Raw genomic sequence first — 57,671 nt, 5'->3', positions numbered from 1 at the left:
GCTGCGGGCGGTCGCCGTAGCCACCGGTGCGGGGGCGGTCGCCGTAGCCACCGCGCTGCGGGCGGTCGCCGAAGCGGCGCGGCCGGTCGCCACGCTCGCGCGGCTCGGGCTCGATCCGCACCGGGACACCGCTGGGCTCACGGGCACCGGTGACCTTGGCGAGCTGCTCGTCGCCCAGGCGCACGCGAAGCTCGGCCGGCGTGACGCCCGCCTTCAGCATCATCGAGGCCGTGGTGCGGCGCTGCTTCGGGAGCACCAGCGTCACGACCGCGCCGGACTCGCCCGCGCGGGCCGTACGGCCGGCGCGGTGCAGGTAGTCCTTCGGGTCCTTCGGCGGGTCGACGTGCATGACCAGCGAGATGCCGTCGACGTGGATGCCGCGGGCCGCGACGTCCGTGGCGACCAGCACGTTCGTCCGGCCTTCCTTGAACTCGGCGAGCGTGCGGGTGCGGACCCGCTGGGTCTTGCCGCCGTGCAGCGCGCCGGCCCGGACGCCGACCGCCGCGAGCTGGTCGACCAGCCGGTCGACGCCCATCTGGGTGCGGGCGAAGACGATCGTCTTGCCCTCCCGGTTGGCGATCGAGGCGGTGATCGGGAACTTGTCGTGCGGCGGGATCAGGAGCATGTGGTGCTCCATCGTGGACACGCTCGCCTCGGCCGGCGCGGTCGAGTGCGTGACCGGGTCGTTCATGAACCGCTTGACCAGCGCGTCGACGTCACCGTCGAGCGTGGCCGAGAAGAGCAGGCGCTGCGCGTCGGCCGGGGTCTTGGACAGCAGCTCGGTGACCTCGGGCAGGAAGCCCATGTCGGCCATCTGGTCGGCCTCGTCCAGGACGGTGACCTCGACGGCGTCCAGCTTGCAGGCGCCGCGCTCGATCAGGTCGCCGAGGCGGCCCGGGGTGGCCACGATGACCTCGACGCCGCGCCGCAGCGCGTCCATCTGCCGGTCGTAGGGCACGCCGCCGACGGCGGTCTTCAGGAAGACGCCGACGGAGCGACCGAGCGGCATCAGCGCGTCGGCGACCTGCATGGCCAGCTCGCGGGTCGGCACCAGGATCAGGGCCTTCGGCTGGTGCGGCAGCGCGCGGCCGCCCTGTGCGACCCGGGCGAGCAGCGGCAGGCCGAACGCCAGCGTCTTGCCGGAGCCGGTCTGGCCGCGGCCGAGCACGTCCCGGCCCGCGAGGGCGTCGGGCATGGTGGCGGCCTGGATCTCGAACGGGGTGTTGATGCCCTCGCGGCTGAGCACGCGGACGAGCTCGGCGGGGAGACCCAGCTCGGCGAAGGTCGGAACGACGGCCGTCTCGGCCAGCTCCACCTCGACGGCGGCGGGGGTCTCCTGCGCGGCCTCGATGGCGTCGGTGCGGGGGGTTTCGCCGGACTCGGCGGGGACTTCGAAGACGGACGGGAACGTGCTGGGGTCAGCGAAAGTGGTCAAGAGAACCTCTCTACGGGGGCGCATGCTCGCGAATGGCCCGCCGCGGCTACGAACAGCCGGCCGCTGAAATGACCGCAAGAACGCCCGTGGCGTGCCCCATGAGGGCACGCCAGGTCAATTACTTCCATCAGTGTACGGGCCAACGTGGTCGACATCGCCCGCATTCCGCGCCGGTAGTGGGCAGGCTCACCCTTCGGCGCAACCTCGCCAGCTTAGGGGGAGGTGCGGCTTCCGACAACCTAATCCTTGAAAACGCCACCGATCATGTCGCTGAAGGCGTCGCCGACGGTGAACAGGAAGGCCAGGCTCACGCCGACCAGGATGAGCAGCACGACGAGCATCGCGACGATCACCTTGACGTTGCTCTGCCGCTGCGTGTCGGGCCCGTCACGCCAGCCCTGGGCCAGGATGTGGCCGGTCAGCGAGCCGGAATTCTCGACCGGGTTGGTGCTCACGGGCATGGTCATGTCCGGCGGCGCGTAGTCGGCGAGGCCGCCGTAGACGGTGCCCTGCATCCGCTGCTGCGGCACGGCGGCCGGCTGCTGTCCGGATCCCGACCCATAGGTCGTCGGCCGCGTCGGCGCGCTACTGACCTGTGCGGCCGATCCGCCGAACGGCTGCCCGGCACCGCCCGATGCGCCTACCCCGTAGGGAGTCGAACCGCTGCGGGGCTGGTGGTCGTGCTGGGCCGCGCCGCCCACATTGATGGGTCCGCCCGCGGCGGCGGAACCGGACCAGGGCGGCATCGTGTACGCCGGCAGGCCGGCGCCGGCCGCGGGGATCACCGGCGGACCGGGGAACGGGGCCGGCGGCGGGCCGGGCACGGGCGAGGGGCCGGGCCCCGGCGGCACGGGGTCTGGACCCGGGCCGGGCGGCACGGGCGACGGGCCGGGTCCCGGCGGCACGGGACTGGGCCCGGGGCCGGGCGGCACGGGGCTGGGTCCGGGGCCCGGGGGCACGGGGCCGGGCCGGGCCGGGCTCGGCGCGGGTGTCGGCGGCGGGGTGGGAGTCGGTGTGGGCAGCGGCGCGGGCTCGGGCCGGGTCGGCTCGGGCTTGGCCGGCGCGGGCTTCGGCGGCTCCGGGGTCGAGGGCTCGGGCAGATCCGGTTCCGGTTCCGGCGAGGCGGCCGCGGCCTGGCCACGCTTCTCGGCGACGCTCATCCAGCTGACGGCGGCCGGCTTGTCGGCGTCCTTCGGCTTGGCCGGGGCCGCCGGCTTGTCCGCCTCGGCGGCCTTTTCGGCGGCCTTCTCGGCGCCTGCGGTCGCGACCGGCTTGTCATCGACGACGGCGGCCGGCTTGTCATCGGTGGCCGGCTTGTCGGCGGACCGGTCCGTGCTGCGGGCGCCGTAGACCTTGGCCTGGCCGCTGGGCCAGGTGGCGGCGCGGGCGCCGGCCGGATCGATCGAGCCGGGCACGGTGGCGCGGGCGGCGTTGGCGCCGGGCGGAACGGAGACCGGCCGGGCGGCGCCGCCGCTCGAGCCGGCGGACGCGGGAGGAGAGCTCACGGACGCCGAAGGCACGCTGACGCTCGCCGAGGCGGCGGGAGTGGCAGGAGATGCGGGCGGCGCGCTGACGCTGGCCGAGGCCTTGCCGGCCGGCGCCCACAGGGCACCCGGTGCGGGCGGCGGTGGCGGCTCGTATCCCTGATCGTTCTGAGGCCCGGCGCTGCTCGCGGGCGTCCGCGCAGCGTGCGGCGTCCCGCCGTCGCTGTCCGGTTTCGCCTGCTGCTCGTCCATGGATCCTCCCGATCGCCGCCACCCTCGTGACGACGCCAAATACCTGCCGCCGGGCACGTCGATTGCCGGGCGCTGGTGACTACGGTGCCATATCAGCGCTCATAAGCGCATCCGGCGTTAGGGCGTTTCCCCGCCTTGAAGATCGCGAAACCGGGTCAGTCGCCGTCGCTCGAAGCGGAGGCCGACGCCGAATTCGTTGCCGCGGACGAAGGCGCCGCGGCCGACTTCGAGGCCGCCGATGCCGACGCCGACGAAGACGAAGAGGTGTCCCCCGACTTCGACGGCGAACTGTCCGAGGACCCGGCCGTGGATCCGCTCGGCGAAGGCGCGGCCGATTGGGTCTCGGTCGGGTCCGGGTTCGTCGGCGGGGTGCTGGGGGTCGTCGGCTGCGTCGAGGGCGGCGTCGTCGTCGGCTTCGTGGTCGGCTTGGTGGTGGGCGGCGTCGTCGGCGGCTTCGTCGTCGGCTTGGTGGTCGGCGGGGTCGTCGGCGGCTTCGTCGTCGTCGGGTTGTCGCTCGGCGTCTCCGGGTCCGGGTTGCCGAGCACCGGGCCCTCGACCGTGCCCTCGACCGAGCCGTAGATGCGGGTCGCGCCGAAGAGCCGGGTCCAGCGGACCGGGGTCAGGCGGACGTTGAGGCCGGTGCGCGGCGCCTCGACCATCATGCCGTCGCCCGCGTACATCGCGACGTGGTGGATTCCCGTCCAGCTGCTTGTCGAGCTGAAGAAGAGCAGGTCGCCCGGGAGCAACGAGTAGCGGTCAACGACCTTGGCCCGGGTCTGGTAGTACTGGTCCTTCGACACCCGGGTCAGCGGGAAGTTGCCCGCGGCGTCCGAGCGGTAGGCCGCGTACATCAGGCCGGAGCAGTCGTACTGGTCCGGGCCCTCCTCGGACCAGACGTACGGGTCTCCGCGCTGGGCCAGGGCGAAGGTCAGCGCGGCGATGGCCCGCGGGTCGGCGCCGCGGCCGGCGTTCTCGCCGGACAGGTAGCCCGCGCCGGCCTGCGCGTCCCGGGCCGCGGCGGCCGCGTCGGCGGCGCGGACCTCGTCGGCGTGCTGCTGCTCGAGCTTCTGCTGGGCGGCCGACTTCTTGTTGACCTCGGCCTGGAGCTTGTCGCGATCGACGGTGACCAGGTCGAGGTGTGCCCGCACCGACTGCTGCTCGGAGAGCGCGGCCGTGTTGGCGTCCTGTGCGATCGCGAGCTGCCGGCCGGCGGCCTGCTCGGTCGCGGAGTCGCCGCGGTTGATCCGGGCGAGCGAGTCGAGGTCCTCCAGGCCGGAGCCGAGCGTGCCGGGCGGCATGGCGGCGGCGTCACGGACGGCCGCGGCCGCGGCGTCCGCGGCCTCCTCCCGGGCCGCCGCGAGCGAGACCGCGGTCTGCGCGACCTTCTGATCGGCGGTCGCCAGCTGCTGGGTGGCGAGGTCGAAGTCTTCCTTGGTCCGGGTCAGCTTCTCGCCGAGGGTGGCGAGCTCGTCCCGGCCCTTCTCGACCTTGGCGAGCAGCGGGGTCATCGCGACGCCGGTGGAAACGATCGGCGTCGTCGTGGCCGGGCCGGTGCTCGTCTGGCCCGGCATCGTGAGCGTGCCGAGCGGCAGCGGCCGGGAGCCGGCGTCGGGCACCGCGGGCGGTGCCACCGGGGCGGCGGAGGCCGGCAACGGGTTGAAGAGCATGGCGATGGCGGCTGCGGTCGCGGCGGAATACGCCAGCGGGCGCCACCATGGGCGCGGCCGCCGCGAGCCACCTCGGCCGTACTGCCAATTCGTCAACATGCGCTCCCCGGTCCGCGCTCGGTCGCCCTCCGACGCTTACGTCCTTCTAGGTTCTTACCCCAACCCGTGCACCGCTGTCGATCGATTCCAGTTGAGAGGAGCCTGAGAATCGTATGCCCGACTGCGTGATCCGCGCCGCCCCGAAGCCGCCGCGCTCCCATCGTCGCCGGTGGCAGGACGTAGGCTCGGCGGTGAGCGATGGGAAAGGGGCACACATGGACGTCGGACTGAAGCGTGAGCTGGAGGCCAAGGTCTACGCGGGCGAGCGGCTGACCCGTGCGGACGGTGTCGCCCTCTACGAGTCCGACGATCTCGCCTGGCTCGGCCGGCTGGCGCATCACAAGCGTACTGAGATGAACGCCGACCGGGTGATGTTCAACGTCAACCGGCACCTCAACCTCACCAACGTCTGCTCCGCAAGCTGTGCGTACTGCTCGTTCCAGCGCAAGCCGGGCGAGAAGGACGCATACACCATGCGCATCGACGAGGCCGTACGCAAGGCCAAGGAGATGGAAGATGAACAACTCACAGAATTGCACATCGTCAATGGACTGCACCCCACGCTGCCCTGGCGGTACTACCCCAAGGTGCTGCGCGAGCTGAAGGCGGCGCTGCCGAACGTCAAGCTCAAGTGCTTCACGGCGACCGAGGTCCAGTGGTTCGAGAAGATCAGCGGCCTGCCGGCCACCGAGATCCTCGACGAGCTGATGGACGCGGGGCTGGAGTCGCTGACCGGCGGCGGCGCGGAGATCTTCGACTGGGAGGTCCGCCAGCACATCGTCGACCACGCCTGCCACTGGGAAGACTGGTCCCGGATCCACCGGCTCGCGCACTCCAAGGGCATGAAGACCCCCGCCACCATGCTGTACGGCCACATCGAGGAGCCGCGGCACCGGGTCGACCACGTCATGCGCCTTCGCGAGTTGCAGGACGAGACGGGTGGTTTCGCGGTCTTCATCCCGCTTCGCTACCAGCACGACTTCGTCGACTCGGCGGACGGCAAGATCCGCAACCGGATCCAGGCCCGCACCACGATGGCGTCGCCGGCCGAGTCGCTGCGCACCTTCGCGGTCTCCCGGCTGATGTTCGACAACGTGCCGCACCTGAAGAACTTCTGGGTCATGCACGGGCTGTCGGTGGCTCAGCTCTCGCTGAACTTCGGCGCCGACGACCTGGACGGCTCGGTCGTCGAGTACAAGATCACCCACGACGCCGACGACTACGGCACGCCGACCACGATGCACCGCGACGACCTGCTCAACATCATCTGGGACGCGGGTTTCCAGCCCGTCGAGCGCAACACCCGCTACGAGGTCGTCCGGGAGTACGCGAAGCCGACACCGCTCGCGGAGCGCCGCAGCGAGCCGCAGCAGGTCTGGGCGTAGGGAGCGGGCGCCTCGGCGTACCCTCTCGTTGTTATGGCCGAGACCAGAAATGACCGTCGCCCCCGCCGCGACGCCGACGGACGGCTGGTGACCATCGGCGACCTGATCGGTGTCGCCCTCGCCGGCCTCGTCACCGGCGTCGTGGTCCTGCTCGTCTTCGAGGCGGTCATGTCGCTGGCCGAGGCGTTCGTATTCGGCGACTCCAGCGGCTGGCTCGCGTTGATCCTGCCGGTGTGGTTGTTCACCGAGGAGTTCCGCGCGGCCCGCCACGGCCACAACGCGTACCGGTTCGTGGTCGCCGCGCTGGGCGCGGGCTTCGGTGTCGCGGTCGGAATGACCCTCGCGGGCCTCGCCGCCACCGTCTTCCCGGCGCTTGTCAGCGGCGCGATCGGCGCGCTCGGCCTGACCGTCGTCTACTGCCTGATCTGGTTCTACGGCCTCCGGTGGCTCAGCCACCGGGTGGGCTGACAGGAGTTCGAAAAATGAGTCCCGCCGTCAAGTACACGCTCGGCCGCATCGGCCTCTTCGTCGTCGTGTTCGCGCTGCTGCTGCCGGTCCCGCTGAACTTCCTGGTCAAGGCGATGATCGCGCTGGTCGCCTCGGCGGCGTTCTCCTACTTCCTGCTGGCCAAGTGGCGCAACGAGATGGCCGAGCAGCTTGGCTCGGTCGCGGAGCGCCGCAAGGCGGAGAAGCAGCGGCTGCGCGCGGCCCTCGCCGGCGACGAGGCGGCGGCCGCCGCGGGTGACCGCGCCGCGGACGACCGCGTCGCCGGCACCGGCCACGCCGCCGCGGGGTCCGCCGAGAACGGCGAGGGAAAAAAGGCTTCCTGACCTGCGCTCGGCGGTCATCACGCCGAGGTAGGGGGCACTTTGGCATGGTCGGCCGAGGCCGAACTCATTGCCAAACGTCGATTCCGAGTGGTGCAGTGACGGGGCCCGAACCCCTCTGACACCCCCCGGAGGTCGTTCATGAGACGACGACGCCTCAATGCCCTGGTATCGGCCGCCGCCGTAGGTGCGGCCCTGATCGCCGCATCCGCCACCGCCGCGCCGCCCGCAACGGCGGTCGCGCGCGCGGACACCTCGGCGCAGTACGAGGTCTACGACGTGCGTACGCTCGCCCAGCGCAACGCGATCGCGAGCACCGGCGCGGCCATCGACGGCGCCGAGCACTCGGTCGTGGAGATCACCGCGACCGGCAGCGAGGTGAAGGCCCTGCGCGCGCTCGGCTTCACGGTCAACCCCGTGACGGTGCCGCTGCCGACCGAGGACGTGTCCACCCTGGACTTCCCCTCCCGGGACGCCGCCTACCACAACTACGCCGAGATGGTCGCCGAGGTCGACGCGATCGTGGCGCAGTATCCGGCGATCGCGAGCAAGCGGGTGCTCGGCCAGACCTACCAGGGCCGCAACATCGTCGCCGTGAAGATCTCCGACAACGTCGGCACGGACGAGAGCGAGCCCGAGGTCCTCTACGACGCCAACCACCACGCCCGTGAGCACCTCACCGTGGAGATGGCCGTCTACCTGCTGCACCTGTACGCCGACAACTACGCGACCGACACCCGGATCCGCAACGTGGTCAACAGCCGCGAGATCTGGATCATCCCGTCGGTGAACCCGGACGGCGCGGAGTACGACGTCGCGACCGGCAGCTACCGCTCGTGGCGCAAGAACCGCCAGCCCAACTCCGGCTCCTCGTACGTCGGCACGGACCTGAACCGCAATTACGGCTACAAGTGGGGCTGCTGCGGCGGCTCGTCCGGCACCACCTCGTCGGACACCTACCGGGGCCCCTCGGCGTTCTCGGCGCCGGAGACGCGGGTGATCCGTGACTTCGTCAACAGCCGGGTGGTCGGCGGCGTACAGCAGATCAAGGCCGCGATCGACTTCCACACCTACTCGGAGCTGGTGCTGTGGCCGCTCGGGTACACCAACGCCGACACGGCGACCGGCGTCATGACCGCCGACCAGAACAACACGTTCGCGACGCTCGGCCGGCAGATGGCGGCGACGAACCAGTACACGCCGGAGCAGGCCAGTGACCTCTACATCACCGACGGCGACTCGCTCGACTGGCTGTGGGGACAGCACAAGATCTTCGCGTACACGTTCGAGATGTACCCGACCAGTTCGTCGGCGGGCGGCTTCTACCCGCCGGCCAGCGTGATCACCCGGGAGACCGCCCGCAACAAGGAGGCGGCGCTGATCATCGCCGAGGTGGCGGACTGCCCCTACAAGGTCATCGGTAAGCAGTCGACCTACTGCTGATCATTATCCGCGTTCTCGGGCGCCCCGCCGGCTCTGCTGGTGGGGCGCCTTTCATGTCCCATGTGGCCGGACCGAGGTAACCGCAATGCTGCGGAGGGGGTTTACCATTCGTTCTCCCCAGGTGGGGGAGTTACGGCGAGAAGGAGTTCATGTCGTGGCGTCTCAGGTGATCGGTGAAGGTTCCAGTCTTGCCGCCGTGCTGACCGAGGTCGCGGCCGAGCGCCGGCGGCAGGACGAGCGCTGGGGCCCGCAGAACCACCCGGACGGCACCGGGCACTGGCACGCCGCGGACGCGGCGCTGGCCCGCAAGGAATGCGAGCAGGCGGCCGAGAACGGGAACCTGAGCTGGCGGCACATCCTGCTCGAGGAGGTCGCCGAGGCCGCCGCCGAGGCGGAGCCGGAGGACCTGCGGTCCGAGTTGATTCAGGTGGCCGCCGTGGCGGTCGCGTGGGCAGAGGCGATCGACCGCCGCGCCGCCCGGTAATTCAGCCGAGTGGTACTCCCCCGGCAATCCGCAAAGTTGAGTCGTAAACCTCACTCCTAGGCGAATAATGGCAGACGTGTCAGTCAATGGCGATTTGGCGCTCCAAGCTGAGCTCCCGGTTCTGATCCGTACGGCGGCCGAACTGGCCCGCCATTGCGATCGCGCCGAACACAATGAACAGGTCGACCGGGCGAAACTGCTCGGTGCCGCCGCCGATCTGCGCGCCATGGGGTGGCGACTCTCGGCGGGATTCGGCGCCGACCTCCGCCAGCGGTACGCCGACCGACTCGAGATGCTGGAGTCCCGGCACCCGCTGGCGGGCGGCGGCGCCTTCGACGGCGGCGAGGCCGTGCGGGTGAGCAAGACCCTGCTGGAGTTGCAGCGGGCGCAGATCCGGCACGACATGGTCTACCACCCGGACGTCGCCGGCATGCCCAAGTACGCCCAGCTTCGGCACTTCACCCTGCACCTGACCAAGCTGACGGCCCTGCTGCTCGACGCGATCGACGGCCACGACCGCGACGACTTCGTCAACCACCGGATCGCCGACATCTTCATCTTCGGCATCAAGATCTCGACCGTCGCCGGCGAGCGCCTGTCCGAAGAGGTCATCGGCGCTTAGGGCCGATCGCGTTCACAATCGACGGTCACGTCGTTGTCCAGCGGCTGGCAGATGTCGCCGATCGCGGTGTTGGCGCCGCCGTCCAGCCGGTCCGGCACGTCGTACCGGTAGCCGTCGGCACCGGTCATCGAGTCGTCGCCGGCCTCGCCGTACAGCTGGTCGCGGCCGTCGTCGCCCTCGAGTTCGTCGTTGCCCGCGCCGCCGCGCACGATGTCGTCGCCCTCGAGGCCGTAGATGAGGTTGTTCCCGGCGTTGCCGGTCAGCCGGTCGTTGCCGGCGCCGCCGTGGATGTCCTCGACGTCCGCGCCGACCGTGTCGTGCTCGCCGGACTGCCCGTCGTCACCGGCGACGCCGTCGAGATCGACAGTTACGGCCTTCGTGTAGCCGAGGTAGCTGACCCGATCCCGGCCGGCCCCGCCGAGCAGCACGTCCGCCGCCCGGGCGCCCCCGAAGCTGTCGTCGCCGAAGAGCGAATCGTCGCCCGCGCCGCCGTTCAGGTGGTCCTTGCCGGTGCCGCCATCGAGGGCGTCGTCCCCGCCGCCGCCGATCAGCGTGTCGTTGCCGCCCAGCCCGCGCAGGACGTTCCTGGCGGAGTTGCCGGTCAACCTGTCGTTGCCGTCGCCACCGTCGATGTTCTCGACGTCGGTGCCGATGCTGTCGTGCTCGTTCTTGGCGCCGTCGTCGCCCTTCGCGCCGTCGTTGTCGGCGATCACCGCCCTGGCGCGCGAGATGTAGGTGACGGTGTCCTCGCCGCTTCCGCCGGCGAACAGGTCGGCGTCCGGAAGCGACGGGTCGTAGGCCTGATCGAAGGTGTCGGGGCCGGCGCCGCCGTACTCCTTGTCGTTGCCGTCCATGCCAAGCAGCTGGTCGTGCCCGTTGCGGCCGACGAGGGTGTCGTTGCCGAAGCCGCCGTCCAGCGAGTCGTCGCCGTCCCCGCCGTCGAGCCGGTCGTTGCCGTCCGAGCCGGTCATCCAGTCCGTGCCGCCGAGGCCGTACAGCTTGTCCGCGCCTGAGCCGCCGCGCAGCGTGTCGCTGCGCGGGCCGCCGGTGAGCGTGTCGGCGCCGGTACCGCCGTCCGCGGTCATACCCAGGCCCGTCCGGTTGACCACCGAGTCGTTGCGGTCGAAGGTGTACACCCGGATCCGGGTCGGCGCCTTCTTCGTGGTGCACCGCACCCTGGTCTTGTCGCCCTTGACCGCCCTGCAGCCCTTGCCGGCCTTCACGGCGACCTTGTCGTCGACGGTGATGGTGTTGCCGGAGCGGGTGACGACGACCCTGTTCTGCTTGCCCTTGGCCGCCTTGTACCGCACCTTGGTCGACTCGACGACGGTGGCGACACCCGCCGTCGCGGCCTGCGCCGGTGCGGCGAGCACACCCGTGGAGAGCATGGTCAGCAGGGCGGCGCCGGCGCCGGCCAGCGAGACGAAACGCAGCACAGTGGACTCCCCGTGGATCCGCCGATCGGAGCATCGGGCTGATTCAAGATCTTAGATCAGTCGCGCCGGCCTGGCTTCGGACTTTCGGCGGACCGGGCACGTCGCATCACATGCATAACTGCCTGTCAATGTGTCGGGTCCGACAGAACTCCTGGGCCAACGGGTGCCGCGCGGGACAGCGAAATGTCTGAGCGTCGATATATCTTCAGCGCGCTTGATCATTCCTAGCACCTGACGGGGGCCTTCGTGCTGTCTGATCCTGAGCTTCGGCGTGCCATGCGCCGGGGCTCCATCTCTTTGGTACTCGCGGTCGGCCTTCTGGCGCCGTTGAATTTCGCCGGTCCCGTGCTCGCGGCACCGCCGGTCACGAAGGACGAGTCGGTGCCGCCGGCGCCATTGACGCCGGCCGAGCAGGCGAGCGCGCAGGCGCGGTCTTCCGGACAGCGGGTCGAAGTGGTTGCGGAGCGCACCGAGAACGAACTCGTGTTCGCGAATCCGAGCGGCACGTTCACGAGCGAGACAACGGTCGGTCCGCAGCGAGTCGAGCAGGCTGACGGGTCCTGGGTCGATGTCGATCCGACGCTGTACCGGCGCCCGGACGGGTCGATCGGCCCGAAGGCCTCGACCGTGGAACTGTCCTTCGCCGGTGCCGGATCGACGGATCTGGTCCGTTTCGGCGACGACGGAAAGTCGATGATCATCGGCTGGCCGCAGCCGTTGAAGGCGCCGACGCTTGACGGTCCGGTGGCGACCTACCCGGAGGTCCTGCCCGGCGTCGATCTGAAGATGCGTGCGACGACCGTCGGCTACTCGTACGTGATGGTGGTGAAGAACGGCGAGGCCGAGACGATCTCGAACCTGGCTCGCCTGAGGCTGACGGTGCGCGGCGAGGGCGTCGATGTTCGCGAGGGCGCCAATGGTGGCCTGGACGCGATCGACGCCACCGGCGCGACGATCTTCTCCGGCGCCGAGCCGACGATGTGGGACTCGACGCGGCCGGCGAGCCCGGCGCCAGCCAAGATCCAAGGCGGCCGGAGCGCCGCGCGCGAGGCGACGGACCCCGCCCAGCCGGCTCCGGTGCAGGGACCGACGTCGGGCGACATCACCGCCGCGCCGGCACCCTCCAGCAAGGTGGCGGAGGTCGGGTTGTCGTTGACCGGCGACGGCGCGCTGACCCTGGTGCCGGACGCCGAGATGCTGAAGAACCCCGAGACCACGTACCCGGTCTACATCGATCCGGACGCGTCGGCGACGATCAAGAAGTCCGACTGGACGTACGTGTCGAGCGACTTCCCGAGCACCGAGTACCACAATTTCGACGACGACAAAGGCATGGGCCGCTGCTCGAACTGGGGTGGCTATCTGTGCGACTCCAACCCTTACACCAACCGGATGTACTTCAAGTTCAAGCCGGTCGAGAAGGACTGGAACGAGCGGGTCGTCAAGGACGTGACGTTCCGCGCGTACGAGACGTGGTCGTTTTCCTGCACGGCGAGCTGGGTCAATCTGCGGCACGTGAACGCCGCCGAGGTGGATTCGGCAACGAACTGGAACAACCGCCCGGACAAGGGCAACAGTGCCGACCTGATGGTCGACCGCAAGGTCGCCTATGGGCGCGGCAGCTCGTGTGACCCCGATGCGCCGCCGTCGTTCGTCGAGTTCTCCGACAACAAGGAGGAGACGAACGAGAACCTCACGAACACGGTCAAGGCGAAGCTGGCGGCCGGTGCCGAGTTCGCGTTCTCACTGACCGCGGCGGACGAGACCGACGGCAACAGCTGGAAGCGGTTCAACGGCTCCAAGTCGACGCTGGTGGTCGAGTACAACACCCGGCCGGGCAAGCCGTACGGCGAGAAGACCATCGACCCGAACATGCCCTGCGTCGCCGGCGCGAACCGCCCGTTCCTGTGGAACGACCAGCCCACGCTTGTCGTCAACGCGAAGGACCCGGACAGCGAGAACATCAGCGTCAACTTCGCGCTGACCGACACGGCGACGGCGAAGACGTACGAGGCCAAGATCGGCCCGAAGGCGCACACCGACGGCAACGGCAAGGCGGTCGACTTCAAGGTGAACGCCGGAGCGCCCCTGGTGCACGGTCACACCTACAAGTGGCACGCCCGGAGCAACGACGGCAAGCTGGACAGCCTGTCGTTCTCGGACTGGTGTGAGTACTCCGCGGACGGCGAACGTCCCGACGCCGTGCCGGCCGTGTCGTCGACCGACTTCCCCACCGACGCCGCGAACAAGAAGCCGGGTGAGCTGGGCAAGGTCGTTTTCTCGGCCAACGGGAACTCGGACTCGGTGTACGGCAACGACGTCGCGTACTACGAGTGGGCGATCGGCAACGACAACCCGACGAACAAGGCCGTCCCGGCGACGCTCGGCGGCGACGCCGAGGCCACGAACGTGTCGGCCGTCGCGTTCGGCCCGAACGTGCTCTATGCCCGGAGCGTCGATCGCGCGGGCAACCGTAGCGAGCTGACCCGATACGTGTTCCGGGCGGTGCGCCCCTGCGAGGACCCGGCCGCCGACGCGTGCGCGGCCGCCGCCTACCCGCTCGACGAGACGGCCGGCACCACCGCGGCGGACGGCTCCGGCAAGGGGCGCACGCTGACCCTCACCGGTGTGGATCACGTCGCGGGTCAGCGCCAGGCGACCGAGCCGACCGACGGAGCGATCCGCTTCACCGGTGGCGCCGACTTCGCGACGGCGTCCTCGGTGGTGGACACGCGCAGTGGCTTCACCGTGATGGCGTGGGTGCGGCCGTCCGCGCTGGCCTCCGACATGACGGTTCTGTCCCAGGTCGGCACCTACGGGAGCGGCTTCGACCTGGGCTACTCGTCCGCGCTGAAGCGCTGGACGTTCGGCCGGCACAAGTCCGACAAGACCGGCCTGGCCGCGGGTGACCTCGTGCAGGCCGTCGACGGGGCCGTCGAGCCGCCGGTGGCGGGCGAGTGGACCCAGGTGGTCGGCATGTTCAACCCGGGCAACAACAAGATGTCCATCTATGTCGACGGCCAGGAGCGCGGCACCGCCGTTTACACCGGCTCGGTGTGGAACGCCGCCGGTGGTCTCCAGGTGGGCCGGACCCGGCTGAACGACAAGTGGGTCGGGTTCCTGAGCGGTGATGTCGACGACGTACGGGTGTTCCCCGGCACGTTGGACCCGGCGGACATCGACGACCTCTGGCGCAAGAGCCGCCCGTAACAGGCGAAAACAAACCTATGTGGAAGGACTCTGTGGTGCGAACTGCGCGGGGGAGAGGCCGATTCCGATCGAGCCTGGCGCTGGGACTCGCGACCGTCATGGTGGCGACGTTTGGATGGGCGGCGCCGTCACGGGCGGAAGGGCCGGTGGACGAGGAGGCGCGCGAGGCCCGGCGTCCGAAGACGGAACAGATGGCGTCCGTGCCGGTCGCCGCCGGAAAGATGGAGGCGAGCCTCCCGGATCCGGCCGACGGCCCGCCGGAGAAGGTGGACTGGCCGGACCCGGCGGTGGCCACGGTCAAGGCGCAGGCGCCCGGCGGTACCGCGGCCAAGGTCGCGCCCGCCGCGGCGACCGGGGAGCCGGGTGGCCTGCCGATCAAGGTCACCGCGCCGCAGACGCCGAGCACGATCCGCGTCGAGGTGCTGGACCGTGCGACGACCGAGAAGGCCGGCGTCGACGGCGTGTTGTTGTCGGTCACCCGCGCCGACAGCACGACGGCCGCCGTCGGCGTCGATCTTGAGCTCAACTACGCCGCCTTCGCGCACGCGTACGGCGGTGACTGGGCGAGCCGGTTGCGTGTCAACAGCCTGCCGGCGTGTGCCCTGACGACCCCGGACGTTCCGGAGTGCCGGACCGGCACCGCGCTGGACACCCGCAACGACCTCGAGGGTGAGAGCCTGGTCGCCCGGGTGTCCGCGCCTCCGGCGCCCGCGTTGAAGTCGAAGGCGTCCACCGCGTCGGCGCTGTCGGCGGCCGCGTCGGCCGGCACGGTGGGGCTGCTGTCGGTGTCGGCCGGGGCCAGCGGTGGCTCGGGCAGCTACGCCGCGACCTCGCTGGCGCCGTCCGGCAGCTGGCAGAACTCGGGTAACACCGGCGGCTTCTCCTGGAGCTATCCGCTGCGCGTGCCCCCGGCTCTCGCCGGACCGTCGCCGCAGCTGGCGTTCGGGTACTCGTCGGCGAGCGTCGACGGCCGGACCGGTTCGACGAACAACCAGCCGTCGATCGTCGGCGAGGGCTTCGACATGTCGGTCGGGTTCATCGAGCGGTCGTTCAAGTCGTGCAACGACGACGGCCACGACGAGGCCGGCGAGCAGAAGTACGACCTCTGCTATGTCTCGGACAACGCGACGATGTCGTTCGCGGGCCGCAGCGGCGAGCTGGTGAAGAAGTCGGGTAACGAGTGGCGGCTGAAGTCGGACGACGGTACCCGGATCACCAAGGAGACCGGCGGCTTCAACGACGACAACAACGACGAGTACTGGCTGGTCACCACGACGGAGGGCACCCGGTACTACTTCGGAAAGGGCAAGCGGAGCGCCGCCGACGCCGAGAACACGAACTCGTCGTGGGAGGTGCCGGTCTACGGCGATGACAAGGACGAGCCCTGCCACCAGGACACGTTCAAGGAATCGCGCTGCAAGCAGACCTGGCGCTGGAATCTCGACTACGTGGTCGACACGCACGGCAACTCCATGACCTATTACTGGGGCACGGAGACCAACCGTTACGGCGCGAACCGCGACGACGTCTCGGTGTCCTACGACCGTGGTGGATACCTCAAGCGCATCGAGTACGGCGAGCGCGCGGGCGCGGAGAACGACACGAAGGCCCCCGCGCAGGTCGTCTTCTCCGTCGCCGAGCGCTGCAAGGGCGCCGACGAGGACTGCGAGGCCGGCGACCTGAAGAAGGACACGGCGACCCGCTGGCCGGACGTGCCGTTCGACCAGATCTGCACCGACGACGAGTCGTGCGAGGAGCAGTGGTCGCCGACGTTCTTCACGCGCAAGCGGCTGAGCACGGTCACCACGCAGGTGCTCGGCAAGGACGGCGGCTACGACAACGTCGACGTCTGGTCCCTTGACCACTCGTACCCGGACCCGGCCGACGCGTCGACGGCGAGCCTGTGGCTGGACTCGATCACTCACATCGGCAAGGGCTCCGGCTCCTCGATCACGCTGCCGAAGACCGTGTTCCAGAGCATCGCGCTGGAGAACCGCGTCGACCGCGACGGTGACGACCGGCTGCCGTTCAAGAAGTTCCGGATCCGGGCCATTCAGTCCGAGTCGGGTGGCATCACGTCGGTGAACTACACGTCCGCCGAGTGCACGCCGGCCGAGGTGAAGACGCTGGACCCGGCCACGAACAGCCGCCCGTGCTACCCCTCCTTCTGGTCCAAGGAGGGCCAGATCGGCGAGAAGGAGGACTGGTTCCACAAGTACCTCGTCGAATCGGTGGTCGAGGACGACCGCACCGGCAACAGCGTCGACAAGGTCACCAGGTACGAGTATCTGGGCGGTGCGGCCTGGCACTACGACGACAGCGAGATCGCGAAGGCCAAGAGCAAGACGTGGGGTCAGTTCCGCGGATACAAGACGGTCCGGACCATCACCGGCGCGACCGGATCCGCGCAGCTGCGCACCGAGTCGACCTACCTGCGCGGCATGAACAACGACCGGGAGAGCAAGGACGGCGGCAAGAAGTCGGTCTCGGTGACCGCGACCGACGGCACCGAGGTCACCGATCACGATCGCTATCAGGGCTTCCTGCTGGAGCAGCGCACCTTCGACGGCGTCAGCGGACCCGAGGTCAACGGGCTGGTCAACACACCCTGGCTGTCCGAGCCGACCGCGACCGAGGGCTCCGACGAGGCGCTGCTGCTGAGCATCGGCAAGACCACCTCCCGTACGGCGTTGGACGGCGGCAGGGTGCGCCGGACGTCCGTCGCGCACGAGTACGACGGCTACGGGATGCTGAAGTGGTCGAGCGACGCCGGTGATCTGGATGTCGCCGACGACCAGGCGTGCACGCGGTACTGGTACAACCGCAACACCGACAAGACCATTCTGACCCTGGTCTCCCGGGTGCAGACGGTGGCGGTGGCGTGCGACAGAACGCCCGCCATGCCGGCGGATTCGATCTCCGACGTGCTGACGTACTACGACAAGGGCGCGTTCGAGGACACCCCGAGCAAGGGCGACGTCACCCGGACCGATCAGCTGGAGTCGTTCGCCGGGTCGTCGCCGCGATACCTCAAGGTCGCCGAGACCACCTATGACGCCTACGGGCGCCTGCGGTTCTCCTACGACGCCGACATGAACGAGACCGAGACCGCGTACACCCCGGCCTCGGGTGGCCCGGTGACCGGCATGAAGGTCACCGACCCGGCCGGGTTGTCCACCACGACCACGGTCGACCCCGCCTGGGGCCTGGTCACCCAGACCAAGGACGCCAACGGGCAGCGCACGCTGCTCAGGTACGACGCGCTGGGCCGCCTGAACAAGGTGTGGCTGGCCGGCCGCACCGACGCGGATGTGCCGGACATCGAGCACACGTACAACATCCGCGTCGACGGTCCGGTGGCGGTGACGACGAAGACGCTGACGCCGAACGACGGCGTGCGCACGACCCACCAGCTCTACGACGGGCTGTTGCGGTCGTTGCAGTCGCAGTCACCGACCCCCAACCTGGGCCGGATCATCAAGAGCACCACCTACGACTCGCGTGGTCTGGCGATCGCACAGGTCGGGCCGTTCTACAACAAGGACGCGCCGGACACGAACTTCGCGGACACGTCGAAGTCCGCCGAGGGTGTGCCGACGGCGACGGAGACGGAGTACGACGCGGTCGGCCGTACCCGGGCGGAGATCTTCAAGGTCGCGGGCACGGAGAAGTGGCGCACCTCGACGAGCTATCACGGCGACCACACCGACGTCATCCCGCCGAAGGGCGAGACGCCGTTCAGCAGCTACACCAATGCACAGGGCAAGACCACGAAGCTGCTGGAGTTCAAGGGCGCCACCCCGTCCGGTGACGCCGACACCACGCTGTACGCCTATGACAAGGCCGACCGGCTGTCACAGGTGACGGACGCCTCCGGCAACGTCTGGAAGTACGGTTACGACCTGCTCGGACGCAGGACGAGCACGCAGGACCCGGACGCGGGCGAGACGACCACCAAGTACAACAAGCTCGACCAGGTGGAGACCGCGACCGACGGGCGTGGCCGCACGCTGGGCTACAGCTACGACGTCCTGGGCCGCCCGACGCTGCTCGAAGAGGTGCCCGCCACCCCGGGAGCGGCCCGCATCAAGCTGGCGTCGTGGACGTACGACACGGCGATCATGGGCAAGGGCCAGGTCGCCACCTCCACCCGGCACGTCGGCACCAGCGAGTACAAGTCGGCGGTGAGCGAGTACGACGTCGCGGGCCGGCCGAAGAAGACCACGGTCACCATTCCCGCGGTCGAGAACAAGCTGGCCGGGACTTACACGTTCGGTTCGACCTACAACGTCGACGGCTCGCCGGACGAGGCGTCGGTTCCCGCCGCCGGTGACCTGCCCGCCGAGACGGTCCGCACCGGGTACAACGCGTTCGGGTTGCCGTCGTTCACGTCCGGGACCACCGGCTACGTGCGCTCGACGAGCTACTCCAACCTCGGCGAGCCGCTGCAACTGACGCTGGGCACCAGCAGTGCTAGCAAGCAGACCTGGCTGACGTACGGGTACGAGGCCGGCACCCGCCGGATGAACAACGTGATGGTCGACCGGGAGATCGTCACCGGCAACGACGCCAACGTGACGTACGCGTACGACTCGGCGGGCAACATCCTGTCCATCGCGGACAAGCCGACGACGTCCGGTGCGAAGGCGGACGTGCAGTGCTTCCAGTACGACTATCTGCGCCGCCTGAAGGAGGCCTGGGCACAGGGCACCGACTGCGCCGCGGCGCCCTCGGTCGCGGTGCTGGGCGGCGCGGCGCCGTACTGGCAGAGCTTCGCCTACAACGCGGCCGGCGACCGTACCGAGGAGGTCAACCACCGGACGACCGCCGCCGGCGTGGACGTGAAGAAGGTCTACAAGCCGTACGGCGCCGGTAAGAAGCCGGCCCACGCGGTGGAGCGCACCGAGACGACGACGTCGGGCTCCACGGCGACGGCCGTCGACACGTTCGGCTACGACCTCAGCGGTAACACCACCAAGCGGGCGCTGGCCGGCAAGGACGCCGAGGAATACCGATGGGATGCCGAGGGCCGCCTCTCCGAGGTGCTCAAGGCGGGCAAGACCACCGCGTCGTTCCTGTACGACGCGGCCGGGAGCCGGCTCATCCGCCGGGACCTGGTCAACAAGTCGGTCACGCTCTACCTCGACGGCACCGAGATCAAGCTCGACACCAGCAACGCGGACGTCACGAAGCAGACGACCACCGCGTGCCGCTACTACGGCCACAACGGCCAGGTCGTCGCGGTACGGACGAAGGCGGGCGTCACCTGGCTGGCCGGTGGCCAGAACGGCACCGCCGAGATCGCCGTCAACGCCGCGGACTCGAAGATCATCCAACGGCGCACGCTGCCGTTCGGCGGCGTCCGGGGCAGCGCCGGGACCTGGCCGGGTGAGAAGGGCTTCGTCGGCGGCACGCTGGACGCGGTCACCGGCCTCACCCACATCGGCGCCCGCGAGTACGACCCGGCGACGGGCCGATTCCTGTCGGTCGACCCGGTCATCGACTTCGGTGATCCTCAGCAGCTGAACGCGTACGCCTACGGCCGGAACAACCCGTTCGCCTACCCCGACCCGACCGGCATGTGGTGGGGCTGGAGCAACGTCGGTCACCTGGCGCTGGACGTCGTCGGCCTGGTGCCGGTCTTCGGTGAGGTCGCCGACGGCATCAACGGTTGCTGGTATCTGGCCGAGGGCAACTACGTCGACGCGGGTCTGTCGTTCGCCTCGATGATCCCGGTCGCCGGGTACGGGGCCTCTGCCGCCAAGGGCCTGAAGTACGCCGACGAGGCCGTCGACGCGATCGATGTCGCCGTGGACACGGTCAAGGCGGCCGACAAGGCGAAGGACGCGACGACGGCGGCGAAGAACATCGTCCCGCCGTCCACCCCGAAGCCGCGGCCGCCGCCGAAGCCCGCGCCGCCGGCCAAGCCGAAGGACCCGCCGAAGGCAGCCAAGGACACGTCACCCGGCAAGCCGGACGCCGGGAAGCCGGACAAGCCGAAGAAGGGCGACGAGGGCGACGACCCGGACTTCGTCGAGATCTACAAGGCGCCGGCCAAGGGCGCCACCAAAAAGATCAAGGACAACGGGTTCCAGCCCGCCGACTATCCGGGCACGCCGGGAGCGCCGCAGGGCATGCCGGACGGCAGCGCGTACTTCGGTATGGGCAACTACGGCAAGAAGATCGCGGAGAGCTACCGTGGCCGGGCCGGGTACGACGGATCCCTGATGCGCATCCGGATTCCCAAGGCGGAATTCGAGAAGTTCTTCCGGGAGAACGTGGGCAATTACGACGGTATCCTCGACGCCGAGGTCGCGATTCCGAAGACGAAGTTCGACATTCTCAACAGATACAAACCGGAATGGTTGTGATCATGTCCGAACCCGAGGAGCAGGCGCTCATCGGCACGCTGATGCACGGCACCGTGACCGCGGTGTTCCCGTGGGGGATCGTGGTGGATCTCGGCGCCGGCCGCGTCGGGCTGATCGACGTGCTCTACGTGGACGACGACGATGACTATCAGGTGGGCCAGCAGGTCTCGGCGTACCTGACAGTCATCAACCAGAAGCGGGAGTACCGGCTGCGGCCTCCGGGGCAGGTGCCCGTCGTCGACCGGTTGAGAGCCGCCGGACTCGACGTGTAGGGCAGGAACAGCGGGAGTGGCCGGTCGCGACGGGGAACGTCGCGGCCGGCCACTATGCGCTGCGCCCCCGTTCGGCTTCGGGCGGCCGGTCCCGCACCAGATGCGGGTGATCCGGGCTCAGCAGGATGCGGTTCACCGTGCTCAGCAGGCGGGCGACGAGCGGCTGCACCTCCCGTCGCCACTCCTCGTGCGTACGTTTGTAGTCCGTCTTGCTCTGCATCTTCGTCGCGAAGTCGACGTTGTGCTGATGCATCTGCTTCAGGCAGCTGATGATGACATCGACCCGGTCCTCGGTGCCGATGGCCTGCGAGACGTTCTCGATCACCTCGGCCAGGGCGCGCAGCCCGAACGTCGCGACCGGATCGCCGTCGACGGTCGCGGTGAGCCCGGGCTTCCAGTCGTTGACGACCGCGGACCACTGGTCGACGAACGCCTCGCGGCCGGGCAGATCGCGGGCGCAGACGGACAGCGCGAGCCGGACCAGTTCGCCGGGCTGCTCGTCCGCGACCTGGTCGATCCGCGGCACGGCGACCCTCGGCACCTTCTCCGCGACCACCGGCATCGCCGTCACGGTGGTGATCTCGCCGGGGACGTAGTGCGAGTCGAAGCCCCGCAGTTCCAGGAGCATCCGTTCCTGCAACATCGCCAGCTCGGCCACGTTTATCGCCCACCAGTAGTGCATCTCCTGCTTGCGGAAGTAGGCGACCACCCCGAGCTTCTCGCCGGTGACCACGAACTGCGCCAGGCAGAAGGCCGGGTAGCGATGGTCCTGCCCGTCGGCGTGGTCCCGCAACGGGTCGAGCAGGATCACGAGCGCCTTACCGCTGGCCGGGTCCCGGGACAGGGTCTCCGCCGCGGCGCTGAGCTGATCCCGTGTTCCGCCGAAGTTGTAGATGCGCGAGCCGTGGTTGAACGGCATGCCGCGGATCGGCGTCTGCCGCTGCCACAAGCCGGTCATCCGCTCGAACCAGTCGTCGTTGTCGTCGGCGCGGCCGAGCGGCAGGTGCGGGTAGGACGCCGGCCGGGTCAGCGCGGACTGGCCGTCGGTGAACCGGCAGATCAGCGGGGACCGGGGCGGGACGCGGCCCTTCACGTAAAGGTCGATGAGCTGTTCGTGCACGTCCTGGGCGGTGGTCCCGACGATCTCCCCGGTCTCGGACGGCTCGTCGTTGGCGATCCGGAACGACTGGCTGCGGAACGCGCCAACCTTGAGCGGGATGCCGCTGCGGGTCGCCGGCACGCTCTCCATCGTCACGCGGCGGGCCGCCCGGTGCGCGGCGTCGATGGTGAGCAGCTTCGCGACCTCGCCGCCGTGTGACTGGCCGAGCCCGATGGTGCCGGCCGAGCACACCAGCAGCTTGCGGATCTCGCTGTTGAGCCCCAGGAGGTTGGGGCGGTAGCGGTCGGCGTACATGTGCTCGACGTGCTTGTGGCCGTGCAGCAGCAGGTCGATGTCGTTGCCGGCCAGGAAGTCACGCACCTCGCCGAGGTTGGTGAGTGACTCGAACGGCTTCACCTCCTCGTCGGGGCTCAACGGCAGCAACTGGTGGTGCATGACGGCGATGCGCACGGCCCCGGGTGGCGCGTCCCTGCGCAGCGCGTCCGAGGCGTGCCGCTGCTGGTGCGGCCCGAGGCGAGCGACGTCGAAGCGGCCCCGCAGCCGCCAGTCGTCCAGGATGATCCGCAGCTGCGGGTCCATGTCGGCGCGGCCGGACAGCGCGTCGTACGCGGCCCGGACCTCGGGCGGTACCTCCATCTCGACGCCGCAGTGGTTGGCCGTGTTCAGCCCGACGAGGATGAAGCTCTCGTCGTCGGCGAGCACCGTCGGCGGTACCGGTGGCGGGTGGTGCATCTCGCCGTACTGGTCGAAGTCGACGCCCTCGAGCAGCGGGGTGCGGTAGCCGTGCTCTCGGAGGGTGAGGAACTGCTCGTAGCGCTCCTCGCTGGAGGGCGCGGTGTACCACCGGACGTCGTGGTTGCCCGGCACGATGAGGATCTTGTCGGGCTCGGGCAGGACGCGGCCCAGCTCGGCGAGGGTGCGGGGGAGCAGTCCGAAGCCGTCGGCGCGGCCCTGATAGGTGACGTCGCCGCTGACCACGACCGCGTCGAGCCGGCGGCGCCCGCTCTCGAGTGCGCGGCCGAGTTCACGCAGCGTCGTCCGGATCAGCTCGGTCCGGCGTACCCGATCGTGAAGTGGAATGACGTTGATCTTGTGGTCGCCGACCGTTTCGCGATCGTCGGGCGGAGATAGATGCAGGTCGGAGAGGTGAAGGATGAAGCTCATGTCACCCTCCGAGTTCGTCTATTCGCTTTCCGTGCAGACAATCGTAGAGTTTGCACAGAGTAGGCGCCAGTACACGGAAGGTTGCCTAAGACGCCTATCTTGTCACGGGTGAGGTTGACGTGAGTCAATCCCTGATGGGAAGGGGTGGTGCCGGATGGCGAACCGTCGCAAGCGGGATCTGCAACCCGGAGAAATGCCGGTGCCGACAGTGGATGAATGGCGGGACCCCGCGGCGACATTGGAACGGCTACGCGCCTGGGCCGAGGCGAACGCCGCCGAGGCGCGCGACTGGTACCTGCGGGACAAGGCGAGCAAGCGGGTCGGCTCCCGGGCGCTGCGGGCGCTCGCCATCCTCTTCGCGATCGTCGGCGGCGTCGCGCCGCTGCTGGCCGCCACCGAGGGCCGGAGCGCGAACTGGGGCTACGTCATGCTGGCGCTCGCCGCGGGGTGCGTGGCGTTCGATCACTTCTTCGGGTTGTCGTCGGGCTGGATGCGCGACATCACGACGGCCCGCGCGCTGGAACGCCGGCTGGGGAAGTTCCGCTTCGCCTGGACCACGGTGAACGCGGACGCCGCGTTCGGCGTGGACGTGATCACGGCCAAGGCCGGCCTGGACCTGATCGAGCAGTTCGTCTCCGACGTCGCCGACCTGATCGACGGCGAGACTGCCGAATGGCTCACCGAGTTCCGGGCCAACATCACCAACTTCGCGGCGCACGAGGCCCAGATCTCGGCCGGCGGGGACCGCTCGTGAGCAGGTGATCTTAGTATCTCTTCAGGCCTCGATCCGCTGTCCGCTGGGACCGTGAGCTAGTTTCGTCTCGACCGCGTCGCAGCGAAGCCGGTGTGATTCCGGCGCTGTCCCGCAACTGTGAGCCCCCGCGTGGCCGGGGGCGAAGCCAGGTCGCCTGGGCGCCGGTCGCGATTCAGCGCTCTCGGGGAGGGGCGCCTCGCGGGCCGGTTTCCCCCTCCGGTCGGCGAAGCACTTCAGCCTCGGCCGACAGGAGGACCAGAATGAAACGTATGTTGACGGCTGCCGTCGCGGCGACCGCCCTGCTGCTCGGCGGGTGCGCGGGCGGAACCGACGAACCCGCCGCCACCGCGCCCAGCGGTAGCGCGGCATACCCCGTGACCGCCGGCGGCGTCACCCTGGAGCGCCGGCCCGAGCGGATCGTGTCGCTGGCGCCCACGGCGACCGAGATGCTGTTCGCGATCGGCGCCGGGCCGCAGGTCACGGCCGTCGACGACCAGTCGACCTATCCGGCGGACGCGCCGAAGAGCGAGCTGTCCGGTTTCAAGCCGAACGCCGAGGCCATCGCGGCCAAGAACCCCGACCTGGTGGTCCTCTCGGACGACCTCAACAAGATCGTCGACCAGCTCACCAAGCTCAAGATCCCGGTGCTGCTGGCGCCCGCCGCCAAGACCCTCGACGACACCTACCGGCAGATCGACGAGCTGGGCGCGCTGACCGGCAACGGCGACGAGGCGGCGGCGCTCACGGAGCGCATGCGCACCCAGATCGACAAGATCGTCAAGTCGGTGCCGGCCAGGAGCGCGCCGCTCAGCTACTACTACGAGCTCGACCCGACGCTCTACTCGGTCACCTCGAGCACGTTCATCGGCTCGATCTTCTCGATGTTCGGGCTGAAGAACGTGGCGGACCCCGCCGACCCGGACGGCGCCAAGAGCGGCTATCCGCAGCTGTCCCCGGAGGCCCTGATCAAGGCGAATCCGGACCTGATCTTCCTGGCCGACACCAACTGCTGCAAGCAGTCGCCCGCGACGGTCAAGGCCCGCACGGGCTGGTCGGCGATCACGGCGGTGCAGAAGGACCAGATCGTGGCGCTGGACGACGACATCGCGTCGCGGTGGGGACCGCGCGTCGTGGATCTCGTGCAGTCGGTGGCCGATTCGGTGGCCAAGGTCCCGTCGTGACCGCAGGGCGGCCGGCCGCCCCATCGCTACCGGATACCGGCGGCCCGGCGCGGATGAGACCCGCCGGGCTGCGGGCCGGATGGTTCGCCGGCGGCGTCGTCGCCGTCCTGTTCGCGCTGGTGGCGGGCATCGCCTTCGGGCCGGTCAGCCTGCCGCCGGCCGGTGTCGCGGCCGAGCTGCTCAATCTCCTGCCCGGCGTGCGGATCGACAGCGGCCTCAACGCGCGCGAGGTCGCCATCATCACCGAGCTCCGCCTGCCGCGCGTCGTGCTCGGCCTGCTCGTCGGCGCGATGCTCGCCCTCGCCGGCGCCGCGTACCAGGGTGTCTTCCGCAACCCGCTTGCCGACCCGCACCTGCTTGGCGTCGCCGCCGGTGCCGGGCTCGGCGTGACGGCCGTGATCGCCTTCCGCTCGGGTACCGGCGACGCCACGGCGAACCTGCCGATGAGCGTGCCCCTTGCCGCGTTCGTCGGCGCGATCGCCGCCGTCGCCCTGACCTGGCTGCTCGGCGCCGCCGGCGGCCGGGCGCGGGGGCCGGCCACGCTGATCCTCGCCGGCGTCGCCGTCTCCGCCTTCCTCGCCGCGGCGCAGACCTACCTGATGCAGCAGCACGTCGACACGCTGCGCGAGGTGTACTCGTGGCTGCTCGGCCGGCTGGCCACCGCCGGCTGGCACGACGTGCTGCTGGTGCTCCCGTACGCGGCGGTGACGGGTGCGATCGTGCTCTCGCAGCGCCGCGAGCTCGACGTGCTGACCGTCGGCGACGAGGAGGCGGCCAGCCTCGGGCTGCATCCGCAGCGCAGCCGGTACCTGCTGATCGTCGCGGCCTCGCTGGGCACGGCCGCCGCGGTCTCCGTGTCGGGGCTGATCGGCTTTGTGGGCATCATCGTGCCGCACACCCTGCGGCTGCTGGCCGGGCCGAGCTACCGGTCGATCCTGCCGCTGTCGGTGCTGTTCGGCGCGGCCTTCCTCGCGCTGACCGACCTGGTGGCGCGCACGGTGGCGAGCCCGAACGAGCTACCCATCGGGGTGGTGACGGCGTTCTTCGGCGCACCGTTCTTCGCGGTCGTCCTCCGGAAGAGCAGGACGTCATGATCACCGTTCGCGGGCTGCGGGTGCTGCTCGGCGGCACCGTCATCGTCGACGGCCTCGATCTCGATGTCGCCGACGGGGAGTGGGTCACGATCATCGGGCCCAACGGGGCCGGCAAGTCCACCGCGCTGCGGGCCATCGGCGGCCTGCTGCCGTTCCACGGCGACATCAGCCTCGGCGGCACCGCCCTCGATCGGCTGCCGCGCCGGGAGCGGGCCCGCACGGTCGCCACCGTCGCGCAGTCGCCCGTCGTGCCGCCCGGGATGCTGGTCTTCGACTACGTGCTGCTCGGCCGCACCCCGTACGTGCCGGCGCTGGGCCGGGAGTCCGCCTCCGATCTCGCCGCGGTCGACGAGGCGCTGGTCGCGCTCGACCTGGTCGACATGCGGGCCCGGCGGCTCGACACGCTCTCCGGCGGCGAGCGGCAGCGCGTCTTCCTCGCCCGGGCGCTCGCGCAGGGCGCACGGACCCTGCTCCTCGACGAGCCGACCAGCGCCCTCGACATCGGCCACCAGCAGGAGGTGCTCGACCTGGTCGACCGGCTGCGTGGCGAGCGGGGCCTCACCGTACTGGCGACAATGCACGACCTGTCGATCGCCGGCGAGTACGCCGACCGCATGGTGCTGCTGGACGGCGGCCGGGTGGTCGCCGCCGGCACCGCCCGGGAGGTGCTGACCCAGGAACTGCTCGCCAAGCACTACCGCGTACGCGTCAAGGTGATCGACGGCGAGCAGGGACCCCTGGTGGTGCCGGTCCGCTAGGCGTTGGCGCCCTGCAGGATCGAGAAGGTGCCGCCCTGCGGGTCGGTCAGCACCGCGTAGCAGCCGATCGGCAGGCTGGTCGGCGGTTGCACGACGCTGCCGCCCAGCGCCTGCGCGTACGCCGCCGAGTCGGCGCAGTCGGCCACCGCGAAGTAGATCATCCAATGTGGTGGGAGATCGTCCGGCCACTCGTCGCCGTCCATCGGACGAATCCCGGCGATCGGCTGCCCGCCGAGCTCCCACACGATGTACGGCGTTCCGTCGCCCATCGCGCTCTCGCGGGCCACCCAGCCGAACACGTCGCCGTAGAACGCCGCCGAGCCCTCCACGTCGCGGGTCGTCAGCTCGTTCCAGGTCAGCGCACCGGGCGCGTCGAAGACGTCCGCGCCGCGCATCGTGCCGGACTGCCACACGCTGAACGGCGCGCCGGCCTGGTCCAGGAAGGCCGCCATCCGGCCCTGGTACATCACGTCGAACGGCGCGACGAGGACCTTGCCGCCGGCCGCCTCGACCCGGGCCGCGATCAGGTCCGCGTCGTCGGTCGCGATGTACGTGCTCCAGGCGGTCTGCTGGCCCTCGCCGTACAGCGGTCCGGCGCCGGCCGCGGCGCGGCCGTCGAGGCTGAACGTGGTGTAACCGCCGTACTCCTCGCCCGAGACCTCGGCCTCCCAGCCGAACAGCGCCGAGTAGAAGCGGATGGCGTCACTGAGGTCGGCGGTTCCCAGGTCGACCCAGCTAGGCACACCGGGCGTCGGTGGGTTCATGACCTGCTCCTCGGGGGACTGCGGCAGACGACAGATAGATCGTTGCACCGCAATGCGAGGTACGGCCCGACTGAGTCGGAAGTTCAACTGAAACACCGATCCGAAACAAGACTTAGCATCACGGGCGTGAGTGATCATCTTGTGCTGCGGGCCGCCGGGTCCCGCGAGTTGGCGGCGGTCATGGCGTTCTGGGCGGTCGCCGCCGAGAACGCGGGCCGGCCCGCGGATACCCCGGCGGCCGTCGCGGCGCTGCACCTGCGGGACGCGGACGCCCTGATCCTGGCCGTCGAGGGGGACAGGATCGTCGGCACGGTCATCGTCGGCTGGGACGGCTGGCGCTGCCACCTGTACCGCCTGGCCGTGCACCCGGACCGGCGCCGTGTGGGCATCGGCCGGGCCCTGATCGCGGCGGCGGAGGACCGCGCCCGGGCGCTGGGTGCCACCCGGATGGACGCGATGGTCCTCGACGACAACGAGCAGGCGCACCGCAGCTGGGCGGCCGCCGGGTATCGCCGTCAGGACGAGTGGTCCCGCTGGGTCAAGGCGCTGTAGGAGTCACGGCGCGAGCGGCCCCGGCAGCGGCGCGGCGTGCACGACGGACAGCCGGGACACCGCCCGGGTCAGCACCACGTACAGCCGGTGCAGGCCGCGCGGCTCGGCCGCCACGATCTCGGCCGGCTCCACGACGATGACGTGGTCGTACTCCAGGCCCTTGACGATCGTGGCGGGGACCACCGTCACGCGCGCCTCGGAGTCGACCTCGTCCGGCGTCGCGGCCTCCAGGCCCGCGGCCTCGAGGTGCGCGCGCAGCCGGCCCACCGCCGCGTCCGCCGCGATGACCGCGACCGACCCCTCGTGCTCCAGCGCCGCGGTCACCTCGACCAGCATCGCCGCGTCGACCTCGGATTCGCTGGCCGCGGGCACGATGGCGAGGGTGCCGTCGCGGCGCAGCGACACCGCCTCCGGCACGTCGACGCCGAGCGCCGGCAGCAGCCGGTTGGCGAGCTCCACCACGACCGCGGGCACCCGGAAGCCGACGGTCAGCGGCACCACGACCGCGTCGGGCTTGCCCAGGTGGCCGAGGGTGTCCCGCCAGTCGGCGGCGGCCCACGGCGCCGTGCCCTGCGCCAGGTCGCCGAGCAGGGTGATCGAGCCGTGTTCGCTGCGCCGGGCGATCGCCCGGGCCTGCATCGGGGACAGGTCCTGCGCCTCGTCGACGACCACGTGGCCGAAGCTCGCCTCGCGTTCGAGCAGGCCGGCCGCCTCGTCGATAAGCACCAGGTCGGCCTGGCTGAACTTCGCCGCCTTGACGGTGCGGGGCGCCTTGGCCCAGAGCAGGGCGGCCTGTTCCGCGTCGCTGAGTACGCCCGCCGCCGCCGAGGCCAGCAGCTCGGCGTCGGTGAGCAGCGCGACGACAAGCGCCTCCGGCGTCACGGCCGGCCACGAGGAGTCGAGGAAGTCGCGGACCGGTGCGATCCTGCTCATCCGGCGCAGCCAGGTCTCGCCGGGTGAGTTGCCGGTGCGGTATTCCGACTGCCGTTGCAGCAGGCCGACGACCCGGGCCCGGACCCGTTCGCGGCCGACCGAGTACGGCAGCCCCTCGCGGCGGGCCTCGTCGACGATCCGGCGCAGCGGCTCGGGGTCGATCCGCCAGCGGTACGAGCCGTCCGACACCATGATCGGCTCGACCGGCTTGCCGAGCCGGCCCCACAGCGCCCGGCGCAGCACCTCGGCCATCCGCGGGTCGTGCTTGAGCAGCACCGCGGCCTCGTCGTCGCCGCCGCGCACCGGTGCGCGGGCGATCAGGTCGTCGACCGTGGCCTGCTGCACCTCGACCTCGCCGAGCGCCGGCAGGACCGCCGAGATGTAGGAGAGGAACGCCGTGTTCGGCCCGACGATGAGCACGCCGGAGCGGCGCAGCCGCTCGCGGTGCAGGTAGAGCAGGTACGCGGCCCGGTGCAGCCCGACCGCGGTCTTTCCGGTGCCGGGCGCGCCCTGCACGCAGATCGAGTCCTCGAGCTCGGCGCGGACCAGCTCGTCCTGCTCGGGCTGGATGGTGGCGACGATGTCGCGCATCGGGCCGACGCGGGGCCGCTCGATCTCGGCGGTCAGGATCCGGCTGCTGGTGCCCAGCTCCTCGCCGCGGTCCAGGTGCTCGTCCTCGAAGCTGGTCAGCTCGCCCTTGACGAAGCCGAACCGCCGCCGGGTGGAGACGCCCTGCGGGTCGCGGACGCTGGCCCGGTAGAACGACTGGGAGAGCGGCGCCCGCCAGTCCAGCACCATCGGCTCGCCGGCGTCGTCGGTGACGTGCCGCCGTCCGATGTGGTATTTCGCCTCCTCGATGTCGAGCTTGCCGAAGAAGAGCGGGGTGGACGGGTCGTCGGCCAGTTCGGCGACCCGGCGGCTGAGCGTGCGGCCGAGCGCCTCCGCGCCGTACGGGTCGCCGGCGACGTCCGCGCCGGCGGCGAAGAGGGACTCGGCCCGTCCGCGCATCCGGCCCAGCGCGGCGCGGGACTCCTTGAGATGGGCGCGCTCGGCGTGCAGTTCGTGATCGAGATCGGGTTGGGCAGGCAGCGTCATCCGAGCGACCTTTCGGCATCGGTATCTTTGTTCGGCTGACCTGGGCCGCCCGACTCTCCGGCTGCGGAAGCGGTATCGGCTGTGCCCGGTTGAGGTGCGCGCGGTCCCCGCGGGCGAGCGTTCGATGATACGTGGGAGCCCCCGGCCACGCGAAGTATTTAGGGCGGGATCATGGGTGGCATGGCGGAAGAGCGCGGCAATACGAGGATCACTGACCCACAGGTGATGCGGGCGCTGGCGCATCCCGCCCGGATCGAGATCATGGAACATCTCGCCAGCACCGGCGCCGTGGTCACGGCGACCGAGTGCGCTCGGCTGGTCGGCCTCTCGCCCAGCGCCACCAGCTACCACCTGCGCGAACTGGCCAGGTACGGCCTGGTCGAGCAGGCGCCGAGCCGGGGCGACGGCCGCGAGCGGGTCTGGCGTAGCACGAACCCCGGCCTCAGTATCGAGGGCGACGTGGCCGAGCCGGAGACCCGGGCGGCCGAGAACGCCCTGGTCGACGCGTATCTGACCCGGGACCTGGCCCGGCAGCGGCAGTGGCGGGCTCGCATGCACGAGGAGCCGAGGCGGTGGCGGGAGGCCAGCACGCTGATGAATCAGATGCTGCTGCTCACGGCCGACGAGCTGAGCGAGGTGTCGGTGCGGATTCGCGAGCTCCTGGCGCCGTACGGGCGACGGGACCGGCTGGCGGATCCGCCCGAGGGCGCCCGCACGGTCGCCGTGCACTATGCCGCCTTCCCGGTGGACGCGGAGTGACCCTCCAGGGGTTGCGTGAGCAGATGTGAAGGAATACCTTCGAAATATGTCCTTCACATCTGCCGATTCGCGATGGGGCGACGTCTACCTGGCGGCGGGGGCGCGCGGCGTCTCCGTCTGCGGTGACTTCCTCGCGGCGACCGCGCTCGCGCTCGCCCTGCAATCGGCCGGCGCGGGTGGCCTGGCCGTCTCCGGGCTGCTGCTCGCCGCCGCGCTGCCCCTTGCGGTGCTGGCGCCGATCACCGGCCGGATCGCCGACCGGGTGGACAGCCGGCTGCTGCTGATCACCGCCGGGCTTGCCCAGGCCGGGATCTGCGTCGCGCTGGCCTTCGCGCACGGGACGGTGCTGATCATCGCGCTGGTCGCGTTGCTCGCCTGCGGGCTGGCGATCACCCAGCCGACCCTCGCCGCGCTGCTGCCCGCGATGGTCCGCCGGGAGGACCTGGCCCGGGCCGGCGGCATCAACCAGACCGCCGGCGTGGTCGGCATGCTGATCGCGCCGGCGCTGGCCGGCCTGCTGGTCGGCCAGTTCGGCACCCGCGTCCCGTTGCTTATCGACGCGGTCACCTACCTCGCGCTGGTCGCCGCCGGCCTGCTCATCCGCACGCGCAGGGCGCACGTGGCCCGGCCCGCGCGGGCCGCGACCGTCCCGTGGCGACTGCGCGACGACCGGCTCGTCGCCGTGATGGTCGCCGCGATCGCGGCGGTCGTCGCCGGGGTCGGCGCGATCAACGTCATCGAGGTCTTCTTCATCCGCGAGACGCTCGGCGGCTCGCCCCTGCTGTTCGGCGTGGTCGGCGCCGCCTGGGCGGCCGGAATGCTGGTCGGCTCCGGGCTCACCGCCCGGTTCGGCGGCCGGGTGACGGATCCCGCCCGGCAGGTCTACCTGTCGCTGCTGCTGGCGGCCGCCACCTGCCTGATGGTGCTGGCCGGCGCCGGCGCCTGGCACACCCTGGTGCTGGTGCCGCTCTGGCTGATCGGTGGCGTGGCCAACGGCGGCATCAACGTCTTCACCGGCGTGGTGCTTGCCGAACGGGTGCCCGAGGCGGCGCGCGGCCGGGCGTTCGCCGCCATGGGCGCGGCCGTGCAGGGCGCCGGGATGGTGGGCTACGTCGTCGGCGGTCCGCTCGTCGAACGCTTCGAGCCGCGGTCGCTGGTGGCCGCCGCGGGCCTCGCGGGCCTGGTCGCGGTGGTGTGCTGCCTGCCCGCGGTGCGGAGGGCCGGACGTGAGATAGGTCCCTTACCCCAGCAGGAAGCCCAACAGAAACCGCTCGCCCCGGATAGCGTTCCGGCATGAGCGACGTATTACGGCGGCCTCGGGTCGGGCATATCCAGTTTCTTAACTGCCTGCCGATCTACTGGGGGCTGATGCGCTCGGGTGCCCTGCTCGATGTCGACCTGCGCAAGGACACCCCGGACCGGCTCAACGCCGCCCTGGTCGCGGGCGACCTCGACATCGGCCCGATCTCGCTCGTCGAATACCTGCGCAACGCCGACGACCTGCTGCTGCTGCCGAACCTCGCGGTCGGCAGCGACGGCCCGGTGCTCTCGGTCAACCTGGTCTCGACCCGGCCCCTCGGCGAGCTTGACACGCGCCCGGTCGCGCTCGGCTCGACCTCGCGGACCGGCGTGCTGCTCGCACAGATGCTGCTCGCGGACCGCTACGGCGCCGAGCCCGAGTACTTCCGCTGCCCGCCGGACCTCACCCAGATGCTGCTCGAGGCCGACGCCGCCGTCCTGATCGGTGACCCGGCCCTGCGCGCCCTGTACGAGGCACCCGGGCTCGGCCTGCACGTCACCGACCTGGCGCAGGCCTGGAAGGAGTGGACCGGGCTGCCGATGGTCTTCGCCGTCTGGGCGGTGCGCAAGGAGTTCGCCGAGGCGAACCCCGGCGTGGTCAAGGACGTGCACGAGGCGTTCCAGCGCTCCCGCGACCTGTGCCTCGGCGAGCTGGACGCCGTCGCCGAGGCGGCCGCTCGCTGGGAGCCGTTCGACGCCGCGACGCTGGCCACCTACTTCCGGGCGCTCGACTTCTCGCTCGGCGAGCGGCAGATCGCGGGCATCCGCGAGTTCGCCCGCCGGGCCGCCGCGCGGGGCGAGGCACCCGCGCTGCCGGAGGACGGCCTGGCCTTCGCCCAGGTATAGACGGCTTTGGTCCCGGCAGGGTAGCGCCGGGCCGGGGTGTTTCCTACTCTCTGCGGACCTTCTCACCTCGGCATATCGAAGTGGTGACCAATGCGTCCGCACTCTCTCCTGGGCCGGCTCGCCCTGCCCGTCGCCATGATCGGCGTGACCGCACTCGGCACGGCCGGCCCCGCGCACGCCGAGCCGGTTCCCTCCGCACCGCAGCAGGTCGTCATCTCCGCGCCGGACCGCGTGGTCACCACCGACGGCCGGGTCAAGTTCGTGCCGGTCGTGGTCGCCAACCGCGGCCAGGCCAAGGCCGAGGGCCTGGTCATCGAGTACAACGGCGCCGGCTCGAAGGTCGACCCGAGCATCGGCTTCGTGCCCCCGGTGGCTTGCGGCGCCCACAGCTGCGCGGTCGGTGACCTCGCGCCGGGCGCCAGCCGGTCCTTCCGCTTCACGGTCGCCCCGACCGAGGAGCTGCCCGCGCTGGGCTCGAGCTTCGTGATCTCGGTGCGCGACGGCGCCGGCGTGTCCCTTTCGTCGGTCACGATCACGGTCGTGCGTGCCGAGCAGGGCGTCGATCTCGAGGTCGCGGGCATCGACGACATCAAGCTCGCGCCGGGCAGGTCCGCGCCGGTACCGGTGGCCGTGCGCAACAACGGCAACAAGGCCGTGGACAGCGTCATCATCGGATTCGGTGGCTACCCCTACGACGTGAACTTCCCGGTCAAGTACCGCAACTGCGCGCGGGTGCCGGAGATCTACGGCATGGTCTGCCTCTTCGAGCAGGCCATCGCGCCGGGCCAGGTGTTCACCGTCGACCCTTCTACGCCGCTGACCGTCGAGGCGACCATCGACGCACTCAGTCCGATCAGCCACGACCTCGCCATGTTCGCCCTGCACGGCGACGCGCTCGACCTCGGCGCCGCCGCGGTGGCGAAGAAGGCTGCGCGGAGCCGGTCCGGCGACCTGATGAAGCTGGCGCCGGCCGAGGGCGACCTGAACGAGTGGGACGACTACACCGCGTTCACCGTCGCCATCTCGGGGAACACCACGGACCTGGTCGCGCTCGGCGGCACGTTCACCGGCGAGGTCGGCGACACCAGCACGGTCAAGGTGGGCTTCCGCAACGACGGCCCGACGGTCACCCGTGATCCCCAGCCGGGCGACTTCTACCTGACGGCGAAGGTGCACACCCCGTCCGGCACGAAGTTGATCGATGTGGACGACAACTGCGTCGTCAACGCGGACGGCGAGCCGTCCTGGGGACAGGGCGGCCAGATCTCCGGCCACGACTACGTCTGCGTGCCACCCCGCCGCCTCGGCAGGGGCGAGGAGGTCCGCTTCTCCTTCACCGTGCAGATCGAGAACGGCCTCAACGAGGAGGAGGGTGTGCTGACCGTCAACGGCGGCCAGGACGACCCGAAGACCGGAAACAACACGGCGAAGATCCTGGTGAAGGTCCCCGGCGAGGGCGGGTCCGGCGGCGGCCTGCCCGTCACGGGTGCCCCGGCCGGCCTGCTGGCCGGCGGCGGCGCCCTGCTGCTGATCGGCGGGGTGACCGCCTTCGTGCTGGCCCGGCGCCGCCGGATCGTCACGGTCGCCGAATAGACCCCGACTCCGGTACGGGGCCACGCGGCCCCGTACCGGACTTCTCAGTGCTGGTCGGTGGCCGCGACCTCGCGCCGGCCGCCGGAGGACTGGCGCGGCACGGTGCGCACGAGCTTCTTGGGCAGCGGCGCCGGGCGCATGCCGCGCAGCGTGAGCAGGCTCGCGAAGAGCCCGGAGAAGACGCCGATCAGGCCGAGGGCGATGGCCGTCGCGGACGGCATCACCAGGCGGATCATGCCGCGCGGGTCGAGGGCGCCGAAGCCGGTCTGCCCCCAGTTGGTGAGCGCGACGATCGTGCCGGTCAGGCCGATCGCGACAAGCGACAGCCCGATCATGATGCAGCGCTCGAAGGTCAGCCAGCGCACCCAGCGGCTGGGTTTGTCGTCGCGGACCAGCCCCTCGAAGCGGCCGTACAGCTCGGCGAAGCCGCCGAAGAGCATCAGCTGCGCGCCGACCAGGACCGCGAGGCAGGCGTAGACCAGCGCGTTCACGTCGAACTCGATCCCGGCGATGTGCCGGGCGCCGGTGGCGAGCCGGGCGGTGCTGACCAGGCCGAGCAGGAACACCACCAGGCCGGGCCAGACCAGGGTCCGGCGCGGCGCGAAGACCAGCAGGAACCGCAGGTGGCGCCAGCCGTCGCGCCAGGTGCGCAGGTGCGGTGCCCGGCTGCGGCCGTCCGGCTGGAGCGTCGTCGGCACCTCGGCCATGTCGTAGCCGTTCAGCGAGGCCCGGACGACCAGCTCGGACGCGAACTCCATGCCGGGCATGCGCAGGTCGAGGTCGCGGATGCGGTTGCGGTCGAAGCCGCGGATGCCGCAGTGGAAGTCGCCGATGCCCTTGAGCCCGAAGAGCACCCGGCCCAGCCAGGAGAGCACCGGGTTGCCCAGGTAGCGGTGCAGGAACGGCATCGCGCCCTTGCTGATGCCGCCGCGGAACCGGTTGCCCATGACAACGTCGTGCCCGTCGCGCAGGCGCTCGATGAACGGCCCGAGCTTCGAGAGGTCGTAGGAGTCGTCGGCGTCGGCCATGATCACGTAGCGGCCGCGGGCCTCGGCGATGCCGGTGATCAGCGCGGCGCCGTAGCCCTTGCGGGGCGCGTGCACCACCCGGGCGCCGGCGCTGACGGCTATCTCCTGGGAGCCGTCGGTCGATCCGTTGTCGCTGACCAGCACCTCACCCCGGACACCCAGTTCGGCGAGCGAACGCAGCGCCTTGCGGACACAGGTTTCCAGGGTCTCCGCCTCGTTGAGGCAGGGCAGCAGGACGGTGACCTCGACGTCACTTGACATGTTCGGCGGCTGCTTTCGTTGTCTGGACGGGAATTCTGGCGATGAGGGCCGGAGTCGGCACGGTGTCCTCTGTGTCCTCTGTGTTCGGTGGTCGTTCCTTCTTCAGACGCGCGGCGGCAACGATCCGGGTGACAGCAAGCGCGATCCCCATCGGGATCAGCAGCACGGCCGGGTTCGAGTAGCGGTAATCGAACATGCTCGTGGCGACCGAGACGACGATCAGCCCGAGGCCGGCGCCGACGAAGAGCAGCGAATCGGCGGCGCCGCGCCAGCTGACGCGGCGCGGCCGGAAGACGGCCGCCAGCAGCGCGAACAGAACACCGGCGGCATACACCGGGCCGGGGGTCGTCATCGTCATCCCGTACCGGCGGAGCTGCTCGCCCTGCGGGTTCGGCACCTTGATGGTGGCCGCCGGCGCGCTGAGCGGCGAGAAGGTGTCGAGGTAGTAGGCGGCGTTGCAGGACTCGCCGGGCATCGCGGGCAGCAGCCACCGCTCCTGCGGGCACTGGTTGTAGTGCCACAGCGGCGCCTGCGGCATCAGGTGCCAGCCGGTCTCGGTCAGCACCATCTTGAGGTAGGCGCGCGGGTGTTGCTTGATCACCTCTTTGGCGAACCCGCCGATGAACTCGTCGTTGACCGTGCTGGGGTACAGCGAGTTGATCGGGCTGCTCGGATTCCAGATGTACTGGTCCGGGCGCTGCTTCCAGCGCCGCGGCGCGTTCGGCATGCAGAGGGTGCGTTGCAGGGGCGTGAGTTCGAGCCGGCGGCAGTCCGCGATCGGCATCACCCGGCCGTAGAGGAACCGGCCCTGGAACTGGCCGAACGCGTAGACCTTGTAGGTCATGTGGTACCAGACCAGGTAGCCGCCGAGGATCAGCACGACCGGCAGCAGGAACACCGCGAGCCGGGCCCAGCCGATCCGCCGCACCAGCAGGTAGAGCACGACGAGGCCGATCACGGGCAGCCCGACCGTGCGGGTGATCGCCGCGAAGCCCAGCAGCAGGCCCGCGATCGCGGCCGCGACCACGCCGATCCGATCCCGCCAGGCCAGCACGATCAGGGCGAGCGCGGTCAGCGCGAGGTAGGCGGTCTCGGCCAGCACGTAGTGCTCGAGCGTCAGCTCCCTGGCGTCCAGCGCGATCGGCACCATGGCCAGCGCGGCGAGCCACGGCTGGACGCGGCGGTGCACCAGGAACGCGTATCCGGCGAGGATCAGGCAGAGGCCGAGCACATGCTGCGCGACCGCGACGTGTTGCAGCGGGCCCGGCACGAACGGCTTGAGCAGCACCGAGTAGCCGAACGGGCGGATGTCGTAGGGCACGTTGTCGAACGCGCCGGCCACATAGGGCCGGCTGTCCGGAAAGAAGAATGCGTACGGGTACGCCCGCAGCATGAGCAGCCGCATGATGACGGCCGCGGCCAGCACCGCAAAGAGGAAGGAATGGCGCAGGAGGAAGCCGGTGGTCGTCTTAAAAGCCACATATGCCACTCGCTTGGCTGCCCAGATCAGATCTTTTCTGTCGGCGCGCAGAGCGCCGGCGATGATCGTCAAAGGTCATCCAGGACGGTGGGCTAGTAAGGCGGTCCAATTTTGGCAGGCGAACTGTTTCCGGCTGTCATCCGAAAAGATGACGGTTGATTGCAATTTGTGGACGGTGTGTGACCCGGCTCACCAATGTGTGGTCGATGTCCGCGAGCGCGGCAAGGCCCGCCTGAGCCATGGTCCGCGCCAGGTCCTCGCGGTAGAAGTCCAGGCAGTCGCGCACCCCGTCGGCGCCGCCGGTCGCCAGCGCCCACAGCAGCGGCCGGCCGATCAGCACGGCCCGCGCGCCGAGCGCCAGCGCGGTCAGCACGTCGGCGCCGTCCCGGATGCCGCCGTCGACAAGCACCGGCACCCGTCCGCCGACCGCCTCGGCGACCGGGCCGAGGGCGTGCGCGGTGGCGACCACCCGGTCCAGCTGGCGACCGCCGTGATTGGAGACGATCACGCCGGCCGCGCCGGCCGCCACGCACGCGACGGCGTCCTGCGGCCGCAGCACGCCCTTGACCAGCACGGGCCGGCCCGAGACGGCGGCGAGCCAGGAGATCGCGTCCGGGCCGAGCGCCGGATCCTGCTCGAGTTCGGGCGGCCGGCTCGCCGGCGCCAGCGGACCCGCCTCCGGTACGCCGCGCCGGGGCACGTACGGGGCGTCGGCGGTGAGCACGATCGCCCGCGCCCCGGCCGCCACCGCCCGGCGTACCTGTCGCTCGGTGACGCTGCGGTCCCGCAGCACGTAGGCCTGGTACCACCAGGGCCGGGTCAGCGGGATCTCCTCCAGCGGCCGTCCGGACCGGAAGCTGAGCACCAGCAGGGAGCCGGCCGCCTCGACGCCGCGGGCGGTCTCCGCCTCCCCCTCGGGCCGCGCGAGGGTGTGCAGGGCCGTCGGCCCGGCCAGCACCGGTCCGGCCAGGCGTGCGCCGAACAACTCGATCTCGGTGCCGACCCGCGAGACGTCCCGGAACAGCCGCGGCGCGAACCGCCAGTCACGCCACGCGGCCGCGGCCTCGTCCCGGCTGACCTGGTCGCCGATCCCGTCGCGGTAGTAGGCGAAGACGGCCGGGGGCAGGACGGTCCGGGCCGTCTCCTCGTGCATCGACGTGTCCCGTCAGTCGGCGAAGATCTGGTCGAGCGCCACCGCGTCCGCGCTGGTCAGCCGCCACGCGCCGGCCTCGGCGTTGGCGCGCACCTGCTCGGGCGTGGTGGCTCCGGCGATCACGGAGGCGACCGCGGGCTGGGCGAGCAGGCCGGCGATGGCGACGTCGAGCAGGCCGTGCCCCCGCTCCTGGCCGAACGCGGTGAGCGCCTCGATGGTGTCCCAGTCGGCGCCGTCGAGCCAGCGCTGGTAACGCTCCTGCGCGAGGCGGGTGCCCGCGGGCGGCGCCTGCCCACGGGAGTACTTGCCGCTGAGCAGTCCACTGTCCAGCGGGAAGAACGGCAGCAGGCCGAGCCCGAACCGTTCGCAGGCCGGCACGACCTCGTCCTCGACCTCGCGGTGCAGCAGGCTGTACTGGTTCTGCGCGCTGATGAACGGGGTGTGGCCCGCGGTCCGGGCCGTCCAGTCCGCGTCCGCGATCTGCCAGCCGGCGAAGTTCGAGTTGCCCAGGTAGCGGACCTTGCCGCTGCGGACCAGGTCGTCGAGCGCCGACAGCGTCTCCTCGATCGGCGTCGCCGCGTCGGGCTCGTGCATCTGGTACAGGTCGATGTAGTCGGTGCCGAGCCGGCGCAGGGAGGCCTCGACCGCGCGGACGATGTAGCCGCGGGAGCCGCGCGCGCCGCGGTCGGCGCCGTTGAGCCCCTCCATGTCCATGCCGAATTTCGTGGCCAGCACGATCTCGTCGCGGCGGCCCTTGAGGGCGGCGCCGAGGCACTCCTCGGAGGCGCCGTGCGGGGTGCCGTAGATGTCGGCGGTGTCGAAGAGGGTGATCCCCGCGTCGAACGCCGCGTCGACGACCGCCCGAGTGCCGTCGACGTCCAGCTTGCGGCCGAAGTTGTTGCAGCCGATGCCCACGACCGACACGACCAGTCCCGAGGTGCCGAGCCGGCGGAAACTCATCTCACTCATGATCCGACCCTAGCCCGGGCCTGTGTCGGAAATAATCTGGTAACACATCAGCCGGTTTCTATTGACACACCGAGTTAACTATTCGAGGCTGTGAGAGCGCTCTCTGGGCGCACCGCACCCCGTCTCCAACCCTGCGGCGAGTCTCCCCAGCACGCCGCGGGGCTTCCCCCGTACCCGCTGCGCCCCGAGGAGTCCTCGTGCGTACCAGATCCAAACTCCTGCATGTGCTGGCCGCGTTCGCGGTGGCAGTGCCGGTTGCGGCCGTGTCGGCCGCAGCGCCGGCCCAGGCCATCGGCCCGGCCGTGCTACCGGTCACCGTCACCAACAACACCGGCCGAGGCGACGCCGTCTACCTGTACGTCATCGGCATCAACCTCAACACCAACCGCCTCGGATACGTGAACCAGGGCGGCACCTTCACACCCTGGCCGGCCGGTGGGCTACCGCCGACGCCCGCACCCGACGTGGCGATCGGCGGACCCGGCAACGGCGGCGCGACGACCGTCAACTTCCCGCGTGGCTTCTCCGGCCGCGTCTACTTCTCGCTCGGCGAGAAGCTCAAGTTCTTCCTGACGCCGGACGGCCTGGTCCAGCCGGCGCCGTGGGCCAGCGGCGACGCCAACTACAACATTCTGTTCGACTGGAGCGAGTTCACATACAACGACGCCGGCCTGTGGCTCAACAGCTCGCAGGTCGACATGTTCTCCGTGCCGCACGCGGTCACCGTCACGGGCGCCTCCGGCGCGACGAAGAAGACCGGCGAGCCCGTGAACAACGGCCGTAACAACGTGATCAACGCGATCAAGGCGCAGTCGGGCTGGGCCAACACGGTCTACACCCGCTCCGACGGGACCGTGCTGCGTGCCCTGGCGCCGGGCAAGGCCGCGGGCGCGGGGCTGCTCAGCGCCAACTACCTGGACTCGTACATCACGTCGGCGTGGAACGCGTACACCACTAAGACGCTGACGGTCGTGCCGTTCGGGGACCAGCCGAACACCAAGTACTTCGGCCGCACGTCGGGCAACGTCATGAACTTCACGAACAGCGCCGGTACCCGGGTGGCGTCGTTCAACAAGCCGTCGTCGGCGAGCGTCTGGGGCTGCGACGGCGACCTGCCGGCCCCGAACGACCTGGTGGTCGGCCCGATCTCGCGGACGCTCTGCGCGGCGCTGAACCGCGGCACGCTGGGCACCATCGACACCCAGCCGAGCACGAACGCGGCGCAGTTCTACCAGAACAGCCCGACGAACCAGTACGCGAAGATCATCCACCAGAACATGGCGGACGGTAAGGCGTACGCGTTCGCCTTCGACGACGTCGGCGCGTTCGAGTCGCTGGTGCACGACGGCGACCCCCGCTCCGCGGGCCTGATCCTGACCCCGTTCGGCTCGGGCGGCACGACCACGCCGCCGCCTTCCACGGGCGGACCCGCGACACAGATCAACGGGCCGGGCGGCAAGTGCGTGGACGTGGCCGGAAACGACACGGGCGCCAATGGCGCGGCCGTTCAGCTGTGGGCGTGCCAAGGGCCTGCTGTTTCGAAGGACCAGCAGTGGAGCTGGGACGGCCAGACCCTGCGGACGTTGGGCCGGTGCCTCGACGTCAACGGCGCGGGTACGGCCAACGGCACGTTGGTGCAGCTCTGGGACTGCAACGGCAGCGGCGCACAGAACTGGGTCCAGGAGGGCAACCGGTTGCGCAACCCGAACTCCAACAGGTGCCTGGACTCCCCGTCAGGCTCGACAGCGGACGGCGCGCGACTGCAGATCTGGGACTGCAACGGATCGGCCGCACAGTACTTCGTGAAGGCCGCGTGACAGCCGGCCGAGGGGCACGCTGACGGTCAGGGCGCGGGAGCGGACAGGCTCCCGCGCCCTTTCCGCGCGTTCCGGGATACGCGGCCAGCGCCCGCTACCAGGAGGGCGAGACGCCGCAGTCGTCGACCGGCCTTCAGGCGCACCTCTGGGACTGCGTCGGCGCGGCGAACCAGAAGTGGCACAGGTGACCGGAACGAACTGAGGAGGCGGCGGGCCACCGGGCCCGCCGCCTCCTGCCGTCAGGCGTTCCGGCGGATCAGGAAGCGGGCGCCGGCGCCGGTCACGAGCAGGGCCAGGCCGATGAGCGCGAGCGTGGTGGTCGACGGGCCGGTGATCGGCAGCGACGGCTCGCCGCCCCCGGTGCCGCCGGTCGGTGTCGGCGTGGGCGAGGGCTTCAGGTCGGCCCGGTAGGCCGCGTCGTTGTTGCTCTTGTCGGTGTCCGGCGCCACCGGGAGGACGGTCGAGAGGATCTCCAGGCCACCGGCGTCGTATTTGGTGACCTTGAAGTGCGCGGTGAACTCGACGGTCGCGCCGGCCTCGATCATGGCGAAGTCGCAGCTCATCGTGCCCCGGATCGGCTTGCACTCGGTGGGCCAGCTGCTGTGGGTGACGCTGGACGGGCTGTACCTCACGTACAGCTGCGCGGGCGAGCCGTAGCGGCTGTCGTTGCGCACCGTGAACTTCGCGTCGAACTCGGCGCCGACCGGCCAGGGGCCCGGCGGCGCGCTGATGGCGGCGGACATGTCGCCCGGCCCCGGCACGAAGAACTTCCAGGTGCCGACGTTGTTCGACAGGTCGGGGTCCGGGATCTCCGTGTTGATCGTGGTCTTGACGGTGATGTACTCGCCGGCCGGCAGGTCGTCGGCGAGGTCCGCGGTCACGAACCAGGTGGCGTTGAGCGCCGGCCGCTCGTCGACCGGGTCCTGGGTAGTGCACGTCACGACCCTCTTGGAGGCGTCCGGCACGCACGGGCCGGCGGCGTAGTCGTTCTCCGCGCTGCGGAACGTGACGCCCCCCGGAAGCTCCAGCACGACCGTCCGGTGCTGTGCGACGGTCGACGGGTAGTACGACGCCGCCATCACCAGGTTGATGTGGCCGCCCGGCGCGAGGTCGCCCTGGCGGTCCTCCTCGACGAACAGGGTCTCGTCGTGGCTCGCCGGCGGCGCCGCCGCGACCGGGCTGATCAGAAGGACGCCGAGGACGGCGCCCAGGGCCGCCGCCGCACCGAGCCTGGTCATGTCCGTACCTCCGCATCGGGTGGACGGACGTTAGCGCACTTACGACCCGGCGGCGAGGTCCCGGTACGCCGGGCGGAGCACGTCGACAAGCGGGATGTGCCGGACCCGGACCTGCGGTGAGTCCAGCACCCGCAGCAGCAGCTCCGGCGGGACGCTGACCCGGCCGGGGCGCTCCCGGAGGCGGCCGAGCGAGATGGCCGGCGTGTAGAAGTCGCCGAGCCGGGACTCCAGCGGCGCCTCCTCGACCGAGAGGGGGTCGAGGGTCTCGACGGGCTCGGGCAGGCCGCGCAGCGCCGCCAGCAGCTCCGCGCGGTCGCGGCCACGCCAGGCCAGCACCAGGAACGGGTCGTCGTCGAACGCCTCCGCCAGCACGTACAGCACGGCGGAGGCGTGCTTGCAGGGCTTGCCCCAGTCCGGGCACGAGCAGTCCATGTCCAGCCTGGCCGGGAAGAGCGGCAGCCCCAGCTCGTCGAAGAGGTCGACGAGCTCGTGCGGCATGTCGCCGGCGAGCAGCGCGGCGCGGTACAGGGCCTGCGAGCCGAGCGCGGCGAGGATCCGCGTCCACTGTGGCTCGTCGAACGCCGGAATGCCGATGGTGACCCGGTAGGGCTCCGGCCGCGAACCCTGCACGCGCCCGGCGACCCGGCCCGGTGTCAGCTCGAAGTCGACGACCTGGCCCTTGCGGGCGTACGCCCGGCCGCGCGCCAGCCGGCCGCCGTCGCAGGTGCGTTCGAGGATGTCGACGAAGCGGCGCGACCACCACTGCTCGCCGATCTTGCCGCGCTTGGCGCGCACGGCGATGCCCCCGTCCACGCGGATCGGCCCGCTGGTCTCGAACCAGCGGCCATCGGGATCGACGGGCATGTCAGCTCACCGCCGCGGTGTCGAGCGAGAAGAGCTCCCGCAGCTGGTCGGTGTCGAGGTCGGTCACCCAGTCCTCGCCGGTGCCGACGGCCGCGGACGCCAGCGCCTTCTTGCGCTCGATCATCGCGTCGATCTTCTCCTCGAGGGTGCCGGTGCAGATGAACTTGCGCACCTGCACATTGCGCGACTGCCCGATGCGGAACGCGCGGTCGGTGGCCTGGTCCTCGACCGCGGGGTTCCACCAGCGGTCGACGTGGATTACGTGGTTGGCGGCCGTCAGGTTGAGGCCCGTGCCGGCCGCCTTGAGGGACAGCAGGAAGAGCAGCGGCTCGGTGTCGTTCTGGAAGCGGTCGACCAGTTCGTCGCGCCGGGCCTTGTTGAGTCCACCGTGGAGCCACAGCACCGGCCGGTCGAGGTGTGCCGCCAGGTAGGGCTGCAACATGGTGCCGAACTCCGCGTACTGGGTGAAGATCAGCGCCTTGTCGCCGTCCTCGATGATCTCCTCGGTCAGCTCCTCGAGCCGGGCCAGCTTGCCGGACCGGCCCGGCAGCCGGGAGCCGTCCTTGAGCAGGTGGGCGGGGTGGTTGCAGACCTGCTTGAGCTTGGTCATCGCGGCGATCACGTTGCCGCGCCGCTGGATGCCCTCGCTGTTGTCGATGACGGCCATCATGTCCTCGACCACGGCCTGGTAGAGCGTCGCCTGCTCGGCGGTGAGCGTGCACCAGACCTTCATCTCGTTCTTCTCCGGCAGGTCCGAGATGATCGACTTGTCGGTCTTGAGGCGGCGCAGCACGAACGGGCCGGTGGCGCGCTTGAGGGCGGCCGTCGCGTCGGCGTCGCCGCGCACCTCGATCGGCTCCTGGAACCGGCGCCGGAACCGCTTCGCCGGCCCGAGCAGGCCCGGATTGCAGAACTCCATGATGGACCACAGCTCGGCGAGGTGGTTCTCCACGGGCGTGCCGGTCAGCGCGAGCCGGGTGCGCGCCGGGATGGCCCGGACGGCCTGCGCCTGCCGGGTGCCGCTGTTCTTGATCGCCTGCGCCTCGTCGCACGCGATCCGTCCCCAATGGACCTCGCGCAGGGCGTCGAGGTCGCGCAGCGCCGTGCCGTAGGTGGTGATGACCAGGTCGGAGGCGGCGACCGCTTCGCGGAAGTCGTCCTCGCGCTTGCGGGCGCCGCCGTGATGGACGTGCACCCGCAGGGCGGGCGCGAAGCGGGCCGCCTCCTTCTGCCAGTTGCTGACCAGCGACATCGGGCAGACCAGCAGGGTCGGCGCGACGGCGGCACCGGGGTCCGAGCGCTCGGCGAGCAGCAGCGACAATGTCTGCGCCGTCTTGCCGAGGCCCATGTCGTCGGCCAGGATGCCGCCCAGCCCGAGCCGCGCCAGGAAGTGCAGCCAGGACAGACCCCGCTCCTGGTACGGCCGCAGCGTGCCCTGGAAGCCGGCCGGCGTCGGCACCGGCGTCAGCCGCTCCGCTGCCTGGCCCGAGATCAGGTCGCCGAGCGCGCCGTCCGCGTCCACCTCGACGAGCGGCAGGTCCTCCTCGCCGCCGTCGACCACCTGCTGGAGCACCTCGGCCGCGGTGAGCTCGCCCTCGCGGCGCCGGCCGACGGCCTTCAGCGCGGCCTTGAGCTGGCGGTCGTCCAGCTCGACCCATTGGCCGCGCACCCGGACCAGCGGCACCTTGAGGCGGGCCAGCTCGGCCAGCTCCTCGGCGCTGACCGTGCCCTCGCCGATCACCAGGTCGATGCGGAAGTCGACGAGCTGGTCGAGGCCGAATCCGGAGTCGGCGGCGGCCTTGCCGGACGGGGTCTTGGCGCGGGTCCGGGTGGTCAGCTTCAGCCCGACCGCCTTGCGCCCCGCCCAGGCCGGCAGCTGGACCCCGAAGCCGGCCGCCTGCAACAGGGGAGCGGAGGTGCGGAGGAACTCGTGCGCCTCGCCCGTGCTCAGCGACATCCCCTCGGGCTGCGCCTGCAACAGGGCCTCGTGCAGCGCGGGGAACAACCGGACCGCGCGGCCCAGCCCGGCGAGCAGGGTCTCGTCGGGCCTGGCCGGCAGGCCGGGCATCCGGGTGCCGGACCAGAGGTCGGCGGCGGGCAGGTAGAGGCTGGGGTCGTCGGCGGACTGGAGGGCGAAGTCCAGCGCCCAGTCGTCCTCGCCGACCGGCGGCTCGGCCAGCCGGAAGCTGACCCGGATCGGGCCGTTTGCCTCGTGCGCCGCCCGCAGCCAGCCGAGCAGCGGCGTGGCGAGGGCGGCGACGTCGGCGGGCCGGGACTGGGGCAGCGCGGGGTCGGCGGCGGTGAGCGCGGCGATCCAGCGGTCGGGCAGGGGAGCCTTCGGGCCGGGCCGCATGCCGACCATCAGCCGCTCGGGCAGCAGCGCCCGCGCGGCGGCGTCGACGAGCACCTCGACCGCGTCCCGCAGCGTCCGCCCGACCCCGGCGCCCCCCGATGCCTCCTGGTCCGCGGCGCCGCCGGTCGACGCCGCGCGGCAGACCGGCGGCATCGCGGTGGCGAAGTCCCGGTAGGACGCGGCGTCGGCGCCGGTGAGCACCGGCCGCCAGCGCGCGGCCGGTACGCCAGACTCCGTCACCAGCTGGGGCAGCATCCGCCCGCGGCGGGCGAGGTCGCAGGCGTGCCCGGCCAGCACGCACAGGTAGCGCAGCGACGCCGCCGCGCTCCACGGACCCTCCGGATCCGGCTCGGCGAGCGCGCCCAGCGCCGCCAGCGCGCTCTCGGCGGGCAGGACCAGCGCCGGCGTCTCCCAGGTGCCGAGCCGGGCGCCCCGGCCCGGCACCTCGCTGCCCGTCTCCGGCGACGGGAGCGGGCCCTTCGCGGTGCCCGGCAGGTGCAGGGTCACCGCGGCGCCGGCCGCCTTGGCCAGGGCGTCGCGAAGCTCGTCCGACGAGCCGGTCAGGGCGGCGATCAGCGCCTCGGCCGGCACGGCGAAGGGGTGCGGGCGGCGACGGGCCCGCGAGGAGGTGGTCAGCGGGAGCGCGGGATCCTCGGCCCAGAGGGCGAGCCGCCCGGGCGCGGCCTCACCGGCGATCCACACGCCATGCACTACGAGCACTGGCACTCCGATTTCCGATCGACCTGTCGAGGTTAACGATGTGGCGCCTGGGGCGGGACCAGTGACCCGCGCCGCTGACGCCCGGACCAGGTGGCACGTAGGCTTCGGGGCGTGACGGCGAATCAGGAGATCGACAGCATCCTGCAGCGCGGTGCCGACGGCGGGCGGATCACGCCCGAGGAGGCGCTGCTGCTCTACACCGACGCGCCCTTCCACGCCCTCGGCGAGGCGGCGGACGCGGTCCGGCGCCGGCGTCACCCGGACGGGATCGTCACCTACCTGATCGACCGCAACATCAACTACACGAACGTGTGCGTCACGGCCTGCAAGTTCTGCGCCTTCTACCGGGCGCCGAAGCACGCCGAGGGCTGGTCGCACCCGATGGAGGAGATCCTGCACCGCTGCGCCGAGGCGGTCGATCTCGGCGCGACGCAGGTGATGCTCCAGGGCGGTCACCACCCCGACTACGGCGTGGAGTACTACGAGAACCTCTTCTCCTCGGTCAAGCAGGCCTACCCGCAGCTGATGATCCACTCGATCGGCCCGAGCGAGATCCTGCACATGGCGAAGGTCTCCGGCGTCTCGATCGAGGAGGCGGTCCTCCGGATCAAGGCGGCCGGCCTCGACTCCATCGCCGGCGCGGGCGCCGAGATGCTGCCGGACCGGCCGCGCAAGGCGATCGCCCCGCTCAAGGAGTCGGGCGCGCGCTGGCTCGAGGTCATGGCCGTCGCGCACCGCAACGGCCTGAGCTCCACCGCCACCATGATGATGGGCACCGGCGAGACCAACGCCGAGCGCATCGAGCACATCCGGATGATCCGCGAGGTGCAGGATCTGGCCGTGGCGAACGGCTACGTCGACTCGGCCGTCGAGGCCGAGGGCAGCGTCGGCGGCTTCCGGGCGTTCATCCCGTGGACCTACCAGCCGGAGAACAACCACCTCAAGGGCCGCACCCAGGCGACGACCCTGGAATACCTGCGCTTCATCGCGGTCTCCCGGCTGTTCTTCGACAACGTCGCGCACCTTCAGGCGTCGTGGCTGACCACCGGCAAGGACGTCGGCCAGCTCGCCCTGCACCTTGGTGTCGACGACCTCGGCTCGATCATGCTCGAGGAGAACGTGATCTCCTCCGCGGGCGCGCGGCACCGGTCGAACCTGCACGAGCTGATCTGGATGATCCGCACGGCGGGCCGCATCCCGGCGCAGCGCGACACCCTCTACCGGCACCTCGCGGTGCACGCGACCGAGGCCGACGACCCGACGGATGAGCGCGTGGTCTCGCACTTCTCGTCGATCGCGCTGCCCGGCGGCGGCGCCACGCGCACCCAGCTTCCGCTCGTGGACGCCTCCTAGCCCGTACCTCCCGGAACTGAGGGGTGTCGATGGGCCGTACGACCGTCCGGATCGGCCGATCGGTCAGGTGAGGCTCAGCGGAGCGTGCAGGTGAGGATTGCTCCTCGGTAACGAGCTGCGCGTGTCCCTGGCCAGGCGTGTTTGCGCTGTTACGTTGCCTGCGTAACACCGCAACTCTGAAGCGTCGCCACGACTCATGACCGTCGGCGGCGGGGTCGGACCCGACCGATGGCGGTCGTATATATAACGCACCAAGGCGCGGGCGGGATGGGTGACCATCCCGCCCGCTCTGCGTGTGTGACCGGCCGCAATCCGGTACCGGGTGGCGGGCCGGGCGCCCGGATGGGGCAGAGTAGGCAGCCGTGACGCGCGCAGACCTGGACAAGCAACCGCACGAGGTCGCCGAGATGTTCGACGGCGTGGCCGAGCGGTACGACCTGACCAACACGGTGCTCTCCTTCGGGCAGGACCGCGGCTGGCGCCGGGCCACCCGGGCGGCGCTGGCGCTGCGGCCGGGCGAGCGGGTCCTCGACGTCGGCGCGGGCACCGGGGTGTCGACCGAGGAGCTGCGCCGCTCGGGCGCCTTCGCGGTCGGCGCGGACCTGTCGACCGGGATGCTCCGGGCGGGCCGGCGCAGCGGCCGGGACGTGCCGCTGGTCGCCGGCGACGCGCTCAGGCTGCCGTTCCCCGACGAGACGTTCGACGCGGTGACGATCTCCTTCGCCCTGCGCAACGTCGTCGACACCCCCGCGGCGCTGCGCGAGCTCGCCCGGGTGACCCGGCCGGGCGGGCGCCTGGTGGTGTGCGAGTTCAGCCACCCGACCGCCGCGGCGTTCCGGAAGGTCTACCTGTCCTATCTGATGCGCAGCCTGCCGGCGGTGGCGCGCGGCGTCTCGAGCAACCCCGAGGCGTACGTCTATCTCGCCGAGTCGATCCGCGCCTGGCCGGACCAGCGGGGGCTGGCCGACCGCATCGCCGCGGCGGGCCCGTGGTCGCGGGTCGGCTGGCGCAACCTGACCGGCGGCATCGTCGCCCTGCACCGGGCCACGAAGAGCTGAAAAAAGGAGTTTGCCCGATTCTCTCCGGTGCAGACTGTTTAGCTCGGACGTATGACGACAATCGACTGTCTTGTCGACGACTCTGACATCGACGACTCCGATATCGACGTTCCGATCGACGACCGGGACCAGGGCGAACGCCGTGCGCAGGAGCTGGCGCATCGTATCCGGACGGTGGCCTTCGTGGATCCGGAACAGGCACAACGGCTGGTGGATGAGCTGATCGTCCGGCTTGACGTCGCGTTGGGCGGTACATTTTCGGAGCACTTGGACGGAGCCGCCCGCGAGGCCGCGGAGCGGGTGATCCGGAAGAGCAGGAACGGCCACGGAGCGGGTGTTTCACCGCCCGGAAACAGTTAGGGTTGCCTAACCCCTATTCGCTTCAATGGCCGTCTTAGACTCCGGACTGGGCTAGCTTGTGAACTGTTTCACGAGCCTGCGCTTGACGGAGGTGAGCCGTGAACGACCTCGCTTACACAGGAGGAAACGTCGCCGACGAGGCCGACGTGATCGTGGTCGGGGCAGGGCCGGGCGGCTCAGCCGCGGCGTACCACATGGCGCGGCACGGCCTGCGGGTTCTGCTGCTGGAGAAGACCGAGTTCCCGCGCGAGAAGGTCTGCGGTGACGGCCTCACTCCACGTGCGACCCGGCAGCTCATCCGGATGGGTGTGGACACCTCCGAGAAGGCCGGCTGGCTCCACAATCGTGGGCTGCGGGTCATCGGCGGCGGCGTGCGTCTCGAACTGGACTGGCCCGAGCTGGCCAGCTTCCCCGACTACGGTCTGGTGCGCACCCGCCTCGACTTCGACGACCTGCTTGCCAAGCGCGCGGTGGAAGCCGGCGCGCTGCTGCGGACCGGGGTCAACGTGACCGGTCCCGTGCTCGACGCGGACGGCTACGCGATCGGGGTGGAGGCCAAGGTCGGCCCCGGTAAGGAACCCACCCAGTATCGCGCGCCGCTGATCGTCGCGGCGGACGGCGTGTCCGGCAAGCTGCCGCTCGCCATGGGGCTCGCCAAGCGCGACGACCGGCCGATCGGCGTCGCCGTCCGGCGCTACTATCACTCGCCGTCGCGCACCGACGACGACTACCTGGAGTCCTGGCTGGAGCTGCGCAGCGCGCAGGACCGCGACCGGCTGCTGCCCGGGTACGGCTGGATCTTCGGCCTCGGCGACGGCCGGGTGAACGTCGGCCTCGGCATCCTCAACTCGTCGAGCGCCTTCGGTAAGACCAATTACCGCGCGATGCTCACCGACTGGCTCAACACGACGCCGGCCGACTGGGGCATGCGCGGCGAGGACAATGCGGACGGCCCGATCCTCGGCGCCGCGCTGCCGATGGGCTTCAACCGGGTTCCGCACTACACACGGGGCATGATGCTCGTCGGCGACTCCGGCGGCATGGTCAACCCGATGAACGGCGAGGGCATCGCGTACGCGATGGAGTCGGGCGAACTGGCCGCTGAGGTGGCCGTACAGGCGCTCGCCCGGCCCGCCGGGGCCGACCGCGAGCGCGCGCTGAGCGCGTACCCGGCGGAGTTGAAGAATCGATTCGGTGGGTACTACCGGCTCGGTGGCGTGTTCGTGAAGCTCATCGGCAATCCGCAGATCATGCGGATCGCCACCCGGCACGGCATGCCGCACCCGACGCTGATGCGCTTCGTGCTCAAGCTCCTGGCCAACCTGACGGATCCACGGGATGGAGACGCCATGGACCGAATCATCAACGGTTTGACGAAGGTCGCACCTGCGGTATGAAAACCAGCCCACCCCGGTCGGGGCCTTGCAAAACCGGATTAATAGTGTGAAGCGGCTAACAGTCGAGCAGGAGACGGCATGACGCTCAATCCTTACGTACCGATCGTCGGTCTGCTGATCCTCGGTGCGCTCTTTGCATTGTTCTCGGTGTCGATCGCGCCCATCGTGGGCCCCAAGCGGTACAACCGCGCCAAGCTCGAGGCCTACGAGTGCGGCATCGAGCCGGCACCCCAGCCGATCGGTGGCGGCCGCTTCCCGGTCAAGTTCTACCTGACCGCGATGCTCTTCATCATCTTCGACATCGAGACCATCTTCCTGTACCCGTGGGCGGTGTCCTTCGAGGCGCTCGGCCTGTTCGGCTTCGTCGAGATGGTCCTCTTCATCGTCACCGTCTTCATCGCCTACACCTACGTGTGGCGGCGCGGCGGACTCAACTGGGACTGAGAGGGGGCGGCTATGGGAATCGAAGAAAAGCTGCCGGCCGGCGTTCTGCTGACGTCTGTAGAGAAGCTCTCCAACTGGGCCCGCAAGTCGTCGTTCTGGGGCGCCACCTTCGGGCTCGCCTGCTGCGCCATCGAGATGATGGCCTCCGGCGGTCCGCACTATGACCTCGGCCGCTGGGGCATGGAGGTCTTCCGGGCCTCGCCCCGCCAGGCCGACCTGATGATCGTCGCCGGCCGGGTGAGCCAGAAGATGGCGCCGGTCGTGCGGCAGATCTACGACCAGATGCCCGAGCCGCGTTCGGTCATCTCGATGGGCGTCTGCGCCTCGTCGGGCGGCATGTTCAACAACTACGCGATCGTGCAGGGCGTCGACCACATCGTGCCGGTCGACATCTACCTGCCGGGCTGCCCGCCGCGGCCCGAGATGCTGATCGACGCGATCCTCAAGATGCGCGAGAAGGTCATGGCCGCGCCGCTCGGCCCGAACGGCCGCAAGATGCTCGAGGCCCGCCGGGCCGAGGGCAAGCTGCCGATCGTCGCGCCCGGCGCGATGCCGTCCTCGTACCGCGCGGACAAGGTCCGCCGGGCCGAGTGGACGCAGGCCGTCAAGGAGGGCCGCGAGGAGCAGCTCCGCATCGAGAACTGGATGAAGCTGCAGCCGCACCTTCGGGAGGGTGGCAAGTGAGCATCTCGCACAATCCTGAGGGCGCTCAGCTGGGTTCGCCGGCGGAGATTCCGGACAACCCGCAGAAGGGCATGTTCGGCATCGAGGGCACCGGCGACGTGTCCGGCTTCGGCGGCCTGGCCCGCCCGCACCCGGCCGTCGCGGGCAGCTCGCGGCCGTACGGCGGCTACTTCGACGAGGTGCACGACGCACTCGAGGAGGCGTACCCCGCCTTCGCCGACGCGATCGAGAAGGTCGTGGTCGACCGGGGTGAGCTGACCCTGCACATCGCGCCGGAGCGGATCGCCGAGGTCGCCCAGATCATGCGCGACGACGAGTCGCTGCGCTTCGAGCTCTGCTCGTCGGTGTCGGGCGTGGACTATCTCGCCTCCGACGCGCGCCGCCTGCACGTCTGCTACGAGCTGCTGTCGATGACCTACCGCCGCCGGGTCCGTCTCGAGACCGCCATCCCGGCCGGCGGCAGCCTGCCGAGCGTGACCGGCGTCTACCCGACCGCCGACTGGCAGGAGCGGGAGGCCTACGACATGTTCGGGGTCATCTTCACCGGCCACCCCAACCTCACCCGGATCCTCATGCCGGATGACTGGGAGGGCCACCCGCAGCGCAAGGACTACCCCCTCGGCGGCGTGCCCGTCGAGTACAAGGGCGCCGAAATTCCGCCGCCGGACCAGCGGAGGGTCTACCAATGACGACATCGGGATACGCGACCGAGCGGGAGACCACCGAGGGGCGCGTCTTCAACGTCACCGGTGGTGACTGGGACACCGTCACCGCCGGCGTCGATCCGCTCAGCAACGAGAAGATCGTCGTCAACATGGGTCCCCAGCACCCGTCGACGCACGGCGTGCTGCGTCTCGTCCTGGAGCTCGAAGGCGAGACGGTGACCGAGGTGCGCCCGGTCGTCGGTTACCTGCACACCGGCATCGAGAAGAGCACGGAGTACCGCAACTGGGTGCAGGGCACGACGTTCGTGACCCGCGCCGACTATCTCGCGCCGATGTTCAACGAGGCCGCGTACTGCCTGGCGGTCGAGAAGCTGCTCGGCATCACCGACGACATCACCGAGCGGGCCAACACGATCCGCGTGCTCATGATGGAGCTCAACCGGATCTCGTCCCACCTGGTCTGGATCGCCACCACGGGCATGGAGCTCGGCGCGATCTCGATGATGCTGTACGGCTTCCGCGAGCGTGAGTACATCCTCGACATCTTCGAGGAGACCTCGGGCCTGCGGATGAACGCGGCGTACATCCGACCGGGCGGCGTCGCGCAGGACATCCCCGACTCGGCGATCAAAAAGATCCGCGACTTCATCAAGTACCTGCCGAAGAAGCTCAAGGAGTACGAGGCGCTGCTCTCCGGCCAGGTCATCTGGCACGAGCGCACCAAGGGCGTCGCCGTGCTCGACGTGACGGGCTGCCTGGCGCTCGGCGTCACCGGCCCGGTGCTGCGCTCGGCCGGCCTGGCCTGGGACCTGCGCAAGACGATGCCGTACTGCGGCTACGAGACGTACAAGTTCGACGTGCCGACCGCGCAGACCGGCGACGTTTGGGGCCGCTACCTGGTCCGGATGGCGGAGATCCGCGAGTCGCTGAAGATCGTCGAGCAGGCGATCGACCGGCTCAAGCCCGGCCCGATCATGATCGCGGACAAGAAGATCGCGTGGCCGGCCCAGCTCGCCCTCGGCGTGGACGGCCTGGGCAACTCGCTCGAGCACGTCGCCAACATCATGGGTCAGTCGATGGAGTCGCTGATCCACCACTTCAAGCTCGTGACCGAGGGCTTCCGGGTGCCGGCGGGCCAGGTCTACGTCGGCATCGAGCACCCGCGTGGCGAGCTCGGCGTGCACGCCGTCTCCGACGGTGGCACGCACCCCTACCGCGTGCACATGCGCGACCCGAGCTTCGTGAACCTCCAGGCCATCCCCGCGATGGCGGAAGGTGCGCTGCTGGCCGACGTCATCGCCGGCGGCGCGTCCCTGGACCCCGTGATGGGTGGGTGTGACCGCTAAATGTCAGAAACCACGGTGGACTTCTCCCCGGCCGCCGCGCCGCTCGCCGAGAAGCTCCTGGAACAGGCCCTAGAGATCATCGGGCGCTACCCGGTGGGGCGCGAGCGCTCGGCGCTGCTGCCGCTGCTGCACCTGGTGCAGACCGAGGAGGGGCACGTCAGCCCCCGCGGCGTCGCGTTCTGCGCCGAGGTCCTGGGCATCAACAAGGCCCAGGTCGGCGCGGTGGCGACGTTCTACACCATGTACAAGCGCCGGCCGACCGGCGAATACCTGGTCAGCGTCTGCACCAACACCCTGTGCAACGTCATGGGCGGCCAGGAGGTCTACGACGGGCTCGTCGAGCACCTCGGCGTCGGCCACGACGAGACCACGGCCGACGGCAAGATCACGCTGGAGCACGCCGAGTGCCTCGCGGCCTGCGACTACGCGCCGGTCGTGACCGTCAACTACGACTTCGCGATCGACAACACCACGCCGCAGGCGGCGGTCGACCTGGTCGAGCAGCTGCGCAAGGACGAGCGGCCGGCGCCGATCCGCGGCGCGCGGATCTGCTCGCTCAAGGAGATGCAGCACCAGCTGGCCGGCTTCGGCGACGAGCGGGACGGCGCGGTCGCCGACGGCCCGGCCGGCGCGCCGACGCTGCGCGGCGTCAGCCTCGCCCGGGAACACGGCATCGCGGTCGCGAACTTCAACATCGACGCCCCGATCACGACGACCAAGCCGGCCCGCGACGAGTCCGCAAAGGCCGTCAAGGACCCGGGACCGGTCCGGGAGAAGCCCGCGCAGACCGGCAAGCTCGCCGCCGCCGGGCGTAAGGCGGCCGGTGCGGTCAAGGCCGCGGTCGGCGCGGTGACCGACAAGGTGGAGCACCGGGCCGCGGGCACGAGCACCGGCGGCGGGGACGTCAAGGACCCGCAGGTGCGCACCGCCCAGCAGCGCAACCCCGACGCGTCGACGCCGACGCCGGACGCGACGAAGACGGACGCCACCGCGGTCCCGTCGAACCCCGCCGAGGCCGCCGGCGTCGCCGACAACCCGCCCGCCGGCGACGGCAAGCCCGCCGGTGACAGCGTCGGTAACGAGGAGAAGAAGTGACCCAGCCACGGCGCGAGGTTCTCGAGAAGCTCACTCCGGTCCTCACCAAGCGCTGGCTCTCGCCGGACGCCTGGCAGATCGACACGTATGAGCGGCTCGACGGGTACGCGGCGGTCCGCAAGGCCCTCGCTGTGCACCCCGACGACCTGATCCAGCTCATCAAGGACTCGGGGCTGCGCGGCCGCGGCGGCGCGGGCTTCCCGACCGGCCTCAAGTGGGGCTTCATCCCGCAGGGCGACGGCAAGCCGCACTACCTGGTCATCAACGCCGACGAGGGCGAGCCGGGCACCTGCAAGGACCTGCCCCTGATGACCTACGACCCGCACTCGCTGATCGAGGGCGCGATCATCGCGTCCTACGCGATCCGGGCCAGCCGGGCGTTCATCTACATCCGCGGCGAGGCCGTGCACGCCGCGCGCCGGCTGCGCAACGCCGTCAAGGAGGCCTACGCCAAGGGCTACCTCGGCGAGAACGTCCTCGGCTCCGGGTTCGACCTGGATCTCGTCGTGCACAGCGGCGCTGGCGCGTACATCTGCGGCGAGGAGACGGCGCTGCTCGACTCGCTGGAGGGCTTCCGCGGCCAGCCCCGGCTGCGCCCGCCGTTCCCCGCGGTCGCCGGCCTGTACGCGAGCCCGACGGTGGTCAACAACGTCGGCACGATCGCGAGCGTGCCGTACATCGTGCTGGGCGGCGCGGACTGGTGGAAGAGCATGGGCACGGAGAAGTCGTCCGGCCCGATGATCTACTCGCTCTCCGGCCGGATCGCCAACCCGGGCCAGTACGAGTGCGGCCTCGGCATCACCCTGCGCGAGCTGATCGAGCTCGCGGGCGGCATGAAGCCGGGCCACAACCTGAAGTTCTGGACGCCGGGCGGATCGTCGACGCCGTTGCTGACCGCCGAGCACATCGACACCGCGATGGACTTCGAGGGTGTCGCCGCGGCCGGCTCGATCCTGGGCACGACGGCGATGCAGATCTTCTCCGACCAGGACTGCCCGGTCTACGCGACCTGGCGCTGGCTGGAGTTCTACCACCACGAGTCCTGCGGCAAGTGCACTCCGTGCCGCGAGGGCAACTACTGGATGGTGCGCACCTACCGCCGGATCCTCTCCGGCCAGGGCACCATCCAGGATCTGGACACCCTCCAGGACACCGCCGACAACATCTTCGGCCGCTCGTTCTGTGGCCTCGGTGACGGTGCCGCGACGCCGGTCATGTCGACGCTGAAGTTCTTCCGCCAGGACTACCTGGACTACATCGAGGGCCGGACCGCTCCGCGGCTGTCCGAGAAGGCCCTGGTAGGAGCGCACTGATATGACGGACGTCGCCAAGAAGACCGACCTGGTCACGCTCACCGTCGACGGTGTAGAGGTGACCGCCGCCAAGGGCGAGCTGGTCATCCGGGTCGCCGAGCGGATGGGCATCGCGATCCCGCGGTTCTGCGACCACCCGCTGCTGGCCCCGGCCGGCGCCTGCCGCCAGTGTCTGGTCGAGGTGGAGGGCCAGCGCAAGCCGGTCGCCTCCTGCACACAGACGGTGGCACCCGGCATGGTGGTCAAGACCCAGCTCAGCTCGCCGGTCGCCGCCAAGGCGCAGGCCGGCGTGATGGAGCTGCTGCTCGCCAACCACCCGCTGGACTGCCCGACCTGCGACAAGGGCGGCGAGTGCCCGCTACAGAACCAGGCGATGTCCAACGGCCGCGCGGAGTCGCGGTTCCACGAGCACAAGCGCGAGTACGAGAAGCCGATCCACATCTCCAGCCAGGTGCTGCTGGACCGCGAGCGCTGCATCCTCTGCCAGCGCTGCACCCGCTTCTCCGAGGAGATCGCCGGCGACAAGTTCATCGACCTGATGGACCGCTCGTCCGGCGAGCAGATCAACGTCTACCGCGACGACTTCTTCGGCGGCGAGGGCTTCGGCGACGGTGACGCCGGCGAGGACCCGGGCGACGTGCCGTTCAACTCGTACTTCTCCGGCAACACCATCCAGATCTGCCCGGTCGGTGCGCTGACCGGCGAGCAGTACCGGTTCCGCGCCCGGCCGTTCGACCTGGTCTCCTCGCCGACGTCGTGCGAGCACTGCGCGGCCGGCTGCGCGCAGCGCGCCGACCACCGCCGCGGCAAGGTGCTGCGGCGCCTCGCCGGCGACGACCCGGCGGTCAACGAGGAGTGGAACTGCGACAAGGGCCGGTGGGGCTTCCGCTACGCCACCGCCTTCGACCGCATCACCACACCGCAGATCCGCGACGCCGGCACCGGCGAGCTGCGCGAGGCCTCGTGGAGCGAGGCGCTGCTCGCCGCCGCCGAGGGCCTGAAGGCCGCGAAGGGCCAGGGCGTCGGCGTGCTCACCGGCGGCCGCCTCACGGTCGAGGACGCGTACGCGTACGCGAAGTTCGCCCGGATCGCGCTCGGCACCAACGACATCGACTTCCGGGCCCGGCCGCTGCGCGCGGCGGGCTCCTCGCTGCGCGTCGACGAGGAGGCGGAG

General features: G+C 70.5%; 43 protein-coding genes, 1 pseudogene and 1 riboswitch (2 of these 45 cut by a window edge). Of the genes and pseudogenes, 30 read left to right on the top strand and 14 right to left on the bottom strand.

Translation table 11 applies throughout. The annotated features are described in order from the left end of the window. The 3 genes from BJ971_RS37855 to BJ971_RS37845 all read right to left on the bottom strand — a co-directional run. Nucleotides 1-1,435 carry the 5' portion of a DEAD/DEAH box helicase gene (locus tag BJ971_RS37855; protein ID WP_239087575.1) on the bottom strand. It extends 461 nt beyond the left edge of the window, so the window shows 1,435 of its 1,896 coding nt (coding positions 1-1,435); its start codon is at nt 1,433-1,435; its stop codon lies beyond the left edge, outside the window. Between the two features lie 239 nt (nt 1,436-1,674). Further along, nucleotides 1,675-3,171, bottom strand: a complete 1,497-nt coding sequence (locus BJ971_RS37850; RefSeq protein ID WP_184998092.1) for a hypothetical protein — start codon at nt 3,169-3,171, stop codon at nt 1,675-1,677. A gap of 155 nt (nt 3,172-3,326) precedes the next feature. After that, nucleotides 3,327-4,934 carry a C40 family peptidase gene (locus BJ971_RS37845; RefSeq protein WP_239087576.1) on the bottom strand — a complete coding sequence of 536 codons (1,608 nt, stop codon included), beginning with the start codon at nt 4,932-4,934 and terminating at the stop codon, nt 3,327-3,329. A gap of 218 nt (nt 4,935-5,152) precedes the next feature. Between BJ971_RS37845 and mqnE the strand changes: the two genes are divergently transcribed. From mqnE to BJ971_RS37815, 6 genes and pseudogenes are all read left to right on the top strand, one after another. Next, nucleotides 5,153-6,322 carry an aminofutalosine synthase MqnE gene (mqnE, locus tag BJ971_RS37840; protein WP_184998090.1) on the top strand — a complete coding sequence of 390 codons (1,170 nt, stop codon included), beginning with the start codon at nt 5,153-5,155 and terminating at the stop codon, nt 6,320-6,322. 33 nt (nt 6,323-6,355) lie between these two features. After that, nucleotides 6,356-6,790 (top strand): hypothetical protein, encoded by a 435-nt coding sequence (locus BJ971_RS37835; RefSeq protein ID WP_184998089.1) that lies wholly within the window; start codon nt 6,356-6,358, stop codon nt 6,788-6,790. Between the two features lie 14 nt (nt 6,791-6,804). After that, complete coding sequence (locus tag BJ971_RS37830) at nt 6,805-7,152, top strand: DUF4229 domain-containing protein (RefSeq protein WP_184998088.1); 348 nt, start codon at nt 6,805-6,807, stop codon at nt 7,150-7,152. A gap of 138 nt (nt 7,153-7,290) precedes the next feature. Next, nucleotides 7,291-8,589, top strand: a pseudogene (locus tag BJ971_RS37825) (M14 family metallopeptidase); the annotation flags it as partial. A 157-nt stretch (nt 8,590-8,746) separates the two neighbouring features. After that, on the top strand, nt 8,747-9,076 hold the full coding sequence (locus BJ971_RS37820) for a hypothetical protein (RefSeq protein ID WP_184998086.1): 330 nt from the start codon (nt 8,747-8,749) through the stop codon (nt 9,074-9,076). Nucleotides 9,077-9,170: 94 nt separating this feature from the next. Next, nucleotides 9,171-9,698: a hypothetical protein gene (locus BJ971_RS37815; protein WP_184998085.1), complete on the top strand. Its 528-nt coding sequence runs from the start codon at nt 9,171-9,173 to the stop codon at nt 9,696-9,698. Here the strand turns inward: BJ971_RS37815 and BJ971_RS37810 are convergent. After that, nucleotides 9,695-11,134: a calcium-binding protein gene (locus BJ971_RS37810; protein WP_184998084.1), complete on the bottom strand. Its 1,440-nt coding sequence runs from the start codon at nt 11,132-11,134 to the stop codon at nt 9,695-9,697. The genes BJ971_RS37815 and BJ971_RS37810 overlap by 4 nt on opposite strands. 327 nt (nt 11,135-11,461) lie before the next feature. Here BJ971_RS37810 and BJ971_RS37805 point away from each other — a divergent pair, with 327 nt between their 5' ends. From BJ971_RS37805 to BJ971_RS37795, 3 genes are all read left to right on the top strand, one after another. Further along, nucleotides 11,462-14,344, top strand: coding sequence for a LamG-like jellyroll fold domain-containing protein (locus tag BJ971_RS37805; protein ID WP_203709419.1), 2,883 nt, complete (start codon nt 11,462-11,464; stop codon nt 14,342-14,344). Nucleotides 14,345-14,490: 146 nt separating this feature from the next. Continuing rightward, nucleotides 14,491-20,715, top strand: a complete 6,225-nt coding sequence (locus tag BJ971_RS42425; RefSeq protein WP_184998083.1) for an RHS repeat-associated core domain-containing protein — start codon at nt 14,491-14,493, stop codon at nt 20,713-20,715. A 2-nt stretch (nt 20,716-20,717) separates the two neighbouring features. Beyond that, nucleotides 20,718-20,987, top strand: coding sequence for a S1 RNA-binding domain-containing protein (locus BJ971_RS37795; RefSeq protein ID WP_184998082.1), 270 nt, complete (start codon nt 20,718-20,720; stop codon nt 20,985-20,987). Between the two features lie 52 nt (nt 20,988-21,039). Here BJ971_RS37795 and BJ971_RS37790 read toward each other — a convergent pair whose 3' ends face one another. Beyond that, on the bottom strand, nt 21,040-23,271 hold the full coding sequence (locus tag BJ971_RS37790; RefSeq protein WP_184998081.1) for a metallophosphoesterase family protein: 2,232 nt from the start codon (nt 23,269-23,271) through the stop codon (nt 21,040-21,042). A gap of 199 nt (nt 23,272-23,470) precedes the next feature. On the opposite strand from BJ971_RS37790, the gene BJ971_RS37785 reads away from it, so the two are divergent. The 4 genes from BJ971_RS37785 (at nt 23,471) to BJ971_RS37770 (ending at nt 27,058) form a co-directional block, all read left to right on the top strand. Continuing rightward, on the top strand, nt 23,471-24,025 hold the full coding sequence (locus tag BJ971_RS37785) for an SLATT domain-containing protein (protein WP_184998080.1): 555 nt from the start codon (nt 23,471-23,473) through the stop codon (nt 24,023-24,025). A gap of 86 nt (nt 24,026-24,111) precedes the next feature. Continuing rightward, nucleotides 24,112-24,175: riboswitch (cobalamin riboswitch) on the top strand. A 110-nt stretch (nt 24,176-24,285) separates the two neighbouring features. Then, complete coding sequence (locus BJ971_RS37780; protein ID WP_184998079.1) at nt 24,286-25,206, top strand: ABC transporter substrate-binding protein; 921 nt, start codon at nt 24,286-24,288, stop codon at nt 25,204-25,206. Nucleotides 25,207-25,259: 53 nt separating this feature from the next. Then, the gene (locus BJ971_RS37775) at nt 25,260-26,300 is read left to right on the top strand and encodes a FecCD family ABC transporter permease (RefSeq protein WP_184998078.1); all 1,041 of its coding nucleotides are present in this window, start codon (nt 25,260-25,262) and stop codon (nt 26,298-26,300) included. Continuing rightward, on the top strand, nt 26,297-27,058 hold the full coding sequence (locus BJ971_RS37770; protein ID WP_184998077.1) for an ABC transporter ATP-binding protein: 762 nt from the start codon (nt 26,297-26,299) through the stop codon (nt 27,056-27,058). The genes BJ971_RS37775 and BJ971_RS37770 overlap by 4 nt, the downstream gene beginning before the upstream one ends. On the opposite strand, the gene BJ971_RS37765 is transcribed toward BJ971_RS37770, so the two are convergent. Further along, a complete protein-coding gene (locus BJ971_RS37765; protein ID WP_184998076.1) occupies nt 27,055-27,822 on the bottom strand; it encodes a VOC family protein in 768 nt (255 codons plus the stop codon). The two genes, BJ971_RS37770 and BJ971_RS37765, sit on opposite strands and share 4 nt — an antisense overlap. Nucleotides 27,823-27,948: 126 nt before the next feature. Between BJ971_RS37765 and BJ971_RS37760 the strand changes: the two genes are divergently transcribed. Further along, a complete protein-coding gene (locus BJ971_RS37760) occupies nt 27,949-28,374 on the top strand; it encodes a GNAT family N-acetyltransferase (RefSeq protein ID WP_239087577.1) in 426 nt (141 codons plus the stop codon). Between the two features lie 3 nt (nt 28,375-28,377). On the opposite strand, the gene BJ971_RS37755 is transcribed toward BJ971_RS37760, so the two are convergent. Then, the gene (locus BJ971_RS37755) at nt 28,378-30,402 is read right to left on the bottom strand and encodes a HelD family protein (RefSeq protein ID WP_184998075.1); all 2,025 of its coding nucleotides are present in this window, start codon (nt 30,400-30,402) and stop codon (nt 28,378-28,380) included. A gap of 180 nt (nt 30,403-30,582) precedes the next feature. Here BJ971_RS37755 and BJ971_RS37750 point away from each other — a divergent pair, with 180 nt between their 5' ends. The 4 genes from BJ971_RS37750 to BJ971_RS37735 all read left to right on the top strand — a co-directional run bounded on the left by BJ971_RS37750 (nt 30,583) and on the right by BJ971_RS37735 (nt 34,899). Then, nucleotides 30,583-31,161 (top strand): ArsR/SmtB family transcription factor, encoded by a 579-nt coding sequence (locus BJ971_RS37750; protein ID WP_184998074.1) that lies wholly within the window; start codon nt 30,583-30,585, stop codon nt 31,159-31,161. A 46-nt stretch (nt 31,162-31,207) separates the two neighbouring features. Next, the gene (locus tag BJ971_RS37745; protein WP_184998073.1) at nt 31,208-32,458 is read left to right on the top strand and encodes an MFS transporter; all 1,251 of its coding nucleotides are present in this window, start codon (nt 31,208-31,210) and stop codon (nt 32,456-32,458) included. After that, complete coding sequence (locus tag BJ971_RS37740; protein ID WP_184998072.1) at nt 32,455-33,306, top strand: menaquinone biosynthetic enzyme MqnA/MqnD family protein; 852 nt, start codon at nt 32,455-32,457, stop codon at nt 33,304-33,306. The genes BJ971_RS37745 and BJ971_RS37740 overlap by 4 nt, the downstream gene beginning before the upstream one ends. A 90-nt stretch (nt 33,307-33,396) precedes the next feature. Further along, nucleotides 33,397-34,899: a COG1361 family protein gene (locus BJ971_RS37735; protein WP_184998071.1), complete on the top strand. Its 1,503-nt coding sequence runs from the start codon at nt 33,397-33,399 to the stop codon at nt 34,897-34,899. A gap of 44 nt (nt 34,900-34,943) precedes the next feature. On the opposite strand, the gene BJ971_RS37730 is transcribed toward BJ971_RS37735, so the two are convergent. The 4 genes from BJ971_RS37730 to BJ971_RS37715 form a co-directional block, all read right to left on the bottom strand. Then, entirely contained in the window at nt 34,944-36,188 is a 1,245-nt protein-coding gene (locus BJ971_RS37730) for a glycosyltransferase family 2 protein (protein ID WP_184998070.1), read from the bottom strand. Beyond that, on the bottom strand, nt 36,178-37,740 hold the full coding sequence (locus BJ971_RS37725; RefSeq protein ID WP_184998069.1) for a hypothetical protein: 1,563 nt from the start codon (nt 37,738-37,740) through the stop codon (nt 36,178-36,180). The genes BJ971_RS37730 and BJ971_RS37725 overlap by 11 nt, the downstream gene beginning before the upstream one ends. 64 nt (nt 37,741-37,804) lie before the next feature. Beyond that, nucleotides 37,805-38,821 (bottom strand): alpha-hydroxy-acid oxidizing protein, encoded by a 1,017-nt coding sequence (locus BJ971_RS37720; protein WP_184998068.1) that lies wholly within the window; start codon nt 38,819-38,821, stop codon nt 37,805-37,807. Between the two features lie 12 nt (nt 38,822-38,833). Then, complete coding sequence (locus tag BJ971_RS37715; protein WP_239087569.1) at nt 38,834-39,790, bottom strand: aldo/keto reductase; 957 nt, start codon at nt 39,788-39,790, stop codon at nt 38,834-38,836. Nucleotides 39,791-39,987: 197 nt separating this feature from the next. On the opposite strand from BJ971_RS37715, the gene BJ971_RS37710 reads away from it, so the two are divergent. Then, nucleotides 39,988-41,607 carry a beta-1,3-glucanase family protein gene (locus BJ971_RS37710; RefSeq protein WP_184998067.1) on the top strand — a complete coding sequence of 540 codons (1,620 nt, stop codon included), beginning with the start codon at nt 39,988-39,990 and terminating at the stop codon, nt 41,605-41,607. 239 nt (nt 41,608-41,846) lie between these two features. Here BJ971_RS37710 and BJ971_RS37705 read toward each other — a convergent pair whose 3' ends face one another. From BJ971_RS37705 to BJ971_RS37695, 3 genes are read right to left on the bottom strand one after another with little or no spacing between them, the layout of a single operon-like run. After that, nucleotides 41,847-42,845 (bottom strand): hypothetical protein, encoded by a 999-nt coding sequence (locus BJ971_RS37705; RefSeq protein ID WP_184998066.1) that lies wholly within the window; start codon nt 42,843-42,845, stop codon nt 41,847-41,849. A gap of 39 nt (nt 42,846-42,884) precedes the next feature. Then, a complete protein-coding gene (locus tag BJ971_RS37700) occupies nt 42,885-43,709 on the bottom strand; it encodes an SWIM zinc finger family protein (protein ID WP_184998065.1) in 825 nt (274 codons plus the stop codon). Nucleotide 43,710: 1 nt separating this feature from the next. Further along, nucleotides 43,711-46,782 carry a DEAD/DEAH box helicase gene (locus tag BJ971_RS37695; RefSeq protein WP_184998064.1) on the bottom strand — a complete coding sequence of 1,024 codons (3,072 nt, stop codon included), beginning with the start codon at nt 46,780-46,782 and terminating at the stop codon, nt 43,711-43,713. 111 nt (nt 46,783-46,893) lie between these two features. Between BJ971_RS37695 and mqnC the strand changes: the two genes are divergently transcribed. From mqnC to BJ971_RS37640, 11 genes are all read left to right on the top strand, one after another. Continuing rightward, entirely contained in the window at nt 46,894-48,135 is a 1,242-nt protein-coding gene (gene mqnC / locus BJ971_RS37690; RefSeq protein ID WP_184998063.1) for a cyclic dehypoxanthinyl futalosine synthase, read from the top strand. Between the two features lie 362 nt (nt 48,136-48,497). Next, nucleotides 48,498-49,193 carry a demethylmenaquinone methyltransferase gene (locus tag BJ971_RS37685; RefSeq protein WP_184998062.1) on the top strand — a complete coding sequence of 232 codons (696 nt, stop codon included), beginning with the start codon at nt 48,498-48,500 and terminating at the stop codon, nt 49,191-49,193. Between the two features lie 51 nt (nt 49,194-49,244). Next, nucleotides 49,245-49,553, top strand: coding sequence for a hypothetical protein (locus tag BJ971_RS37680; protein ID WP_184998061.1), 309 nt, complete (start codon nt 49,245-49,247; stop codon nt 49,551-49,553). Between the two features lie 98 nt (nt 49,554-49,651). Next, nucleotides 49,652-50,950: a geranylgeranyl reductase family protein gene (locus tag BJ971_RS37675; RefSeq protein WP_184998060.1), complete on the top strand. Its 1,299-nt coding sequence runs from the start codon at nt 49,652-49,654 to the stop codon at nt 50,948-50,950. Nucleotides 50,951-51,028: 78 nt separating this feature from the next. Continuing rightward, a complete protein-coding gene (locus BJ971_RS37670; RefSeq protein ID WP_023357563.1) occupies nt 51,029-51,394 on the top strand; it encodes an NADH-quinone oxidoreductase subunit A in 366 nt (121 codons plus the stop codon). Between the two features lie 12 nt (nt 51,395-51,406). Then, the gene (locus tag BJ971_RS37665) at nt 51,407-52,078 is read left to right on the top strand and encodes a NuoB/complex I 20 kDa subunit family protein (RefSeq protein ID WP_184998059.1); all 672 of its coding nucleotides are present in this window, start codon (nt 51,407-51,409) and stop codon (nt 52,076-52,078) included. Further along, nucleotides 52,075-52,767, top strand: coding sequence for an NADH-quinone oxidoreductase subunit C (locus tag BJ971_RS37660; RefSeq protein WP_377885243.1), 693 nt, complete (start codon nt 52,075-52,077; stop codon nt 52,765-52,767). The genes BJ971_RS37665 and BJ971_RS37660 overlap by 4 nt, the downstream gene beginning before the upstream one ends. Continuing rightward, nucleotides 52,764-54,089, top strand: a complete 1,326-nt coding sequence (locus tag BJ971_RS37655; RefSeq protein ID WP_184998058.1) for an NADH-quinone oxidoreductase subunit D — start codon at nt 52,764-52,766, stop codon at nt 54,087-54,089. Before BJ971_RS37660 ends, BJ971_RS37655 begins: the two co-directional genes overlap by 4 nt. Next, nucleotides 54,090-55,184 carry an NADH-quinone oxidoreductase subunit NuoE gene (gene nuoE / locus BJ971_RS37650; protein ID WP_184998057.1) on the top strand — a complete coding sequence of 365 codons (1,095 nt, stop codon included), beginning with the start codon at nt 54,090-54,092 and terminating at the stop codon, nt 55,182-55,184. It abuts the gene before it with no gap. After that, complete coding sequence (gene nuoF, locus BJ971_RS37645) at nt 55,181-56,497, top strand: NADH-quinone oxidoreductase subunit NuoF (protein ID WP_184998056.1); 1,317 nt, start codon at nt 55,181-55,183, stop codon at nt 56,495-56,497. The genes nuoE and nuoF overlap by 4 nt, the downstream gene beginning before the upstream one ends. A gap of 1 nt (nt 56,498) precedes the next feature. Continuing rightward, on the top strand, nt 56,499-57,671 hold the beginning of the coding sequence (locus tag BJ971_RS37640) for an NADH-quinone oxidoreductase subunit G (RefSeq protein ID WP_184998055.1). 1,323 nt of this gene lie beyond the right edge of the window; the window shows 1,173 of its 2,496 coding nt (coding positions 1-1,173); it begins with the start codon at nt 56,499-56,501; its stop codon lies beyond the right edge, outside the window.

This window comes from Amorphoplanes digitatis, from assembly GCF_014205335.1.
Classification (GTDB): Bacteria; Actinomycetota; Actinomycetes; order Mycobacteriales; family Micromonosporaceae; genus Actinoplanes; species Actinoplanes digitatus.
This window is presented reverse-complemented; position numbering and strand designations above follow the sequence as displayed.

Bases quoted from the DNA above. Each gene is read 5' to 3' on its own strand.
- BJ971_RS37835 (WP_184998089.1), top strand. From the start codon at position 6,356: ATGGCCGAGACCAGAAATGACCGTCGCCCCCGCCGCGACGCCGACGGA.
- BJ971_RS37750 (WP_184998074.1), top strand. From the start codon at position 30,583: ATGGCGGAAGAGCGCGGCAATACGAGGATCACTGACCCACAGGTGATG.
- BJ971_RS37700 (WP_184998065.1), bottom strand. From the start codon at position 43,709: ATGCCCGTCGATCCCGATGGCCGCTGGTTCGAGACCAGCGGGCCGATC.
- BJ971_RS37790 (WP_184998081.1), bottom strand. From the start codon at position 23,271: ATGAGCTTCATCCTTCACCTCTCCGACCTGCATCTATCTCCGCCCGAC.
- BJ971_RS37730 (WP_184998070.1), bottom strand. From the start codon at position 36,188: ATGTCAAGTGACGTCGAGGTCACCGTCCTGCTGCCCTGCCTCAACGAG.
- BJ971_RS37655 (WP_184998058.1), top strand. From the start codon at position 52,764: ATGACGACATCGGGATACGCGACCGAGCGGGAGACCACCGAGGGGCGC.
- BJ971_RS37765 (WP_184998076.1), bottom strand. From the start codon at position 27,822: ATGAACCCACCGACGCCCGGTGTGCCTAGCTGGGTCGACCTGGGAACC.
- BJ971_RS37780 (WP_184998079.1), top strand. From the start codon at position 24,286: ATGAAACGTATGTTGACGGCTGCCGTCGCGGCGACCGCCCTGCTGCTC.
- BJ971_RS37775 (WP_184998078.1), top strand. From the start codon at position 25,260: ATGAGACCCGCCGGGCTGCGGGCCGGATGGTTCGCCGGCGGCGTCGTC.
- BJ971_RS37745 (WP_184998073.1), top strand. From the start codon at position 31,208: ATGTCCTTCACATCTGCCGATTCGCGATGGGGCGACGTCTACCTGGCG.
- BJ971_RS37755 (WP_184998075.1), bottom strand. From the start codon at position 30,402: ATGACGCTGCCTGCCCAACCCGATCTCGATCACGAACTGCACGCCGAG.
- BJ971_RS37795 (WP_184998082.1), top strand. From the start codon at position 20,718: ATGTCCGAACCCGAGGAGCAGGCGCTCATCGGCACGCTGATGCACGGC.
- nuoE (WP_184998057.1), top strand. From the start codon at position 54,090: ATGTCAGAAACCACGGTGGACTTCTCCCCGGCCGCCGCGCCGCTCGCC.
- BJ971_RS37670 (WP_023357563.1), top strand. From the start codon at position 51,029: ATGACGCTCAATCCTTACGTACCGATCGTCGGTCTGCTGATCCTCGGT.
- BJ971_RS37830 (WP_184998088.1), top strand. From the start codon at position 6,805: ATGAGTCCCGCCGTCAAGTACACGCTCGGCCGCATCGGCCTCTTCGTC.
- mqnE (WP_184998090.1), top strand. From the start codon at position 5,153: ATGGACGTCGGACTGAAGCGTGAGCTGGAGGCCAAGGTCTACGCGGGC.
- BJ971_RS37705 (WP_184998066.1), bottom strand. From the start codon at position 42,845: ATGACCAGGCTCGGTGCGGCGGCGGCCCTGGGCGCCGTCCTCGGCGTC.
- BJ971_RS37680 (WP_184998061.1), top strand. From the start codon at position 49,245: ATGACGACAATCGACTGTCTTGTCGACGACTCTGACATCGACGACTCC.
- BJ971_RS37850 (WP_184998092.1), bottom strand. From the start codon at position 3,171: ATGGACGAGCAGCAGGCGAAACCGGACAGCGACGGCGGGACGCCGCAC.
- BJ971_RS37720 (WP_184998068.1), bottom strand. From the start codon at position 38,821: ATGCACGAGGAGACGGCCCGGACCGTCCTGCCCCCGGCCGTCTTCGCC.
- BJ971_RS37740 (WP_184998072.1), top strand. From the start codon at position 32,455: ATGAGCGACGTATTACGGCGGCCTCGGGTCGGGCATATCCAGTTTCTT.
- BJ971_RS37665 (WP_184998059.1), top strand. From the start codon at position 51,407: ATGGGAATCGAAGAAAAGCTGCCGGCCGGCGTTCTGCTGACGTCTGTA.
- BJ971_RS37770 (WP_184998077.1), top strand. From the start codon at position 26,297: ATGATCACCGTTCGCGGGCTGCGGGTGCTGCTCGGCGGCACCGTCATC.
- BJ971_RS37735 (WP_184998071.1), top strand. From the start codon at position 33,397: ATGCGTCCGCACTCTCTCCTGGGCCGGCTCGCCCTGCCCGTCGCCATG.
- BJ971_RS37715 (WP_239087569.1), bottom strand. From the start codon at position 39,790: ATGAGTGAGATGAGTTTCCGCCGGCTCGGCACCTCGGGACTGGTCGTG.